Source organism: Chitinophaga hostae (genome assembly GCF_018224885.1).
Lineage (GTDB): Bacteria > Bacteroidota > Bacteroidia > Chitinophagales > Chitinophagaceae > Chitinophaga > Chitinophaga hostae.
The window spans coordinates 402276-459946 of sequence record NZ_JAGTXB010000006.1; the positions used below are offsets into that span (position 1 = coordinate 402276).

The window sequence follows — 57671 nt, forward strand, 5'->3', positions numbered from 1 at the left end:
TGACCGGAAGTATACCAGCGGGGGCCGCCAACAGCATTCTTGTTACCATCAACGGTATAGTGGATGCCGCTTATAGTGGTATGCTTACCAATATCGCCAGTGTAACACCGGAAAATGGTCAGCCCATAACGGCAACGGCTATATCTGAAATCACTGTTAACCCGGGCATCAGGCTGGTGAAATCTGCACCGGACAGCGCTAATGCAGGTAGCAGGATCACCTATACGATAGACGCATACAATGATGGCCCGTCTGACGCAGCCGGCATTGTACTGGCCGATTCGTTGCCGGTACAGTTGCAACAGGTAGTATGGTCTGCTACTGCCGCCGGTAACGCTGTTATCAGTGGAGGTAATGTAACAGGCAAAACAGGTAATGTGGTCATCACGGCAAACATCCCGGCAGGTACCGGAAATGTGATACACATCCAGGTATCGGGTATTATTGATCCTGCATATGCAGGAGAACTGAGCAACACCGCTACCGCTGACGTAAATGGAAAAATTGTTCCATCTAATGATGTAACCACCGAAGTAGTAAACCGTGTAGCAATACGTTTGGTGAAGACTGGCCCAGCCAGAGCTAACGCAGGCGCACAGATCACTTATACACTTGTACTGGACAATGGCGGGCCTTCCGATGCCAGTGCTATTACGGTATCTGATATACTGCCGGCCACCATTCAAAACCCTGTGTGGTCAGCTACTGCATCGGGTGCTGCGAATATCAACGGAGGAAACATCAGCGGCAGAACCGGCAACGTATCTTTTGTGGCCAATGTACCGACAGGTACCAATAACAGGGTACTGGTATCCATCACCGGAACAATCGCACCTTCATTTACCGGAACGGTTACTAACACCGGTGGATATACGATAAATGGTTTGCCGGAAGTGCCCAGCAACCCGGTAGTTACTACTGTGGCGGCATCACCGGGACTTCAGTTGCGTAAAACAGGTCCCGATACCCTCGCAGCAGGCAGGAAGATTACCTATGTGCTGCAGGCATCTAACAACGGTCCTTCTGACGCAAATAATATTACCATCAGTGATAATGTTCCTGCCGGAATACAGCAGGTGAGCTGGACAGCTACCGCTGCAACAGGGGCTGCCATCCTTGGCAGCGCTACCGGCTATACCAATAATGTAAGCGTGAATGGAAATATTCCTGTAGGTGGCAGTATCGTGGTAACTATTACCGGCACCATTGTAGCCGGTCAAACAGGCTCCATCCTGAATAAAGCCTCACTGCTATTTAATGCAACAGAGGCAGCGAAAGATTCTGTGAATACCCGAATCATCAATGTGCCCGGTGTATCCGTTACCAAATCTGGCCCGCATACCATCGATGCAGGCAGCAATGTCACCTATAACATTGATGTGGTAAATGCCGGCCCGTCTGACCTGGTGAATGCACTGGTGAAAGATATTGTGCCTGCGCAGATAAAGAATGTTTCGTGGAACATTACGCTCGAGGGGGGCGCTACGCTGGCTGCGAGCACACCTGTTACCGGAACGGGCAGCTTAATCAGTTTCCATGGTAATGTACCGGCCGGCAATACCAATGCCATCCACATCTTAGTTACAGGTACGGCCGATCCGGACTTTACAGGCGTTATCACAAATGTGGCTACGGCAACGGATGCCAATGGAAAAGAATACACCGGCAGTGTAACCACAGATGTACAGCGGCTCGCGCAGATGGCGATTACGAAGTCCGGTCCGGCCAAATTAGATGCGGGTGAAGTGATCAGCTACCTGGTCACCGCCACTAATCTCGGACCTTCCAATGCAAATGGAATCACTATCACAGATGTGGTGCCTGCAACTATTACAGATGTTACCTGGGCAGCTGTTGCCAACGGAAATGCGGTGATCATTGGTCCTGCAGCAGGAACAGGCAGCAGTATTGCCGTCAAAGGAAATATCCCAGGCGGTACTGCTAATAATATACAACTGACCATTAACGGAAAAATACCTGCTAATACCACGGCCACCAGCATCAGCAATGCGGCGGCATTGAAACAACCAGACAGCAGCATTATTACCAGTGATCCGGTGGTAACTACTATCCAGCGCAAAACAAACATCAGCATCGTGAAACAGGCGCCATCTGCAGCTAACGCAGGAGATAGCCTGAGTTATACCATCACGGTCAGCAATACCGGCCCTTCCGACGCCACAGATGTTGCTATCAGCGATATAGTAACGGATACACTTACAGGCGTACGTTGGTGTGCAATAGCAACAGGAGCTGCACAGGTAACCGGCAGCACTGCCGGTTCAGGCAACCAGGTGAATATACATGCAGTGATACCGGCAGGTGTAAATAATGTTGTTACCATACAAATTACCGGTCGCATTGCACCAGGCTTTATCGGAACATTGACCAACCGGGCTTCGGCCACTTCAAACGGAGAACAGTTCCCATCGAATACTACCACTACGAACGTAACACCGCGCTCAGCGTTTACCATTACTAAAACAGGCCCCGCTGTTGTTAATGCCGGTGATAGCATCAAATACGTAGTGACGGTATTAAATGCCGGGCCGTCTGATGCAACAGGTATTACCATTACAGACATTGTTCCTGCAACGATAACAGGTGTAAGCTGGGTAGCTACCGCGGGTGGAAGCGCGGCCACTACAAGTGCTGCCGCCGGAACCGGTAATAATATTGCCGTGAAAGGTAATATCCCGGCAGGCACCGGCAATAACATCATACTTCAAATCAGTGGTATGATACCGGCTAATACCACTGCTGCCGATGTTAGTAATACTGCCAGCTTAACCAAACCTGACAATACCACTATCAGCAGCACGCAGGTGATCACTACTATTGGCCGTAAATATCAACTCCGGATTAATAAACAAGCGCCGGCCACCGGTATCGCGGGCGATAGTCTGAAGTATACTATTACGGTAACAAACGATGGTCCATCCGATGCGACCGGTGTGAAGATCAGCGATATTGTTTCTGATACGCTCAGTGGCGTTAGCTGGACAGCCACTGCCACCGGCAATGCGCAGATCACCGGCAACAGCAGCGGCAGCGGTGACGTTACGCTGACCGGTAATATTAACGCCGGTACAGGTAATGCGATCAATATACAAATTGCAGGTAAGATTAATCCTGCTTTCAGTGGCACCATTACCAATACCGCCAGCGCAACAGATATCAATAATAGGATAGTAACCGCAACAGCGTCTACTGTGGTAAATACACAATCGGCATTGAGTATTGTCAAAACAGGCAGTGCACAGGTGAATGCAGGTGATACCATTCATTATGTTATCACCGCCAGTAATGCAGGTCCATCAAATGCAGCAGGTGTGAGCATTGCAGACCAGGTGCCTGCAGCGGTTGTTAATGTTAGCTGGACAGCTGTGGCCAATGGAACCTCACAGCTCGCTGGCGGAGCAACAGGAAGTGGTAATAATGTGCTGGTGAAAGGAGATATTGATGCAGGTGCGGGTAATACCATTGTAGTGAATATTACCGGCGTGGTAGCGCCGGGTACAACCACCAATGTATCCAATATTGCGGTACTCAAACCAGTAACCGGCGACTCTATCCCGAGCACGCCTGTTGTAACGGTAGTAACGCAGCAGCCTGCATTGCGTATTGTAAAACAGGCGGCCGCCAATGCTGTTGCAGGGGATAGTCTGAAGTATACTATTACGGTAACAAACGATGGTCCATCCGATGCGACCGGTGTGAAGATCAGCGATATTGTTTCTGATACGCTCAGTGGCGTTAGCTGGACAGCCACTGCCACCGGCAATGCGCAGATCACCGGCAACAGCAGCGGCAGCGGTGACGTTACGCTGACCGGTAATATTAACGCCGGTACAGGTAATGCGATCAATATACAAATTGCAGGTAAGATTGATCCTGCTTTCAAGGGCAGCATTATCAATATTGCCAGTGCTACTGATGTTAATAATAAAACGGTTACCAGTACGGTTACTACACAGGTAAGCAGCCAGTCTCAGCTCCGAATCACGAAAACCGGTACGCGACAGGTAAATGCCGGCGATACCATCCGCTATGTGATTACAGCATCTAATGCCGGACCATCTTCCGCGCAGGGGGTAACGATTACAGACCTGGTACCGGCAGTCATTGGTAAGGTAACCTGGACGGCAGTGGCCAATGGTACTTCGCAATTAACAGGCGGATCTGGTGGCAGCGGCAATAATGTTATGGTGAAAGGTAACCTCGATGCAGGTAACGGAAATACTATACAGATAAATATTACAGGTGTGGTGCCTGCAGATGCAACAGTAACAAGTGTTTCGAACACCGCTATCCTGCAGCCGGAAACTGGCTCGCCAATTCCGACCGATCCGGTGGAAACCATCGTCATCCCTGCTGTGAAAACAGCAGACCTCTCTGTTACCAAGTCAGGTCCTGTTAGTTTGCAACGCAACGATTCCATCACTTATGTGCTGGTAGCAGCCAACGCGGGTCCTGCAGCGGCCAATGGCGCCGTGATTACAGATATATTGCCGGTGAGCATTGAAGGTGCTTATGCGGTAGTGCAGAGCGTTACCGGAGGTGCCGGTGATATTCAGATCACTAACACAGGCAATGTTATCCGCGCAACCGTAGGTAATTTCCCTGCGGGTGCAAACGTACGGATCACTATCAGGGGTAAGGTGGTGACTACTACGCAGCTGCGTAACCAGGCGGTGATTGCAACGCCAGAGGGTATCACTGATGGTAATCAGCAAAACAATACCAGTGCTACTGTTATTACTGATGTGAAAGAACTGCCGATGGCGGATCTGCAGGTGCAGAAAGCTTTAGTGAATACAACGCCATTGCAGGTTGGAGGTAAAGCAGAATTTGTGATCACGCTGAATAATGCTGGTCCATTTACGGCGCCGGTGATCAGGGTGAAAGATACGTTAAGCGGTAATCTCGATATCATCAATGGATTTGACGCCAGCGCAGGCGAAGTAAGTTATGATCCGGGCTCCAAAATACTGACATGGACGCTTGATAGTTTACGAGTAACGCAAACGGCTACACTAAAATATGCCGCACGTGTTACCAATACCGGCGATGTGGTTAACAGCGCTACCGCTGCATCATTGTTGCCGGATCCGGATTTGTCCAATAACAGGGCTACCAGTAAGGTAATTACTGTAACAGGCGATGATATTCTTATTCCGAATGTGATTACACCGAACGGTGATGGTAAGAATGATAAGTTCGTGATTATTGGTATCTCCAGGTATCCTAATTCTTCCTTATTTATCTATAACCGTTGGGGTAACATGGTGTACCAGTCAAAGAACTACCAGAACGAATGGAATGGAAAAGACCTGAACGAAGGCACTTACTATTACATCCTGAAACTGAACACACCAAATGGAGAAAGGTCCTACAAAGGATGGATTGAATTACTGAGATAAGATGTACTATGAAAAAGATAATCCTGCTGTGGGTGAGCTGTTGCTGCTGGCTCCCGACATTAGCACAGCAAAACCTGCAGTTTAGCCAGTATGTATTCAATGGTCTGAGTGTAAATCCTGCTTACGCAGGATATAAGCAGGACTGGTATCTCAATGCTATTTACCGCCATCAGTGGGTAAGCTTTCCGGGCGCGCCGCAAACTGCCGGAATTTCTATCGACGGACTTACCAATGCCCGGGATGAAAGGGTAGGAGTGGGCGCCCAGGTGATGATGGATAACCTGGGGCCGGAGAATTCGTTATCTGCCTATGGTTTTTATTCTTATCGTATACCATTGGGAGATGAAGGCACAAAACGCCTCTGCATTGGCATCGGGGGAGGGATCACGCAATATAGTATCGACGGTACTGCGTTGAAATATATTGATGACCAGGATAATGCCATTCCCATGGGAAAAACATCGACCATTATTCCCGATGCGCGCTTTGGTGTGTATTATTACACGCCTAAGTTTTATGCAGGCGTTTCCGTGATGGATCTGCTGTCGCTGTATACAGATAATACCCGTTACTATTGGGGCGGATTTAATTATAAAACCATCCGTAAAACCCAGCACCTGTACCTCACTGCCGGTTACCTGTTCGATTTATCAGAAAGTTTGAAACTCAAGCCATCCCTGATGGTGAAAGAAGATTTTAAAGGGCCTACCAATGTGGATTTGAACGCTTTTTTGCTGATCGCCGATAAACTTTGGGTAGGCGGTTCTTATCGCACAGGGGTGAAGTTATGGGAGAAGCCCGCCCTGGATGATAACCTGGAGCAGCTTGATGCTGCCAGTGTGATAGTGGAATTTTATGCCACACCGCAATTACGGATTGGTTATTCTTACGACATCTCGATCAACAAAATGGCTGGGTACCAGCAGGGATCCCATGAAATTTCTGTGGGCTTCCTGTTTAACAGTAAACAGTCCAGGATTAGTACGCCTAGATATTTTTAGGAAGTAATAAACTGTTAATCTCCATCATTCTTACGGAAGTTCCTGCCCTCTGTACAGTAATTCTTTGCTGTTATAACTACTTCTTCTTCCGGAAGGGGGGGGACTTTGTTTTAAGATAATATTTGGTTTATAAAATAAACTAGTTTACATTTGTTCTGTATTTAATCCCTGAATATGTCCAGATTCAACCTTTATCTATATATCCTTATTTGTTCACCACTGTTGTCGTTGGCGCAGAGTAAGATCACCGGAAAGGTCACCGATAGTAAAAAACATCCTTTGCCCGGCGTTAATATCGCTGTGAAAGGTTCCTATGATGGCGCTACAACTACTGCAGATGGTTCCTTTTCTTTTACCACTACTGCTAACGGCGAACAGGTGTTGTCGGCTACGCTGACCGGCTACCAGGTGCTGGAGCTGAAAGTAAACACCAGTACGGACCAGCAGTTGAATATTGTACTGAAGAGTGCTATCAACGCATTGCGGGTAGTGACTATATCCGCCGGTAGTTTCGAGGCCAGCGATGATAAAAAAGGCACAGTGCTGAAACCGCTGGATATTGTGACCACTGCCGGGGCTGGCGCAGATATTGCCAACGCCATTAAAACATTACCTGGCGCGCAGCAAACCAACGACCGGGAAGGCCTGTTTGTGCGGGGCGGTACTGGTTATGAAACCCAGACACTGATAGATGGTATGTTGGTGAGGAATCCTTTTTCCAGCAGTTTACCTGATATTCCCGGACGCGGCCGTTTCTCCCCTTTCCTGTTTAAAGGCACCACTTTCAGCAGTGGAGGCTACTCCGCTCAATACGGGCAGGGTTTATCCTCTGCCCTCATTCTTGAATCGGTTGATTTGCCGGAACGCTCTTCTTCTTCTGTAGGCGTATCGGTGATTGGTGTAAGCGCTGGTGTAGACAACCTGTCGAAAGACAAAAAAACATCTTACGGGGTGGAAGCAGATTATACTAACCTTGCTCCATACTTCAATATTTTTAAACCTAAACAGTCGCCTAACCTGGGGCCTGAAATTATCGGTACCTCTGTTAACTTCCGCCGGAAGACCTCCAGAACAGGTATGCTCAAATTTTATGGTTACGGGAACTGGACAAAGATGGGCTTTAATAAAAACAGCCTGGAATATCCGGGCTATACAGAGTCGTTCAAACTGCATAACAACAACGTATATACGAACCTGACTTATCGCGAAAATATCGGGCACGACTGGCATTTATATGTAGGCGCATCTTTTAGCTCCAACACTGATAATATCAATGCAGATACCTTACTGAAAAACTATGCACCTACATTGATCAGGGTACAATCTGATCTGAGCCAGTCAAAGCTGATATTATATAAGAACATGGGCCGCTTTTCTGTATTGCGTTTCGGAGGCGAGTACCAGTATGCGGTTGAGAAATCAACGATGAATGGGTACCATGCCAATTATGTAGACAACTATACCGCTGCTTTTGCTGAAGGCGACGTTTACTTTACGCCCAGTTTTGTAGGGCGTGTGGGCGGCCGGGCAGAATATACTTCCGTACTGGGTAAAATGAATTTTGCGCCCCGGGTATCGCTGGCCTATAAAGTAAATAACTACAGCCAGTTTTCCATTGCCTATGGCGATTACTACCAGAAGCCGGAGCCTCAGTACATTCGCTTTGATAACTATCTCGGCTACATGAAAGCCACCCACTATATCGTCAGCTATCAGCGGGTAGCCAGCGATTATACCTTCCGTACCGAATTATTCTATAAGAAATACAACGACCTGGTAAAAACGGTGCCTTCTTATAATAACAATGGAAGCGGCTATGCACAGGGTATAGAAGTGTTCTGGCGCGACCGGAAAAGTATTAAGAACGTGGACTACTGGATCTCTTATTCTTATCTGGATACCAAACGTAATTATCTTAACTATCCTTTCCGGGTACAGCCCGATTTTGCGGCAAATCATACTGCCAGCGTAGTGTATAAGCACTTTTTTCCTAAACTTAGCACTAACCTGGGGTTAACATATACTTTTGCCACCGGCCGTCCTTACTACAATCCTAATTTACCGGCCGACAAATTTATGTCTGAAAAAACGATCACATACAACGCAGTAGGCGTGAGTGCGAGTTACCTGACCTCTATCCGGAAAGCCTTTACCATCTTCGTTTTATCTGTAAGCAATGCGCCAGGAAACAAGCAGGTATTTGGTTATCATTATTCCAGCGATGGTTTGCGCCGGGAGGAGATTACACCGAATGTACCAAGATTTATTTTCCTGGGTATGTTTATGAATTTTGGCATAGACAGAAGACAGGATGTTATTAATAACCTCTAATCACAATACATATGAAACGTATCTTTCTTGCTTTTTTATTTACCGGTAGTCTGGCTACCGCAGCTATGGCCCAAAGTGCCCAGTACCAGGATGCCATGGTAAAGCAAACGTCCGACCTGGACAGCAGCAGCACATTTACACCGGATGGGTTACAACAAAAAGCCAACACTTTTGAACGCATTGCAGATGCCGAGAAAAGTCAGTGGCTGCCTTATTACTACGCTGCCTATATGCAGGTGATGCAGGCTTTTATGCTGCAAGATAAAACGCAGATCGATCCGCTGGCAGATAAGGCGGAAAGCAACCTTGATAAGGCGGAAGCGCTGAACCCGAAAAGTTCTGAGATTGCCTGCATCCGCTCATTGGTGGCTACAGCAAGGCTCACAGTAGATCCGATGACCAGGGGCATGAAATATGGCGCTGAAGCGGCTTCGCAACTGGAACAGGCTAAAGGTCTGAACCCGGAAAACCCAAGAGTGTATATGTTACAGGGACAGTCGCTGTTATTTACACCTGAGCAGTTTGGTGGTAGTAAGGCAAAAGCCAAGACCACACTGGAACAGGCATTGGAAAAGTTTGCCGCCTTCAAACCGGAAAGTAACATAGCACCACATTGGGGGGAGGCTTACACCCGTAAGCTACTGGAGGCCAGCCAGAAATAATTTGAGAAATTTTTATTTAGATATTAGCTATTTTGTTTGCATTGCACGTAAATCATTGAAATAAAACAGCTAAGTATCAAGTAGCGACATTGAAAATCTAACTCATGGACTTTAAAGATCTGGACCCGGTACTACATTCTCAATTGCGGCTGGCTATTATGTCGGTGTTGATCAGTGAACAGGAAGCGGAGTTTACGTTTCTGAAAGAGAAAACCAATGCAACAGCAGGGAATCTGAGTGTACAGATCAATAAGTTACGGGACGCCGATTATATCACGGTGGTTAAACAATTCAAGGACAACTATCCGCAAACCATGTGTAAGATCACGGTTGCCGGCAAGAAAGCCTTTGAGAACTATGTAGCATCTATTCAGTCTTATCTTGGTGCCGGCAGGCGGAAGGCATGAGCGATCGTTGTCTTGCCCGGGATTTTTTTTGCCCAGGATTAAACTGATTTTGATGATTTTCAGGATTTTTTCATTTTTTTGATTTTTAAAGATTAGCGAAGATTTAAGCGAATTTGCTTACATCTTCGCTAATCTTTTAAGATCGAATTATAATCACAATAAAAAAATCCTGAAAATCATCAAAATCAGTTTAATCCTGGGCAAAAAAAATCCCGGGAAAGACTATTCGGAGGCGAGTTCTGTTTTCTTTAACGGGTTCCGGGTATTGTCGGCATAGCGTGCCCGTTGTTCCAGTATTTCCAGACAGGTAAAAATGGCCTGTCTGAAGGAATCGGGATCTGCCAGGTTTTTGCCGGCGATATCGAAGGCGGTACCGTGGTCAGGGGAAGTGCGTACGATGCCGAGTCCGGCGGTATAGTTGATGCCATTGCCACTTGCCAGTGATTTGAATGGAATGAGGCCCTGGTCGTGGTACATGGCCAGTACGCCATCGAACTGTTTAAACATTTCACGGGCAAAGAACGCATCAGCGCTGTAGGGACCGAAGCACAGGATGCCATTACCTTTGGCATGCCTGATAGCGGGGCTGATCTGCTCTATTTCTTCGCGGCCTATCAGTCCCTCGTCGCCGGCATGAGGATTGAGTCCCAATACGGCTATACGGGGCTGATCAATACCGAAGTCCTTTACCAGGCTATCTTTCATCAGTTGTAATTTACCGAGGATGTTTTCCTTGGTAACATGCTTTGCGACGTCTGCCAGCGGCACATGTTCGGTGAGCAGGCCCACCCGCATATTGTCCGCGGTCATAAACATCAGCACATCTTTAGCATTGAAAGCATCCCGCAGGTAAGGAGTATGGCCGGTATAGTTGAAATTGGCGCTCTGGATATTGTTCTTATGGATTGGGGCGGTTACAAGTCCGCTGAGGTAGCCTTCCTGCATACATTTAATGGCTATTTCCAGTGCCCGGGCGGCGTATTTGCCACCGGTTTCGTTCAAAACGCCGGGCGTGATCTGTACTTCTTCTTCCCAGCAATTGTACACATTCACCTGTTTATGATTTAAACGGGTAAAATCCTTGATGCTCTGGTAATTGAAGTTGTTCTCATTCATCAGCTTCCGGTAAAAGTTGATGGTTTTGTTGGACGCAAAAATCACCGGCGTGCAAAATTCCATCATACGTGTATCTAAAAACGTTTTGATGATAATTTCTGCGCCAATGCTGTTGATATCACCGATGGTGATACCTATTACCGGTTTGTTGATCTGGATGGTACTCATGCTGTATTACCTCAATGAGTGGCAAAGATAGTGATTTAGCTTTTAGCTTTTAGCCGTTAGCTTTTAGGAAATGCAGCGAAGAACATAATATGGTCCTCTCTGCATTTGCTAAAAGCTAAAAGCTAACGGCTAAAAGCTGGTTCGGTATTTCCTAAAAGCTAACGGCTAAAAGCTAAAAGCTAAATCGCTATCTTTGCCGGATCAATGTATACACTAAAGAAATCACTCGGCCAGCATTTCCTCACGGATGAAAATATCTCCCGGAAAATTGTGGAGTCGTTACCTGTAACCGAAGGCCAGCAAGTGCTGGAGGTGGGCCCCGGCGGGGGCGCCATCACGAAATACCTGCTGCAGCTGCCAGGCATTCAATTCAAAGCCATAGAGCTGGATACAGAAAAGGTACAGTTCCTGGAAAAGACCTACCCGGCTATCCAGGGAAAGCTGATCAATGAAAGCATCCTGGATGCCGCCCTGCCTTTTGAGGGTTCTTTCCGCCTGATTGGCAACTTTCCTTATAATATATCTACACAAATCATGTTCAGGTTGCTTGAATGGCGCAGCCAGGTGGATGTGGTAGTGGGTATGTTCCAGAAGGAAGTAGCCCAGCGGATTGCCGCTCCGCATGGCAATAAGGAATATGGTATTCTCAGCGTGCTGTTACAGGCCTATTATAAAATTGAATATTTGTTTGAAGTACATGAAAACTGCTTCAATCCGCCGCCGAAAGTGAAATCTGCCGTGATCCGCCTTACCCGGCTGGAGCAACCGGTAGATATCGCCTCTGAGCGTAAATTTTTTGTATTGGTAAAAACGGCATTCGGCCAACGTCGCAAGCAATTGCGTAACCCGCTGAAAACGATGTTTGATAAGGAGCTGTTAGCACAGGATCCCATCTTTACAAAAAGAGCTGAAGAGCTGAGTGTGGCTGATTTTGCAGCATTATCCCATAAGATGATATGAGCAGGAAAGTATTAATTACCGCAAAAGCGCATCCTTATTTAATTGAACAGCTGGAAAACAAAGGTTTTGAAGTAATCTACCAGCCGTCTGTTTCGTACGATGAAGTATACAGTGCCATCAGAGATTGTGTAGGACTGATTGTTACCACCCGTATTCATGTAGATAAGCATATTATTGACCATGCCCCGCAGTTGCAATGGATTGGCCGCCTCGGCTCCGGTATGGAACTGATTGATGTGCCTTATGCCGAAAGCAAGGGTATTCGTTGTGTGAGCAGCCCGGAAGGCAACCGGGATGCAGTGGGAGAGCAGGCCGTGGGCATGCTCCTTTGTTTGCTGAACAATATACTGAAAAGCAGCCTGGAACTCCGGGCTGGTATCTGGGAGCGCGACGGCAACCGGGGATATGAACTGAATGGTAAAACCGTAGGCATTATCGGCTATGGAAATACCGGCAGTACCTTTGCCCGCAAGCTGCAGGGATTTGATGTAAATATCCTGGCATACGACAAGTATAAGACCGGTTTTAGTGGTGGCGCCGTGAAAGAGGCCACCATGGAGCAAATATTCCGGGAGGCAGACGTAGTGAGCTTACACCTGCCGCTGACGGCAGAAACAAAGTACCTGGGCAACGCGGGCTTTTTTGCATCCTTTGCCCGGCCGGTATGGTTTATGAATACGGCGAGAGGCAAGCTGGTGAATAACCGCGACCTCATTGCCGCCTTACAGAGCGGAGTGCTGGCAGGCGCCTGCCTGGATGTGCTGGAGAATGAAAAATTAACGACATATAACGACGAGGAAAAGGAACAACTGGCCTGGCTGCTGAAAGCGCCTAATGTGGTGGTAACACCGCATATCGCCGGTTATTCCCATCAGGCGAGCATTAAGATGGCCCGCATTGTATTAGAGAAATTAAACATTTTATAAACCTGTCAAGCACAGGTTGAATTTCGGGATAAAATATTGATTATCAATTATTTTAATCCGGAAATAAGGGCCTTTTTTCTTTATCGGAAATTCATTATATTTGCAATAATACCAGTAAACAACGCTTCTGTGCAAATGGAGGCGTTGATTTTTTTTTCTTATAACCAAAAAAACACAGCAGGTTATGTCTGGCATAAATTACATTACGAAAGAAACCCTGGATCAGATGATGAGTGAATTGACCCAACTTAAAACCAAGGGTCGGGCCGAAATTGCGCGGGCTATTTCAGAAGCTAGAGAAAAGGGAGACTTGAAGGAAAATGCCGAATATGATGCCGCCAAGGAAGCGCAGGGGTTGCATGAAGCCAAGATTGCTGCACTCGAGGGTGCGATAGCAACATCACGTATTGTGAGTGCGGATGCTATTGATACCTCCAAAGTATCCATCCTTTGTAAAGTAACTATTACAAACGTAGCTAATAAGAAGACGGTTACCTACCAGATCGTTTCAGAAACAGAAGCCGATCTCAAGGCTGGCAAAATTTCTGTGACTTCTCCCATTGGCAAAGGCTTACTGGGGAAGCATGTAGGCGATGTGGCCGAGGTGCAGGCGCCGAACGGACAAGTTAAATTCAAAATTGATAATATAACTGCATAAGCGCTACTGGCACTTTTTCATGATATTTGCAGGGTTGCATTCATTTGCAACCCTTTTTTATTTTACATTGGCATTAAGAATCTAATCATATGACCATCTTTACGAAAATTATCAAAGGCGAGATTCCAAGTTATAAAATAGCAGAGAATGAACATTTTTATGCTTTCCTGGATATTTTCCCGTTGGTAAAAGGGCATACCCTGGTAGTTCCAAAAACAGAAACAGATAAGTTTTTTGATGTGTCGGATGCGCTGCTGGCGGAATGGCTGCTGTTTGCCAAGCCTATTGCCCACGCGATTGAAAAGGTAATCCCCTGTAATCGTATAGGCGTTAGTGTGGTAGGACTGGAGGTGCCGCATGCCCATATGCACCTGATACCGATCAATTCGGCAGATGATATGAATTTTTCCCGCAGTAAGCTGAAGCTGTCTGTAGAAGAATTTAAGGAGATACAGGCGCAGATCATAGCTGCATTGTAACAGTTATCTGGCTGGGGGTATATTGAACCGGAATCCTACACCATGCACCGTTTCCAGTTTGATTTGCGGATCTGATTTGAAATGTTTCCTTAGTTTGGTAATAAAAACATCCATACTGCGTCCGAGGAAATAGTCGTCTTTTCCCCATACGTTGGAAAGTATGTCTTCTCTTTTCAGTGTTTTATTGGGGTTGTTACAGAAATATTTGAGCAGATCCGCTTCCTTTTGGGTAACGGAAATGGATATATCTCCATTGGAAGTATAGAGGCGAAGGTCTTCATAATCGAAGGTGAGTTGTCCGATGGCAAAGAGGTGCGCTTTATCTTTTCCCCGGCTCATGGTCCGTTTCAGGAAAACTTCGATCCTCAGGATCAGTTCCTGCATACTGAAAGGCTTGCTGATATAATCGTCAGCACCGGTTTGGAGACCTGCTATTCTGTCTTCTTTTTCATTTTTGGAAGTGAGGAATAATATAGGAACGTGGTCATTGAGTTCGCGGATCTGCTGTGCGAGTTGTAGGCCGTCTTTTTTGGGCATTACCACATCCAGTAAGCAAATATCAAATGAGCGTGCCTGGAATTGTTCCCATGCTGCCTGGCCGTCGATACTGTGCACTACTTCATAACCCGCTTCTTCCAATCGTTTTTTCGTAACCGCACCAATATTTTGATCATCTTCCACCAATAGGATTCTTGCTTTCATATCTGCCTGATGCTGATTAATATAAAAAAGCTTGTTATATAACCTGTGTGTAACAAATGATGGTCACTTTTCATAGTCAAGCTATTATCCCGGCACCTGGCCGTTAGCTTTAAATGGGTGTTGAATTGCAACCAAAGTAACTACAATTTACGGATTTATGAAATAACCTTTTCACCTGGTGTTTTTTATCGGGCGATCCTTTCCGGATGCTGCTGCAGGAACTGCTCCCAGCCTTTTGCCTTGCTGAGGCCTGCGAGCGGGCTGCTTTCCTGGTAAAAATGGCAAACAGCTACGGCGAGGGCATCTGTAGCATCAAGGTAATCAGGGCGTTCGGCGATACGGAGAATGCGTTGCAGCATGAGCCATACCTGTTCTTTATCAGCATTACCATTGCCGGTAACAGATTGTTTTACTTTTTTCGGGGAATATTCTGTGACAGTCAGCCCTCCCTGTATGGCCGCAGCAATAGCTACTCCCTGGGCCCGACCCAGTTTAAGCATACTTTGTACGTTCTTGCCAAAAAAAGGGGCTTCGATAGCAAAACCGGTAGGCTTATGCTGTTGAATGAGTTCCTGTACCCTGCAGTGAATCAGCTGTAGTCGTTCGTAGTGATCTTTGAATTTGGATAGCTTTAGTACATCCATCTCTATGAGACTGGCCTTTTTTCCTTCGATAAGTATAAGCCCATAGCCCATTACGAGGGTACCGGGGTCAATGCCGAGAATTATTTTTGACTTGTTTGCCAACCACAGTTTATTTTTGCCAAAATTTGACTATCTGAACAAAAGTACCAAAATAATTCTCAATTACTTATTAGGAGCAGGGCTTTTTACCTGGTTGGCATATTCTATTTACTCGCAATTGATTCACCGCGACAACCTCCAGTTGTCCGTGCAGCATATGTGGAATACCCTGCAGGAGAAAGGCTGGGTGGGCATTTTCCTGGTAACGGTATTGATGCTTTTTAACTGGGGGCTGGAGGCCCGTAAGTGGCAAACACTGGTGGCGCCGCTGGAAGAAGTTTCTTTTTTGAGAGCATTCAGCGCCATCCTTTCCGGGGTGTCGCTCTCTATCAATACCCCAAATCGTGTAGGCGAGTACGGTGGTCGCATCCTTTATCTGAAGAACCAAAATAAGCTCAAAGCCATTGCGGCAACCATCGTAGGAAGTTTCAGTCAGCTGATAGTGACTATTATTTTTGGGTTAACTGGTTTACTTTACTATATCAACAACTTCGCGCTGGCAAAGGAGAGCGCTTTCCTGACCCCTTCTGTATGGCAGAAAATAATCCTCTTTGCCGGTATTCTTATTTGTGGCCTGACGATATTGTTATATTTTCGGCTACAAATTATTCTGTCTGTATTTGAAAAGGTACCTTTCCTGCGTAAAGCAAAGGTGTTTGTACAGATCATTGTTAAATACTCATCCGGCGAATTATGTTACCTGTTGCTGCTTTCAGCCCTCCGGTATATAGTCTTCTCGGCACAGTATTTGATTTTGTTGGACGCACTTGGCATGGAATTCATGTGGTGGCAGGCCTTTTTACTGAATAGTGTAATTTACCTGGTGATGGCAGGAGTTCCTACTATCGCTATTGCGGAACTGGGAGTACGTGGAAAAGTAAGTATCTTTTTTCTTGGGTTGCTTAGCTCCAATACCATGGCCATCGTAGCCGCCACGGTAGGTATATGGCTGATAAACCTCGTAGTGCCGGCTGTTCTGGGAAGTGTGTTGCTGTTAGGAGTAAAAATTTTTAAGGAAAAATAGCTTCGATCAATGAAGTATCTTCTACTCATAATTTTATGGCTTTCCTGTATTCAACCCGTTGAAGCGCAAAATGATTTTTGCTCTATCCGCAATACCAGCTTTAATGCCGGCGAAAGTATCACCCTGAAAGTATTCTATAACCTGGGTAAAATGTACGTAGGAGCCGGAGAAGCTACTTTTAATGTTAGCCTCGAACGCTTCGCCAACCGCGACGTATACCACGTGGTGGGAGATGGTAAAACCTACCGCGCCTACGACTGGATCTTTAAAGTACGGGATAAATATGAAAGCTATATAGATACCGCCACCCTGCAACCCCTGAAGTTTGTTCGTAACGTAAATGAAGGCGGCTATAAAATCTTTAATAACGTGGTTTTTAACCAGGCAGGACACCAGGCCATCAGTACCAACGGCACCTTCGCCGTACCCCCCTGTGTGCAGGATGTGATCAGCGCCATCTATTATGCCCGTAACATCAACTTCGACAAATATAACGCCGGCGATAAAATCCCTTTTGGTATGTTCCTCGACGACCAGGTGTATAATATCTATATCAGGTATATGGGTAAGGAAGAGGTAAATACCAAATTCGGCAAGTTCAGGGCTATTAAATTTAAACCCCTCCTGATCAAGGGAACCATCTTTGAAGGCGGTGAGAAAATGACGGTTTGGGTAAGCGACGACGCCAATAAGGTGCCGCTGCGCATAGAAAGCCCCATATCTGTAGGCAATATCGTAGTGGATATGATCAACTACAGTAACCTCCGTTACCCCTTTACATCGCTGCTAGACAAGAAATAAAGCTCCCGGAAGGTGCCTCATAGTAATAGTTTTAACAATTCATTTGAGGGTGGAAGCCCAAATTTTAACGACCTTTCCTGCCGCAGAAAAACTTTATATTTGTTATAATCAATCCTTTATGATTATGGAAGAACGTAAACCGAAAATATTACTGGCTGAGGATGATACCAATCTGGGTATGGTGCTGAAAAACTACCTGGAGCTGAATGACTATGATGTGGAATTATGCCGCGATGGTATCCTGGCCCTGGCAGCCTTCCGCCGCGAGAAATTTGACATCTGTTTGCTGGATATTATGATGCCCAATATGGACGGCTTTAAGCTGGCAGAAGAAATCAGGGACGTAGATCCTGATATTCCTTTGTTCTTCCTCTCCGCCAAAACCATGAAGGAAGACATTATACAGGGTTATAAACTCGGCGCAGACGATTATATCTCCAAACCTTTCGACAGCGAATTACTGCTGCTGAAAATTAAAGCCATCCTGAAACGCAACCAGGAACTCAACAACAAGGAAGAAGAAGTACACGAATTCGTTATCGGGTCTTATGCCTTCAACTCCCGCCTGCGTACCCTTACCCATAACAATGAAACACATACGCTCTCCCCAAAAGAGAACGAACTGCTGCACATGTTATGCGAACATAAAAATGACCTGCTGCCACGCGAACTGGCACTGAAAAAAATATGGGGTAGCGATACCTACTTCAATGGACGCAGTATGGACGTATACATCGCCAAACTGCGTAAATACCTGAAAGATGATACCAATATTGAAATCGTGAATATTCACGGAAACGGCTTCAGATTGGTAGTGAAGGAAGCGTAAAGGGAACGGAACCGAACCAGCTTTTAGCAATTAGCCGTTAGCTTTTAGCAAAATGCAGCGAATGATTAAGCAGTATGATTATAAAACAGAAGCCCGCAAAAGTGTTAACACTTTTGCGGGCTTCTGTTTTATAATCATACTGCATTTTGCCAAACGCTGGTTCGCTGCATTTACTAAAAGCTAATGGCTAGTAGCTAAAAGCTAAAACAGTAAATTACTTCCCCCTCTGTAGGAAGTTTTCCCCAGGTGTATATAGGCTTTCTCGGTGACCTCCCGGCCTCTTGGCGTACGTTTAATAAAACCCTCCTGTATCAGGAACGGCTCATATACTTCTTCCAGTGTACCCGGTTCTTCACCTACCGCGGTAGCAATAGTGGTAATCCCCACCGGACCACCCTTGAAATTTTCGATGATCACATTGAGTATCCTGTTATCCATTTCATCCAGTCCGTATTCATCTACATTCAGTGCTTTCAGGCTTAACTGGGCAATTTCCATATCTATGACCCCGGTACCAATTACCTGGGCAAAATCACGCACCCGACGCAGCAGCCCGTTCGCAATACGGGGAGTACCCCGTGAACGGCGTGCTATTTCGTTCGCCGCATCAGAAGTGATTTTTGTATTGAGGAGTCCTGCCGCACGCCACAGGATCTTTTGTAAAGTGGCGGCGCTGTAGTACTCCAGTCGGGATTTGATCCCAAAACGCGACAATAGCGGGGCAGTCAGCAAACCGGATCTGGTGGTAGCGCCTATGAGCGTAAACGGCTGCAGGTTAATTTGTATGGAACGTGCACTGGGACCGGTATCTATCATGATATCGATACGGTAATCCTCCATCGCGGAATACAGGTATTCTTCCACCACGGTGCTCAACCGGTGTATTTCATCAATAAACAATACATCTTTATCTTCCAGGTTGGTCAGCAAACCGGCCAGATCCCCCGGTTTCTCAATCACCGGCCCGGAGGTTTCCCGGATATTTACACCCAGTTCATTGGCCACAATACGCGACAGGGTGGTTTTTCCCAATCCCGGAGGACCGTGGAACAACACATGGTCGAGTGCTTCGCCACGCATCTTTGCCGCTTTGATAAATATTTTCAGGTTCTCGATAATTTGATCCTGACCCGAGAAATCCATGATTTCCCGGGGACGTATGCTGTTCTCAAACTCTTTATCTGCGGCGCTGAGCTTGGTCTCGTCTGGTCTTAAAGGCTGATTGGACATAATTGTATATGCCCAAAAATACGCAAATATTCAAAGGAAGCGGGCAGCTATTGTCTGTTCGTGTTTAGATGATTATATTCAGTGTACAAAATTCCATCCCAACTATGTCAAAGTACCTGTTGTTAACTGCCCTATTCATCTGTTGCATCAGCAGTTTGCCGGTGGCCGCCCAATCAACATTTAAAGCCCACGATACCTGGCTGTACCGCCTGGAGCAGGATCTTGACTATCTGCCCAATCAACACCAGCATACGGAAAAAGTATACCGCATTACTATTGCCGGCGTAAATAAAGATGGGTCTGCTGATGTGACAGCGGTGCTGCAAAGTTCGCAGGTAACAGCCAGCGACGAGAGATCCACTAAGTTTAATTCGGCCGATCGGGAAACTTATAATGGTAACCAGGGCGCCATGTCTGACATGTTCCTGCTTTATAGGCCATTGACATTCAAAATATTTGCAAACGACAGCATTGGGGAAGCCACTAACACAACGGCTATAGCGGCCGCGGTTGGGGACGAAATGGGGCTGGATCAGCAATTCAGGGATATGTTGACCCAAAACTGGAAATGGCTGCCTCAGCAAATGACAGGACTGCTTGCGCCTTTGGTTCCAAAGGTGGAAGAAAATTACCAGTGGATAACAGGTGAATGGAGTTATCGGGTGACAGAGATTGGAAAAGGAATAGTGAAAATTACGGGCAGTCAGAACGATCATCTCCCCGATAGTTCGCATCGCCTCATCACTGCTTCGTATACACTTACCCGTAATAAAAGGGAAACAATTGCATTTGAATACGCCAATAAGCCCGGACCTGGGCAACCCGCCACCGGCACCACCCTTAAGGGCCGATTGCTGCCTGCAGGTGCTGTATTGCCGAAGGCAGATACGGCCTTCTTTAAAGCATTGGTACAAATGAGTTATTATAGTAATTCGCTGACGGCAAAAGGAGAGATGGATTCGACCAAGGTGGCTGACTTCCTGGCCCTGAATATCCCCCGCTACGGCAATAACCTGGCGTTTAACCTTGCCCGGCTGGATATGCCCCGTGGCAGTACGGACCATAGTTATGAAGTGTATAATGATCTGCTACAGCAAGTGCCTTCGTACGCGTTGGCCAATAGCTCATCACACCTGTTTAATAAATTGGGGAATAGCGTGACTAAGAGTATTGATTCTTCGATGGTACTCGTGAAATTGTTATCCGCTTATCCGGAGTCGCTCAACTCCTGGTTGGACCAATCTTTTTCCCAGTACCTGCAAAGCGAAAAGTTCGATACTACAGGCGCCAGGGACGAGTTTAGGAAAAGAGGGGTGAGTGAAAAAAGGATAGCCGAAATATTCGAAGAAGGCCGCAAAATGCCGGCTGCGTCACAGGAAATGATAAAACGCCTGGTGATGGAAAAAGATAGCTCCCTGCAGGCTTCTGTCAGGCCTATGGGATTATGGAGCCGTGCAATGCATACCACGGATACGACTATATTAAAAGAGATCGCCCTCGAAATAGCGAATGTCACACCGGCAGAAATGACATTGGGTAAAGCCGCCCGTTATGAACTCATGGTGCATGACATGCTTCGCAAGTCAAAACTGGATAAAGCCGCGGATGTGTTGCTGGATAAAACGCTGGAAAATCTGCAGCGCAACCAGTCCGATACGGCTTTCTGGAGGGCGCATCCCCAATGGAGGGATAAGAAGTCGGCCAACAAAAATATCCTGGGGCATGCTTACTACCTGAAGTACCAGCAAACCGCTCCGCAGGATAAAAAGACTGCATTGAACTTCCTGGCCCTGGCAGCGGCCAATGCGCCACGAAATAATGCGGAAAAGGCATACGAGAGCTTTTATGACCGTGTTTTCCTGCATTCGGAAGAAGATTATAACCCGAAGTTCGCAGAGGAGCTGTCTGCGATGGGAAAGCCGGAGGAAGCTATGAAGGTGCTTTCCAGGCAGCTGATGACGCAGCCGGATATGCTGGACCAGACCAAAGCATTGTTTGAGAAAAATTTTCCGGGCAGGTCCTTCCAGGACTATTTCCGGAATGTATTGCTCAAAGAATGGGACCAGGCGCCTGATTTCACGTTGACCGGCCTGAATAAGGAAAATTATCGTTTGGCCGACTACAAAGGGAAATGGTTGCTGCTGGACTTCTGGGGTAGCTGGTGCTCTCCCTGTCGGGCCGACCTGCCCCACCTGAATCAGCTGGCAGCAGAAATCAATGCAGGCAGCCATCCCGGTAATGCAATACTGGCAATATCCTGCCGGGAGTCCATGGAAACAGCCAGGGATTTCGTGGCAGATAATAAATATGTGTTTCCCGCCGCACACTCCGACGGCAAAATAGAAAATCTGTATAAAGTACGTGGTTATCCTACCAAAGTGTTAGTTTCACCTGATGGGAAAATGCTAGACTTGCAGTTTGGGGCTGATTACGCTGCCATTTTAAGGTCTTACAGCGATCTCTATTTTAAAGAAGATAAAACCGCAACACCGGTAATAAAGGTAGACAACAAGAAAAAGGACTAACCGCTTATATGAAGAAATCATTGTTATTATTTTTTGCCGCAGGCAGCATAGCTGTCTCCGGATATGGACAGGATATAAAGGAAAAGGAAGTAGCCCGTATTATCAGTTCACTGGCTGCCGATGATATGGGTGGCCGCCTGCCGGGTACTCCCGGTATTGAAAAGGCCGCACAGTTTATCAGTAATGAGTTTACCCAGGCCGGTCTGCAACCTTTGGCAGGCGAAAAAAGTTTTCTGCAGGAATTCTGGAAATACCGGTTGCATCCAACCAGTGTATCCTTTACCGTTAGTGGCGGGGAAAAAGACTGGCCCGTTATTGCCGTGGGCGCAGGGCGCAATTTCGACTGGGAGAAAAAGGATGGTTATGCAGAAGTGCACGTAAAGGATCCAGGTGCATTGATGAAGATATTGCGTACCCCGCAGGCAGTCACTCAAAATACCCTGGTATGGCTGGCGCCTTCCATGGCTGGTTACCTGGGGGATCTGACCGCCCATTTTTCTGAGCGCAGCTACAATACACAGGAGGAACTGGAAGCAGCCTCCGCTAAAGCGCCGGAAGACAAACAGATTATCCTGGCATTTGAACAGGAGCCTGTGGCAGACACAGCCACCTGGAGCATTCATATCCGCCGGGATATCAACAGTCAGCATTTTGCAAATGTAGCCGGTATGATAAAGGGCAGTGCCAAACCCAACGAATACGTGGTGTTTTCCGGGCACTATGATCACCTGGGCACGCTGCCGGCAGTTGCCGGAGATAGTATCGCCAATGGCGCCGATGACGATGCGTCCGGTACCACAGCCGTGATCATGCTCTCCAAATACTTCAAAAAGCATCCGCCGGTACGCTCTGTTATTTTCGTCGCCTTCACTGCGGAAGAAACCGGTGGCCATGGCTCCCGTTATTTCTCTGAAAAACAGGATCCCGATAAAGTAGTCGCTATGTTTAATATCGAAATGATCGGTAAGGAATCCAAATTTGGTGAAAACAGTGCGTTTATTACCGGTTTTGAACGTTCCGATTTCGGACCCATCCTGCAACGTAACCTGAAGGGGTCCTCTTTTAACTTCTATCCCGATCCTTATCCGGAGCAGAACCTGTTTTACCGCTCAGATAATGCTACCCTGGCCAGACAAGGCGTACCGGCGCATACCATTTCCACCACACAAATCGACAAGGATAAATTCTATCATACAGTTGATGATGAACTATCAACGCTCAATATCAAAAATATCACTGACATCATTCAAGCTATCGCCATCAGCGCTGGTACCATTGTAAATGGAACGGATACGCCTACACGAATTGAAAAGGCATCTCTCTAACCGCTAAAAGCTAACCATTAACAGCAAACCGCCATCACTAACTGCAAACCGCCATCACTAACTGCTAACCGCTAAAAGCTAACAGCTAGTACCCCATATATTGATCCGATTAAGCATCGCTTAGTCGGATCATTCTTTTTTAATTAACAATGAATGAATGTTTTATTCCAAATTCTTTGTTAAATTTACCGGGTAATTTTCCCCAATTAGTCATTTAAAACCATATCTATAATGAAAACCGGAATCCTACAATTCTGCGGTGCTATAGGCATTGCGACTATCCTGCTATCGTCTTGTTCTAACACGGACATGGCCGGACCTGATACAGAACAGCCAATCGACAACTCCGACGTTGCCAGCGTGAACTACGAAATTTCAACAATCAATCAAACCTCCACACTAACTCCTGATGCTTCAGGACGCTTGTCTGCAATCACAGGAGACGCGGCCATGGCTAAAGCAGCATCTGGTGGTTTTGATATCACCTGGGACACTGCTACAGCACGTTTGAGAGAAATCCGCTTTGATGCAAAACGCGGAAAAGACGAACTGGAATTTAAATTGAAAACAGACCGCCAGGTAGACCTGAAAAAGGTACCTGCTTTACTGGGCGCCATTAAAATTCCGAAAGGCACTTACCAACAGGTAAAAGTGTATGCAAGAGTAGAAGGCGACAAAAAAGATCCGGCAGTAAGACTGAAAGGTTTTATCACCTGGGAAAGCAAAAAGATCCCGGTTGAAATCCTCCTCTCCGGCCGTATTGAACTGATGGCAAAAGGAAAAGATGTAGTAGTTACCGACACTAAAATTGACTGGAAAGGTTCCCTGAAAATATCCATGGACCTGATCCTTACCAAGCTGCAGATCGGCGACTTCACCGGTTCCTTTACCAACGGTAAATTACAGATCAGTGTAGATATAAATGGCAACCTCCACAACAAGGTGGTGGACGCCCTGGAAAACAGCATGTCTGTTGAGCATACACACGATTAAGTAGATTTAAATTTAAAATAGAAGAGGCGGTATCACCAGATACCGCCTCTTCTATTTTAAATTCAAACTTATTTAATGATCACTTCCGCATATACCGCAAAGTGGTCTGATGCATATCGTCCCTCCCAGGTTTCTGAAATGCTGGCATGTTTGAGTATATTGAATTTTCCTTTCAGAAAAATATAATCAATCGGTTCATTTTCCATTTCAGCAATATGCCACCCGTTGAAAGTACCGGCAGGACCGAAATGTGGCGTTTGACTGATGGTTTTGCTATCCGTTAAATGCAACGGATCGTTTGAATTCACAATGAGCTGTATAGGCTCATCAGATGGAACCGCGTTAAAATCGCCGGTGATGATCGCCGGGGTATTACCTGCCAATGCATGTACCTGTTGCAATAACAGTTTAGCACTTTCCCTGCGGGCAATTTTCCCTTTGTGATCAAAGTGTGTATTGAAATGGAAGAATACTTTGTTGGTTTTTTTGTCCCTGAATTTACCCCAGGTAACAATACGGGTGCAGGCCCCATCCCAGCCTATATGACCAGCTACAGTGGGCGTTTCCGATAACCAGAAAGTTTGGCTGTTTAGTAATTGTAAGCGGGTGGTATCGTAAAATATGGCAGAGAATTCTCCTTTTGTTTTCCCATCATCTCTTCCTACACCAATGGTTTTGTAAGCGGGTAAGCGTTGCTGTAATTCCTGCATCTGGTCATACAACGCTTCCTGTACGCCAAGTGTATTGGCGCCATAAAACAGTACTGTTGACGCCACTTTGTCTTTACGGTGGGGCCAGGCATTCAAACTATCATCCGGGTTATTATAACGGATATTGAATGTCATCACTTTCAACGGGATCTGCGCCGCAATGCTGCCCATCATCAGGCAGCAAAGACCTGACAGCCATAGTTTTCTCATACCATATCAATTTTAGCGGGTAAAAATAACAACTGTAGCGATAAAATGGGAACCTTCCAGCACATTTTACGATTTCATCATCCCGTTCCGGAAATAAGGAGGGAAGACGGCATCGCGGAAATTCCGATGACATTTTCTTCAATGCTGAGAGGGGCGGGAGCGAATCTGTTAATGGGTATATTGATTCAACTGCAGGATCACATCCGGGTCCGGGCAGTTTTGCAGGTATTTTTCTTTTTCGCTGTAGCGGCAAACGCCGGGGTAATCGCCCCGGAAGCCTTGCATATCTTCTATCAGCTGAAAGTGCAGGTGCGGAGGCCAGCCCCCATTTTCCGATGGTGTACCAAAATGTGCCAGTAACTGACCGGCGGCAACGGGCATGTTTTCGTATAAGCCCTGCAGGTTAGAAATGCTGAGATGACCATACAGCGTATAAAAAAGATGACCATCCAGCTGATGTTGCAAGATGATGGTGGCGCCGTAGTCGCCGAAATGATCATTGAAACGGAAGCTATGTACATGCGCGTTCAGGGGGGCATACAATTGGGTTCCGGCTTCGCCCCATACATCTGTACCGAGATGCAGCCGCCGCGGTTCTTCTCCGGCATCAAAATGCGGACTTACCGCGTAAATAGTGCGATGCTCCGCGTAACCACCTATACCCAGGCGGCAACCGCTTTGCAAAAGGGTGTTGTCGATATACCTGCTGAACTTGTTGATATCCTGCAGAATAGTTTTAGTCAGCGTTGTATTGTTGGCAGTGAAATCCATTACCAGCAGGGATTCATGTACTCCTAAAAGCGGGATCACCGGCTTGAAGGTTGACTGATGCTTTCTTAAGACCTCCTGTAACATATTTTTCGGGCTTGACTTTCGTCTAAATATAAATATTAATTTGTGGATTAAATAATGATGTCCTTTGCAGTTCCCCGTATATATCAACTTGTTTTCCTTACACCTGCCGCTGCATGCGGTTACGGAAACCCTGGGCATGTTTATCGGATTCCGCTACTTTCTGTACCTGCGGAAAAAACAAGGAGATGGTATCGTAAGCAGTAATCGCACATGGGCCATCATAGGAGCCATTTTTGGCGCATTGCTTGGCAGCCGCCTGCTGGGAACGCTGGAAAACCCGCCCGGGTTGTTGCATGCGGATAACCTGCTGTTATACATCTATCAAAATAAAACCATTGTAGGTGGTTTGCTGGGCGGCCTGGTTGGTGTAGAACTCATCAAAAAAGCCATAGGGGAGCGGCATTCTACCGGCGACCTGTTCGTATATCCACTCATATTGGCCATGATCATAGGCCGGATAGGCTGTTTTAGCATGGGTATTTATGAAGAAACATACGGACTGCCCACCTCTTTACCCTGGGGCATGAACCTAGGCGATGGTTTACTACGGCATCCGGTATCTCTCTACGAAATTATTTTTTTGATCCTGCTCTGGCAGATGCTGGCCTTTATCAGCCAGCGCCGGAACCTGGTTAATGGCGCCCGTTTCAAACTTTTCATGATCGCATACCTGCTGTTCCGTTTCCTGCTCGACTTTATTAAACCCGGTTACCGTTTTGCCTTCGGTATCGGATCTATACAGCTGGCATGTATGGCAGGGCTGTGTTACTACTTACCTGTTATACTTTTTCCATCACGACTAATTCAAAAACAGTATGCCTGAGAAGAACTACACCTACTACGATTTTACGCTGAGCATCTGCAGTACCTGCTTACGCCGGGTAGACGCCAAGGTGATATTTGAAGAAGGAAAAGTTTTCATGATCAAACATTGTCCGCATCACGGAAGGGAAAAAGTATTGATCGCTACAGATATTGATTACTACAAGAATACGCGCAACTATAACAAACCATCCGAAGCCCCGCAGAAAACCAATACCAGCACCCATTACGGCTGCCCGTACGATTGCGGGTTGTGCGCGGATCATGAACAGCATTCCTGCTTAACGGTGATTGAAGTTACAGATCGATGTAACCTTACCTGTCCTACCTGTTATGCCATGTCGTCGCCTCATTATGGCCGCCATCGCACGTTGGAGGAAATAGAACAGATGCTGGATATTATCGTGGAAAATGAAGGACAACCGGATGTAGTACAACTCAGCGGTGGTGAACCTACCATACACCCACAGTTTTTTGAAATACTCGACATCGCCAAACGTAAGCCCATCCGCCACCTGATGATTAATACCAATGGTGTGCGCATTGCAAAGGATAAAGAATTCACGGCCCGCCTGGCTACCTATATGCCCGACTTTGAAGTATACCTGCAGTTCGATTCGTTCCGGCCGGCGGCGCTAGAACGTATGCGGGGAAAGGATTTGACAGATGTACGTCAACAGGCCATTGATAACCTGAATGAGGTAAATCTTAGTACCACCCTGGTGGTAACCCTGCAAAAAGGAGTGAATGAAGATGAAATGGGCGCAATTATAGAATATGCGTTGAAGCAGCCCTGCGTTCGTGGCGTTACATTCCAGCCCGTGCAGGTGGCCGGCCGCACCGATGATTTCGATCCGGCTACCGATCGTATCACCTTAACGGAAGTACGGCAGCGTATCCTGGAACAATCGCCGATATGGAATGCCAATGATATTATCCCGGTACCGTGTAATCCGGATGCGTTGGCGATGGCTTATGCGTTGAAAATAGATGGGGCGGTATACCCGCTTACCCGTTATGTAGATCCCGCGGTGCTCCTGAATAATTCCAAAAATACCATTGTGTACGAACAGGATGAAAGATTACATCAGCACATACTGAAAATATTCAGTACGGGTATTTCTACGGATGCTGCTGTGAATGATATGCAGTCGCTGCTTTGCTGTTTACCGCAAGTGCAGGCTCCCGGTCTCGACTATACGAATCTTTTCCGCATTGTGATTATGCGCTTTTTAGACGCATATGATTTCGATGTACGGGCTATCAAGAAATCGTGTGTGCACATTATCCACAAAGACGGCCGCATTATTCCTTTTGAAACCATGAATTTATTTTACAGGGATGACAAAGAAGCATACTTGAAAGAACTGCAGAAAGAACGCGAATTTGTTCCTATCATTTAACTAATGCTGTATGAGTAAATTTTTAAGAGATGTATTATTGTTCACTGGTATCCCTTTATTCATTCTGTTGCTGATTTGTTTGGGAGGCGATGAAGGTATCCTTGGCGCGATGATACTGGCGTTGGTGCTGGTAGGAGCCTACTTCATCCTGGGCCTCATACTCGTTATTGCCGGGCAGTCACATACCGGTAAAGTGATGCTGCTTTCTTCGGGAATTATTTTGCTGATCGGCTTATCTACCTGCGGAATTATTGCGAGTGGATTGAATTTTCATTAGCGGGTGCCCGCTCCTTTAAGGTCGGAAATATCACCATTGTGATGGATACCTTTGTTGCAAATTCCGGAACTCTTTAGGGGTTTTTCCCTGGAGGAGTTTAAATTGCCGGTTAAAATACGATACATTACTATAACCGCAGGCATAACAGATCTCGGAAATGCTGTATTCTTTTTCCAGTAGGAGTTTGGTGGCATGCGTTATCCGCACCTCATTTACAAACTGTGAAAATGTTTTGCGTGTTCGTCGTTTAAAATACCTGCAAAAAGCGGCTTCATTCAGAAAAACCAGGGCTGCCGCCGACTTGCTGTTTACGGCGGTTTTAAAGTTTTCAATCACGTATTTGAACACCAGCTCAATTTTAGATGCGTCGCTTTGATGATAATATATTTTTCCAGGTGTGTCATTCAATAGCAGCAAACGATCTTTTCGCTGGGCAGATAGTTGCTCCAGTAATTGCATGAGGTGAATAAACCCATGCATTTGTTTTTTTTCACGGAGCTGGAAAAATAATTCCTGCATCATTGCTGTGGGCGTAAGGAATTTTATGCCGGCCAGTGCCTGCAGCAGCAGTTTCTTTACTTTTCGCAGTTCTGGTTTGTCAAAGAAATCTTTACCCATAAAATCTTCTGTAAACTGAACAACAATGGCCTGGGCCATTTCACCGGTGTCGATAAATGATTTGTCATTATAAAAACAATGCCCAAACCCAGGCCCAAACAGGTAAATATCTCCCTCCCTAAAGTTCATCACCTTGTTACCACCGTATATTTTTCCATAGCTTTTTACGATCAGAATTATCTCATATGCATGATGGAAATGAAAAGGTGCAGTAAATTGGGGCTGGCAATATTCCCTCGCAACAAAGCTATTGTTGGCGGATAGATGCAGCTGTTGATAAGCACTTTTCATATACGCTGATTGATACGCTATTTTGGTATGTAGGATGGATTTATGTAAAAATGTAAATATTGTATTAAGAATAGCAAATCCTGTTCTTTTATTCACTCCCGAAGTTAAATAAGTTTGCAACTATAACATCCGATTCCGCTTTTATGGGTGCACTAAAATTCCACGTTATTATTGCTTTTCTGGCCTGCCTGTTTGCATGTAACAACAGGGAGCCGTCTTTTACTACCTGGGAAGTGACCGGTGGCAGCCGGATGAATAATCGCTACTCAGATCTCGCACAGATAGACACCACTAACGTGAGGCAGTTACAGGTAGCCTGGGTGTATCATACGGAAAGGAAAGATTCCTCGAGATTTGGGCCTATGGAATGTAATCCTGTTATCGTTAATGGGGTGTTATATGGCGTTTCTCCCAAGTTGAAATTGTTTGCGGTAGATGCAGCCACAGGAGAGGAGAAATGGAGTTTTGATCCGGCAGATACAATGATGAATAAAACCTGGCACCGCAACAGTGTGAATATGAACCGGGGAGTGGCCTATTGGGAAGAAGGAACTGATAAACGCATTATATATACCGTTGGCCCGATTGTTTTTGCCGTGAACGCCATTACAGGAAAGCTCGTGTCTTCTTTCGGTAAAGATGGAGGAATAGATCTGAGGTATGAATTGGGAAGAGATAAACCGGAAGAAATGTTTATTGCGCCTACATCTCCGGTAATGGTGTATAAAAACCTGTTTTTTGTAAGTGGTTTGGTAGGTGAAAACACCCCCGGACACATTATGGCATTTGATGTTAAATCAGGAAAGCAACAATGGATTTTTCATACGATTCCCTACCCCGGGGAACCTGGTTATGAAACATGGGACGATAAAAACGCTTACCGGGTAATGGGATCTACCAATGGCTGGGCTGGTTTTAGCCTGGATGAAAAGAGGGGTATCCTCTTTGCCGTAACAGGTAATCCATCAAATGACTTTTATGGCGGAGCAAGAATTGGTGCCGGTTTATACGGAAACTGCATCATTGCCTTTGATGCGGTAAGCGGGAAAAAAATATGGCATTATCAGCTCGTGCACCATGATGTATGGGACAGGGATTTGCCTACGCCGCCTGCTCTTATTACCATTGAGAGGAATGGAAGGAAAATAGATGCAGTAGCACAAACAACCAAACAGGGTTTCCTGTTTGTATTTGAAAGGGCAACAGGTACACCTGTTTTCCCGATAGCAGAAATGCCATTTCCCACCAATACTACGTTAACAGGCGAAAAATTATGGGCAACCCAACCTGTACCTGCATTGCCAAAGCCGTTTACGCGGCAGTCTGTTACCGAAGCCGACCTGAATCATTTAGTCGGCGATACTGAATACCTGGAGTTGAAAACGAGGTTTAAAAGTTTACATGCCGGCACACCATTTACACCGCCTGCTGTGGAGGGTACGCTGGTATTTCCAGGTTATGATGGTGGCGGGGAGTGGGGTGGGCCTGCATTTGATCCCACCTCGGGTATATTATATGTAAATGCAAATGAAATGGCCTGGGTGCTGAATATGGTAAAAAATAAAATAACGTTGCCGGTGTCCACTACTAACATGGAGGCAGGCCAAACCATTTATCGCCGGTATTGCATGGGATGCCACGGTCCCGACAGGAAAGGTGGGGGCGATTATCCCTCTATAATAGGGGTGGAAAAAAAATACAACAAAAACAAGTTCCTGGAACTGGTAGTCGCCGGCAGAAGAATGATGCCCGGGTTTAATCAGCTGAGCAAAGCAGAGAAAGATGCGCTGGCCTCTTTTATACTGAACCTTCAGCAGGATCGGAAGGCTGTTTATAAAGGCAGCGAAAAGGAAGAAGCTCCGAAAACAGATCTGTATGGATTTACAGGCTATAATAAGTTTTTGACAAAAGAAGGGTACCCTGGTATAAAACCGCCATGGGGTACATTGAGTGCCATAAACCTCAATACCGGTCAGTTTGAATGGCAGATTCCATTTGGAGAATTTAAAGAACTTACGGCTAAAGGTATTCCGGTTACGGGCAGGGAGAATTACGGAGGGCCTGTAGTGACAGCCGGCGGTCTTATTTTTATCGGCGCCACTGCAGATGGTAAATTTCGTGCCATCAACAAAAGAAACGGACAAATACTCTGGGAAACCGATTTGCCTGCTCCGGGTGTAGCTACGCCGGCAGTATACATGCTCCATGGAAAACAGTATGTTGTTATTGCCTGTGGAGGATCAAAATGGGGTGGGCAGCACAGTGATGCTTATATCGCTTTTGCATTGCCATCTCACTAAAAATATAATACGCATGAGAAAAATTATTTACTGCTGTTTGCCCATTATCATCATTGGTATTGTTTGTTTAGGGAGAAGTACAGCAGTTACAGCTACCTGGAAGATAGGAATAGCGCTGTATTCCTTTCACCTGTTCCCTTTGGAAACAGCCCTTCAAAAAAGCGATAGCGCCGGATGTTACGATGTACAGGGCTTCGCCTGGCATAAGGTGGCAAAATATGATAAGCCGCTGGATGCACTATCTTCCGAAGAAATAAGGTCAGTCAGAAAAATGTTGGATGCAAAGGGTATAAAAATGACCTCTCTTTTTGTAGGTAATGCAGATAATGCGAAAGGGTGGACACAGCGCTTTTTGTTGGCTAAACAGTTAGGCGCACAAATCATCACATGTGAACCGGGCAAGGACCAATGGAATAGCATCGATAGCATTGCCGGCAGGTTTCATATGAGAGTGGCGATCCATGAGCACAAAAAAGGAGAAAGCATTTACTGGCATCCGGACTCCGTACTGGCTGCCATTAAAGGGCATGCGCAAATGGGCGCCTGTGCTGATCTGGGACATTGGGCCCGCAGTGGACTGGATGTTGTAGGCTGTTTGAAAAAACTTGAAGGGCATATCCTGGAGGTTCATTTAAAAGATATCAATGATGCCGGAGAAGATGTAAATGTAGGAGAAGGAATCATTAATTATCCCGCTGTTATCCGGGAATTAAAACGGCAGCAATTCCGCGGAAGGATTTATGTAGAATATGAACACGATTTTGAAAATAATGTGCCGGGTATTAAAAGTGAGATGGCAAATCTTGGCAGGATGAAATAAAAAGGGCCGATCTAAATCACTTTAGATCAGCCCTTGTATCTTTAAAACAACGTGCATATTAAATCACCACGTTGATCATCTTGCCTTTTACAATAATCACCTTTTTGGGTGCTTTGCCTTCCAGCCATTTCTGTACCACGTCATTGGCCAGTACCTCCTTTTCAATATCAGGAATAGCAGCATCCAGGGAGAAGCCCATTTCAGAGCGGGTTTTACCATTGATAGCGATCGGGTAGTTGAAAGCGCTTTCTTTGGTATATTGCTCTTCGTATATTGGATAAAGTGCATTCAGGATACTTTCGTTATGCCCTATGTACTGCCACAGTTCTTCGCACAAATGCGGCGCATATGGCGTGAGTAATATCAGCAATGGCTCCAGTATGCTGCGTTTATGACAGCGCAGAGTAGCCAATTCGTTTACACAGATCATAAACTGGCTCACCGCTGTGTTATAAGAGAAGCCGGCAGTATCGTGATCTATCTTCTGGATTGTTTTATGTAATATTTTCAGTTCTTCCGGAGAAGGAGCCTGCTCATTTACCAGGATACCTTTTTGTTCGTCGGCAAACAGACGCCACAACTTTTTTAGAAAACGGTGTACCCCTTCAATGCCTTTGGTATCCCATGGCTTGGATTGCTCCACCGGACCGAGGAACATTTCGTACATGCGGAAGGTATCAGCGCCGTATTTTTCCACCAGGTCGTTCGGATTAACGGTATTGAATAAACGTTTGCTCATTTTTTCGAGCTGTACGCCGCAGATGTATTTGCCGTCTTCCAGGAGGAAGGTAGCATCCGCAAAATCCGGTTTCCATTTCTTAAATGCTGCGGTATCCAGTTCTACGCCGTCAACAATATTCACGTCCACGTGCAGTTCATCGGTTTCATACTGGTCTTTCAATCCATGGGAAACATACTGGTGGGTACCACGAACGCGGTATACCAATCGGGAGCTGCCACCAATCATTCCCTGGTTGATCAGTGATTTAAATGGCTCTTCAAAACCGATATGTCCGAGGTCGAACAGCACTTTTGTCCACATACGGGAATACAGCAGGTGGCCTACGGCGTGTTCGGTACCGCCTACATATACATCTACCTGGTTCCAGTAGTCGGTGGCTTTGCGATCCGCGAAGGTGTGGGTATTATGCGGGTCCATGTAACGCAGGAAATACCAGCTGCTGCCGGCGTATCCGGGCATAGTGTTGGTTTCGCGTTTTATGCCGGGGGCTACATTTACCCAGTCGGTAATGTTGGCCAGCGGACCTTCGCCCTCTTCGCCGGGTTTATAGTTTTCCACATGCGGTAATTCCAGCGGGAGGTCTTTTTCGTCCATGGCATAAGGAACCCCATCTTTATACACAATAGGGAAAGGCTCGCCCCAGTAGCGTTGGCGGCTAAAGCCGGCGTCACGCATTTTGTAGTTGACCTTCCGTTTGCCTATTCCCAGCTCTTCCAGTTTATTGATGACCACATCCATGGCGGGTTTCATGTCCATGCCATCGAGGAAGCCGCTATTCTGCAGTTTCGCATCTTTGGTAGCATTGGCTTCCTGCCCGTTAAAGGCGTCGCCAATGATATTGGTGATGGGGATTTTGAAATGGGTGGCAAAGCCAAAGTCGCGCTGGTCGCCGCATGGCACTGCCATGATGGCGCCGGTGCCATAACCTGCCAGAACGTATTCGGCAATCCATACCGGTATTTCCCGGCCATCAAACGGGTTGATGGCGTAGGCGCCGGTAAAGCAGCCGGTGATTTGTTTTACTTCAGCCATACGCTCCCGTTCGGAACGGCTCTGCACGTATTCCAGGTATTTATCTATTTCGCCCTGTTGGTCCGGCGTGGTGATCAGTTTTACGAGATCATGTTCGGGGGCCAGTACCAGGAAGTCCACACCGAAGATGGTATCGGGGCGGGTGGTATATACTTCTACCTGTTCGGGGGAGTTTTTCAGGGCAAACTTCATTTCTGCTCCCTGGCTTTTCCCGATCCAGTTACGTTGCATTTCTTTCATGGCATCGCTGAAGGATACTGTTTCCAGTCCCTGCAACAAGCGGTTGGCGTATTCAGTGATTCGCAGGAACCACTGGCTCATTTTCTTTTTGATAACGGGATATCCGCCGCGTTCACTTACGCCGTTCACTACCTCGTCGTTGGCCAGTACGGTACCTAATGCGGGGCACCAGTTCACTTCCGCATGGGCCAGGTAGGCCAGGCGGTATTGCATTAATACATCCCGCTGTTCTTTTTCACTGTAGCTTTTCCATTGTGCGGCGCTGAACTGTATGTTGCGATCGCCGGGACAAACATGTCCGGCATTCCCTTCCTGCTCAAAAATGGAAACAAGGGTGGCGATAGGCTCCGCTTTCCCGCTCACGCGGTTATACCAGCTTTCAAAGATCTGCAGGAATATCCACTGTGTCCACTTATAATAGGATGGGTCGCTGGTGGTTACCTGCCTGTCCCAGTCATAGCAAAAGCCAATATTATCCAGCTGTTCCCGGAATGCCTTGATGTTTTGCTCCGTGGTAACAGCAGGGTGCTGACCTGTTTCCAGGGCATATTGTTCGGTAGGCAGGCCAAAGGCATCGTAACCCATGGCATGGAGTACGTTAAAGCCTTTTAGTCTTTTATAACGAGCGTAAATGTCTGTTGCAATGTATCCCAGAGGATGGCCCACGTGAAGGCCTGCTCCTGACGGGTAGGGGAACATGTCCAGTACGTAACATTTGGGCTTTGGACTGTCATTGCTAACACGGTAAGCATGCGATTGCTCCCATTGTTCCTGCCACTTTTTTTCGATTGCCCTGAAATTGTATTCCATATCGGTTGTAGATGGACCTTAATTAGGCCGGATATAACAATACATCCGGTCATTAAGGCGTTATCAGTTATAGTTTATAAAATTGTAATAATGCCTGTTCAGCAAAATAATGTTAAATTCATTAATACGCCAATGTCATTCCCCAACATCTCTATATATTGCTATTCTATTGCCCGGAAAGAGGGGATTACCTGATCGGGTTGGCAAAATTAAACACATAACTACTAATTTTTATTATTTTCGCCGATAAACTGCAGATTAATGGCGCAATCCGGGAAATCATCAGCAAAGAAGTCGAAACCATCCTACCTGTACTCCATTGTTGGAGTGGCACTGGTATTGTTTTTACTGGGCACACTGGGTCTGGTGGTAATACATGCCAACAAGCTTAGCAAATATTTTAAGGAAAGTATTGAGGTACAGGTTATACTGAGAGATAATGTGAAAGAAAACCAGGCACTGGCCTTACGTGATTCTATGGCGCACAAGCCATACATTAAGTCTATTGAGTATGTTTCCAAGGATATGGCGGCCCAGCGCTTTAAAAAGGACTTTGGAGAGGATTTTATCACCCTGTTACAATATAACCCGCTCTATAGCAGCATTAACATAAAGGCTAATGCCAACTATGTAAATAATGACAGCCTGAAGATCATTGAAAATAACCTTTCACAGCAGAGCATCGTACGGGAAATCTCTTATCAGCGCACCCTGGTGAGCAAACTCAATGAAAACGTAAACAGGATAGGGCTTATCATATTGATCATTAGCGGGTTATTATGCCTGGTGGTGATTTTCCTGATAGACAATACCATCCGCCTGGCCATGTTCAGCAACCGTTTCCTGATTAAAACCATGCAAATGGTAGGAGCCACCCGCTGGTTTATTGCCAAGCCTTTTGACCTGCGCAGTATTGCCAACGGCGCTATTGCAGCGGTTATTGCTATTGCGGGCCTGATCGGTATCATGTCAGTGGCAGATAAATTGCTGCCGGAGCTGGCCGGTTTACGGGACAACCTGATGATCGCATTGCTGTTTATAGGAATGATCCTGATAGGGATTTGTATTTCACTGGTAAGCACACATCGCTCGGTAATGAAATATTTACGTCTGAAACTGGATGATCTGTATTAATTTAACATCTTTAACTGAAGAGATATAATACCAAACACTATGGCTAAAACAAGCGTAAACCCTGCTTCGAAGAAGGATGCACATGCTACAGAAGAAGCACTGGCCAACAGCCGCCCTATTTTCCCAAAAGAGAATTACAAAATTATGCTGGCCGGTATCGTGGTGATTGTGGTGGGTTTCCTCCTGATGATGGGAGGCGATACCAGTGATCCCAACAGCTTCAGACCAGAAGAGGTGTATAGCTTCCGCAGAATTACCCTGGCTCCGATTGTAATTGTGCTGGGCCTGATGGTGGAAGTATATGCGATTATGCGCCGTCCAAAAACGAATGCATAGGGGAACCTGTAAAAATATACTGACAGCGATGAGCAATCATCGCTTTTTTTTTAACTTTTAACCATATAAGATTCAATGAACGTTTTTCAGGCTATCATTATCGCCATAGTGGAGGGACTAACGGAATTTCTGCCCATTTCTTCCACGGGGCACATGATCATTGTGAGCGCGCTGCTGGGAATAGGTAAAGATGAATTTACCAAGTTGTTTGAGGTAGTTATCCAGCTGGGGGCTATCCTGGCCGTAGTGGTATTTTATTGGAGGAAGTTCCTGGTATTTGACAAAAACAGGTTTGGTTTTTACCTGAAACTGATAGTTGCGGTTATTCCCGCGCTGATCCTCGGTTTTTTATTCAGTAAAAAAATAGATGCCCTGCTGGAAAGTCCGCTTACCGTGGGCATCACCCTGCTGGTGGGTGGTGTTATACTACTATTCGTAGATAACTGGTTCAAAGAACCGACTATCCTGTCTGAGGAAAAAATAGATGTTTTTACAGCGCTGCGTATTGGATTTTACCAATGCCTGGCACTGATCCCCGGTACCAGCAGAAGTGCGGCCTCTATTATTGGCGGTATGCAGCAAAAGCTTACCCGCAGTGTGTCCGCAGAGTTCTCGTTTTTCCTGGCAGTACCTACCATGGCCGCTGCCACAGGCTATAAACTCCTGAAAGGAAAGGAACTGCTGATGGCGCATCCCGAAAATCTGAAACTCCTGCTGATCGGTAATATCGTGGCATTTGTGGTAGCCCTGGGCGCCATCAAATTCTTTATCGGTGCGGTGAAGAAGTATGGTTTTAAAATGTGGGGATATTACAGGATTGTAGTAGGTATTACCATTATAGCAGCTATACTGATGGGGTATACACTGGAGGTGTAAGCTTTTAGCCATTAGCTTTTAGCTTTTAATAAAAATGCAGCGAAGACGATATTATATTGGTCTTCGCTGCATTTTTATTAAAAGCTAAAAGCTAAAAGCTAATGGCTAAAAGCTGTAGCCATCCTTATCCTTTCACCGCTAACAGCAGCTCCAGGTCAGTATATTTTAATTTAAATTTCTCACTCAGATGGTAATTGGTGAGGGCGCCTTTGTAAAGATAGATGCCGTTGCGTACCCCGCGCTTGATCCATACCAGGTTTTCAAATCCGCCATCATCGGCAGCTTCCACCAGTAAAGGCATCAGCACATTGCTGATTGCTTCAGATGCGGTACGGGCAAATCCGGAGGGGATATTAGGTACGCAGTAATGCACCACATCGTACTTTTTAAAGACGGGGTTTTCGTGGGTGGTGATTTCAGAGGTTTCAAAACAACCGCCACGATCAATGCTTACATCCACTATCACGGAACCGGCTTTCATATTGCTTACCATCGACTCGCTGACCACAACAGGCGTGCGCCCGCTTTGCGACGACAGCGCGCCTACCGCTACATCAGCATTCCGCAGCTGTTCGGCCAGTACTTTCGGCTGGATAACGGAGGTAAATACACGTACCCCGATATTGTTCTGCAGCCTTTTCAGTTTGTAAATATTATTATCAAATACCTTTACGGAAGATCCCAGTGCCAGCGCGGTGCGGGCTGCAAATTCACCCACTATCCCGGCGCCTATGATTACCACTTTGGTAGGTGGAATACCGGTAATGCCTCCCAGCAGGATGCCTTTCCCTTTGTTGTCGTTGCTCAGGTACTGCCCGGCGATCAGCATACAGGCGCCGCCTGCAATTTCACTCATCGCTCTTACAATAGGGTAGGTACCGGCATCATCTTTCAGGTTTTCGAAAGACAACAACGTAATGCGTTTGTCCATCATTTTCTGCACCTGCAGCGCTTTCAGGGCGGCCAGGTGAATAGGGGAAATCACGATCTGATGGGGATGCAGCAATTCTATTTCCTCATCATTCAGCGGAGCTGATTTTACAATGATCTCCGCTTTGAAGACCTCCTTTTTATCATACACAATTTCCGCCCCGGCCTCTGAATAGTCGGTATCGTAGTAATGTGACCCGTCGCCGGCTTTATGTTCTACTACAATATGGTGACCATGTGCCGCTAAAATGCTCACTGCATCGGGCGTAAGGGCAATCCGGTTTTCCTGGAAAGATGTTTCTTTAGGAATACCTATAAACAAACGGGAATTTTTCTGGGGAATATCCAACGTTTCTTCCAGTGGTGAATAGGTAAACCCAGCACTTACTACAGGTTTTTGCCTCTGCTCCATATGCGTGTTCAGTTTTTTTAAATCGAAGTATTCAAAGATACATCATTTGAGAGAGGAAGCGATTTCGCGGAGTATCCTTTTTTGATCCGGTTGTACTTCCAGTTGCAGATGTATGGTGTCCGGCGGTAACAGGTGTGCTACTACCTGTGGCCATTCCACAAAGCTGATGGCGTTCTGGTAGAGGGTATCCTCTACACCGGCGCTGATGGCGTCATCTTCATCTTTCAGCCGGTAAAGGTCCAGGTGGAAGATCTGCCGGGTTTTTCCCCCGGCGTCCTGGTATACATATTCGTTAATGATAGAAAAAGTGGGGCTGGCGGTAGCACCAGCTACCCCTTTGGCCGCACATAAAGCCTTTACCAGCGTGGTTTTTCCTGCCCCCATAGGGCCGTCCAGGGTAAATACCTGTTTGTCAGTAAAATACGCCCAGAATTGCCGGGCTGTTTCGGGTAACTGATCCAGCGTAAATGTCCATTGCATACACGAAAATAAGCAGAAAGCAGAAAGCAAAAAGCAAAAAGCGACCATAATCGATAATTTACGCTATAACCATTCGCTATGGTCGCTTTTTGCTTTTTGCTTTCCGCTTTCTGCTGCTCCGTTGCATTAATATTTTCCCCGCCTATTTCGTCAACAGGTAACTTTGTAGTCAGGAGGAAAGATGTCAGATGACACCAATAAACTGCAAGGTAGAAGGAATGCATTGCACCAGTTGCGCACTCGGTGTTTCCAAATACCTGGAGAAACAAGGGATGCAGGATGTAAACGTTAGCTTCGCCACTGAAGAGGTGAGTTTTACAGCGCCTGATGGCGCGGATTCCAAAGAAGTGCTCAATGGCATTAACCAGATGGGATACCGCGTAATACTGCCGGAAGATAAACCCACCGTCCGGAAAATATACCATACACTTACATTCAAATTTGTTTTTTGTTTAATATTTACCGCGCCACTGCTGCTGCATATGTGGGTAAACTGGTCCTGGCTGCACCGTCCATGGGTACAGTTCTGGCTTACATTACCGGTTTATATTACAGGGATGTGGCATTTTGGCCGAAGCGCCGTTCGTTCCCTGCTTAACCGCATGGCCAACATGGACGTGCTGGTGGCCCTGGGCGCCACCGCTGCTTTCGTATACAGTTTTGTAGGCACTGTTGTATACGGTAACCCGGATTATATGTTTTACGAAACTACCGCCGCCATCATTACCCTGGTATTCCTCGGTAACATGCTGGAAGAAAGGTCCGTAAAGCAAACCACTACCGCTATCGCGGAACTGGCTCACATGCAGATTACCACGGCGCGCCTTATCAATACAGATCATGGTCATGAACATATCCACGAAGTAGATAACCGTAGTCTCCGTACCGGCGACTGCGTACTCATAAACACCGGTGATAAAATACCCATGGACGGCACCATTTACTGGGGCAGCGGCCATGCCAACGAATCGATGATTACCGGTGAAAGTACCCCCGTGAGCAAAAAGGAAAAAGATAAGGTCATTGGCGGTACTATTTTGGAAGATGGCAGCATCAAGGTGTACATCACGGCTACAGGCAAGGACACCGTGCTTTCTTACATCATAGAACTGGTAAAACAGGCCCAGGCCGACAAGCCACCCATGCAGAAACTGGCCGACCGTATCAGCGCCATATTTGTACCGCTGGTATTAGGCATTGCTATTGTTACATTCCTGGGCTGGTACTTTATCGGGCATACCACACTGGCCACCGCCATGATGCGAAGTGTAGCCGTATTGGTGATTGCCTGCCCCTGCGCCATGGGACTGGCTACGCCGGCGGCCGTGATGGTAGGACTGGGACGTGCGGCCCGTAATGGCATCCTGATAAAGGGAGGACATACCCTGGAGATGTTTAAAGACATCAGGCAGGTAGTATTTGATAAAACAGGTACCCTTACCACCGGGAAGTTACAACTGGGCGAATACCGTTTTTTTGATATCACGGAAGAAGCATTTAAACAGGTGGTATACAGTCTTGAGAAATACTCCTCGCACCCCATTGCACGCTCCATTGCCGCCGCCTGGAAATCGGCCGGAGAGCTGCCTTTGCAACAGGTACGTGAACACAAAGGGCTGGGCATGCGGGCCAGCGATAAATCCGGTAACGAGTGGCAGTTAGGTTCCTTCCGTATGGCCGTTGGTTTAACGGAAGATGATAGTCACAACCTGTATCTCATTAAAAACGGTCAACTGGCCGGCTGGATCAACTTTACCGATGAAATAAGGCCGGAAGCGGCTACTGTGGTGGCGCAGCTGCAACAGTCAGGTATCAGGTCCATCCTGTTAAGTGGCGATACCAACCGCAAATGCCGGGAGCTGGCCAAACAACTGGGTATCACCGAAGTCTATGCTGAACAGTCGCCCGAACAAAAACTGCAGAAAATAGATGCACTCATGAAAACCGCCCCCACCGCCATGGTGGGCGACGGCATCAATGATGCGCCTGCACTTGCCAAAGCAACCATCGGTATTTCCCTCAGCGATGCCACCCAGGTGGCCATGCAAAGCGCTAATGTAGTATTGCTGAATAATAACCTGGGTACGCTGCCATTGGCGCTGGGCCTGGGAAAACATACCTATCTCACTATAAAACAGAATCTTTTCTGGGCGTTTATTTATAACGTAGTAGCCATACCGGTAGCAGCCCTGGGATTCCTGAATCCTATAGTGGGCGCAGGTATCATGGGATTGTCGGATGTAGTGCTGGCGGTAAACTCCGTTCGGTTGCGCTATAAGCAAGTAACTGCGTAATTTGTTTTACCCAGGATTAACGGTGATTATAATGATTTTCAGGATTTTTTTCATTTGATGATTTTAAAAAGATTAGCGAAGATTACCGGAATGTAAATCTTCGCTAATCTTTTTAAAATCACATGAAATCTCAAAAAATAAAATCCTGAAAATCATTATAATCACCGTTAATCCTGGGTAAAACAAATTACGCGTATCTTCGCTGTAACCATTAAATTTTTATTTGAGCACGCCCGTAGCCATATTACAACAATACTGGGGATACGACCAGTTTCGGCCATTACAGGAAGATATTGTAAACTCGATACTGGCAGGACAAGACACACTGGCGCTGTTGCCAACAGGTGGCGGCAAGTCCATTTGTTTCCAGGTACCTGCCATGATGAAACCTGGCTTATGCCTGGTGATCACCCCCCTTATTGCATTGATGAAAGACCAGGTGGCCAACCTCAGGAAAAGAGGGATCAGCGCTTATTCTATCTATTCAGGAATGCAGTATAAAGAAGTGGAAAGAGTGCTGGAAGCCGCCCGCCGCGGTGGATGCCGTTTTTTGTACGTATCTCCTGAAAGACTTCAAAGCAAACTTTTTCAAACCTATTGTGATGGCTTACCGGTAAACCTGATAGCGGTAGATGAAGCGCATTGTATTTCCCAATGGGGATATGATTTTCGTCCCGCCTACCTGCAGATCGCTGATATACGCAGTTTCTTCCCGGCCGCGCCGGTGCTGGCACTTACCGCATCTGCCACGCCAAAGGTACAAACGGACATCTGCGATAAACTGCTGATGAAAGATGCCCGCGTATTTACAAAAAGCTTTGCGCGTGCAAATCTTTCTTACAGCGTGCTGGAAGAAGCAACAAAAATTGATAAGGTAAAACATATACTCGATCGTGTGCCCGGCTCAGGAATTGTGTATTGCCGCAACCGCAAAAGAACTAAGGAAATAGCTTCCCTGCTTGAGTTACAGGGTATTCCGGCCAGCTACTATCATGCGGGTTTGCCACAAGCAGAAAGAGCAGCCAGGCAGGAAGCTTGGATCAATAACGATACGCGTATCATGATATGTACCAATGCTTTTGGCATGGGAATCGACAAGCCGGATGTACGCATCGTAGTGCATTACGACATGCCTGATAGCCTGGAAGCTTATTACCAGGAAGCCGGAAGAGCTGGCCGCGACGAACAGAAAGCATACGCCGTATTGCTGTATAACGAAGAGGAACTAACGGAGATGCGGGAACGTATTGACCTGCAGTTTCCTACCCTGGAGCAGATCCGGGAAGTTTACCAGGCGATCGTTAACTATCTGCAGGTACCCGTAGGCAGTGCAGAAGGCATGTACTTTGATTTTGATATCAACGATTTTGCCCGCACTTTCCAGCTGAACCTCACCATCAGTTACAGCGCCATAAAGCTGCTGGAACAGGAAGGCATATTGCAACTGAGCGAAAGCGTGTTCCTGCCTTCCCGGGCGGAATTTGTTACCAATAAAGATTCCCTTTATGAGTTTGAAAGTGCGTATCCCGCACTGGAAGAAATCATCAAAACATTGCTGCGCACCTACGAAGGGATTTTTGATAACGCCGTTCCGATATACGAGCGACAAATAGGCCGTATCATGCTCATGGAAGATGATGATATTGCCGCGCAGCTGCAGCAACTGCACCATTATGGTATCCTGCACTATCAGCCCCGGCGCGATGAGCCGCAGTTATGCTTTCTGCAGGAACGGGTGTCTGCCCAGCTGCTGCGCATTAACATGGCAAGGGTGGAGGTGCGTAAAAAAGTATATGCCGACAGACTGGAAGCTATGTTTGCGTATGTGCGTAACCGTGATATATGCCGTACACAGCAAATAGTGGCCTATTTCGGAGAAAAAGACATCCACAATTGCGGGGTGTGTGATACCTGTTTAAAAAAGAAAGCACAACCTATGGATGCGGCTTCCTTTAAACGTATATCCGATACAGTTATATCGCTGCTGAAGGAAGCACCTTTGCTGTTTAATTTGCTGCAAACAAAAATGCCGGATGTAAAACGTAGCGACCTGATGGAAGTATTACAGTTTCTGAATGAAGAAGGGCTGGTAATGCGTGATGACGCTGGCCGGCTGGCCTGTTCCGGATAATGGTTTTCCCGGGATCAGCCTAATTTTATATGATTTCAGGATTTTTTTCGGGAAATCATATAAATCAGGCTGATCCCGGGCAGACTATAATTGAACTACTTTTCCTTCCTTGCTGCTCTCAAAAGCGGCTTCTATCACCCTGATCACTTTAATGGCATCCTGCGGAGGCACCGGGTTAGCAGCTTTATTCACCAGCGCTTCATAGATGCCCTGGTAATAATCCATATAGTTGCCATGGCCACCAGGAACGAATTGTTTTACCACTTTGCCATCTGTTTCGGTATGTAATAACCCCCATTCGTGCGGCGCTTCAGCCCCCCAATCAGGGCTATTCGGAAAAAGACCTCTTTGTAGTTGTGCTTCCTGGATATCTGATTTTGTTTTGATAAAAGAACCGATGCGGCCATGCAGCTGATAAGCCGGCAAGGCTTCACGTACCAGGTAATTGCATTTAACACGGGCACGGAGGTGATCGTAGTAAAGCACCAGTTCAAAGTAATCATCTACCAAAGAATCACGACGGATGATACGAATATCGGCAAATACAGCCTTAGGCATACCAAACAGGGTGATCGCCTGATCTATCAGGTGGGAGCCAAGATCGTACAATGCGCCGGTTCCGGGGCCACCCACTTCCTTATGCTTTTTATAACTCAGTTCTTCCTTGAAACGGTCATAATGTATTTCCGCTTCCAGGACCTCGCCGAGCTGACCGGATTGCAGTACCTGTTTTACCACTTTATAGTCGCTGTCGTAGCGACGGTTATGATATACACTGAGCAGTAATCCTTTTTCCGCCGCCAGCGCCGCGAGGATTTCTCCTTCTTTGGCATGCACCGTAAAGGGCTTTTCCACTATCACATTTTTCCCTGCTTCCAGGGCTGCTTTTACGTAATCGAAGTGGGTATAGTTGGGTGTGTTCACCACAATCAGCTCCAGGTCTTTATCCGCCAGCATGTCCTCTACACTCGTATATACTTTAACGTTAGGATAGCGTTCCTGTGCCAGATGCTTGCTTCTTTCTACAACCGCTGTAAATTCAAATCCCGGGTTTACGTGCAGGAACGGGGCATGAAAGATCTGCCCGGACATGCCGTACGAGCATACGCCCGTTTTAATAATTCTACTCATATTCTTTATATGTTGATGTAAGCTGGCAGCGGAAAGCTGCCGTTTGCATAATTAAAACCAGCTTTTACTTTTACTGCTGCGACCGCCCAATCCGAGTGCGCCGAGCAAACTGCGTGTAATAACGCTGGCGGCTGTACGCCCAACCTGGCGGGCTGCCGAACTGTCCATTACCTGTTCCAGGAAGCCTTTTTCTTCCTTTTGTTTTCCACCCGCTTTCGCTGCCGGCGCTGCCGCCGCGGTCTTATCTGCGGCTTCCTGCAGTTTGGCCGTTAGTATTTCGTAAGCGCTTTCGCTGTCAATTTCCTGGCTGTATTTTTTTACCAGCTTGGAGTTATTAACCAGTGCATCGATTTCGTCGCTTGTTAATACATCCATGCGGGATCTTGGAGATACCAGCATGGTAGCGGCGAGCGGCGTAGGTACGCCCTTCTCGTCAAGACAGGTGATTAATGCTTCACCTATACCTATCTGGGTAATCAGTTCATCTGTTTTATAGAAATCTGATAAAGGATAGTTCTCTGCGGTTTGTTTGATGGTTTTGCGGTCATTGGCAGTAAAGGCACGCAGGGCATGCTGTACTTTCAATCCCAGCTGTCCGAGTACAGAAGGCGGTACATCCATTGGATTCTGTGTACAGAAGAAAATACCTACGCCTTTGGAACGGATCAGCTTTATGATGGTATCGATTTGTTTAAGCAACGCATCGCTGGCTTCGTTAAAGATCAGGTGAGCCTCATCAATAAACATTACCAGCTTTGGTTTGTCAAGATCGCCTTCTTCCGGTAGGGTGGCATACAATTCTGCCAGCAGGCTGAGCATAAAGGTGGAAAACAGTTTCGGACGATCCTGTATATCATTTACACGCAGTATGGAAATGATCCCACGGCCATCGTCACTCACGCGCATGAGGTCATCTACTTCAAATGACTTCTCTCCAAAAAATAATGCAGCGCCCTGTTGTTCCAGTTCTATCACTTTACGCAGCACAGTGCCGGTAGAGGTAGTGGATATTTTGCCGTAGTCCTTCTCCAGGTCAGCTTTTCCTTCATCGCCGGCAAATTGCAATACCTTCTTGAAGTCTTTTAAATCCAGTAAGGGTAATTTATTATCGTCGCAGTATTTGAAAAGCATTGCTACCAGGCCCGCCTGGGTATCATTTAGTTCCAGGATCTTGGAGAGGAGGATAGGTCCGAACTCACTAACGGTAGCGCGTAAACGTACGCCCTTTTCCTGGCTGAGCGATAACAGCTCAGACGGATAGGCGGCAGGGCTCCAGGTGCCGCCTATTTTCTGGTATCTTTCTGTGATCTTGGGATTGGCAGTGCCGGCTGCAGCAATGCCGCTCAGATCTCCTTTGATGTCCATCAGTAACACCGGTACGCTGGCATCGCTCAGGCCTTCGGCAATCACTTGCAGGGTTTTGGTTTTACCGGTACCGGTGGCGCCGGCAATCAAGCCGTGACGGTTAAGGGTTTTAAGGGGGAGGAATACATCTGCGCCTGCTACTACTTCTCCGTTCAGCATGGCACAGCCGAGTTTGAAATGCTCGCCTTTAAATGTATAGCCGCTTTTGATATAATCCAGAAATGCATCCTGATTGGCCATGACGTATTTTTTTTTATGAAGATAATAAAAAGCACCAACCGGTTGGAATTCAAATTGCTAACCTTGCTTTAAATCCTGTTTTGTTGATTTTATTTATCGATAATCGATATATTTATTTTGATTTTCGATAAAAAAAATGGAGATTTGAGTTAACAATTCAATGATTATGAATATATCTTCCATTGGAATCATGGTAATGGCCCCCTATATTATCATAGGTGTTCTATGTCTGCTCATAGCTATTGATCTATATAAACTGGTGCTTAGTACCAGGGGGGATGAGGTTATTTCCCGCGAAAATTTAGCAAGAGTAAAGCGTATACAATATATTTTTCTTGCCGTGTTGCTCATCAAGGCTGGAATGTTACTCATAATGACGACCATCTTTGTCCGTTCCGTTATGGCTATCCTGATGCAGTTGGTGGGTATTGTAGCCTCTTCCTGGGAGCTGTTCGCCGGAATGCTTATTATTTATATACTGGCAAAGGTTTTCGAAAGAGCCGTAAATTTGAAGGAAGAACAAGCCCTGACTATTTAAAACAAACTATGGCAATAATCGTAAATCTGGATGTGATGTTGGCAAAAAGAAAGATGTCGCTTACAGAATTAAGTGCGCAGGTAGGCATTACGATGGCGAACCTGAGCATCCTTAAAAGTGGTAAGGCAAAGGCAGTCCGCTTTTCCACCCTGGAAGAAATCTGCAAAGTGCTGCAATGCCAGCCCGGCGACATCCTGGAATACAGGGATTAGCAAAGCGAAAAAAGCATAGAGGTAAAAGCGAAAAGCTATTGGTATGAATGCTTAAGGCGGAAATTGTATCCGCTTTCATCATCCGTACCAATAGCTTTTCGCTTTTACCTTTATGTTTTTCGCGCTTCTACAGATCCTCTTCTCTTTCCAGCATCAAAATAGCCCCTTGCGGCACTATATAATAGCTTTCCTCTCCATATACAACCTCAGTAGACCCACTGAGCAGGAAAATGGCCAGATCGCCTTCTTTTACCTGTAGTGGAATATATTTTACCTTCTCTTCTTCCGGTTTCCACGCCTCGTCATTATCGGCCGGTATAGGTATTGCATAACCTGGCCCTGTTTTAATAACATAACCGCGCTGTACCTTTTCCCTTTCCTGTACTCCGGGAGGGAGGTATAATCCGCTGCTGGTGCGTTCGTGGGGAGTAGCTGGCTTAATAAGCACACGGTCGCCCACAACGATCAGTTTTTTCAATTTATTGTCTGTTGTTATGTGTATAGCCATACCCTGTTCTATCAAATATAATGCAGCAGCATAAATCGTGACAGACTGACAGTGGTTTTACAGGTCGCGTAATGCAAAAATTTCACCCGCCCGGATGCCTTTCTCTGTTTGTTGCAGTACACAGCATTCATTGACAGGGTCGTGTTCAAAAAACAGGACATACTGCTGCTCGGTAGCCTCCTGCAGAAAGCTCTTTTTCTCCTGTAGTGTTTTCAGCGGAAACATGTCATAGGCCATCACATAGGGAATTGGAATATGTCCTATGGAAGGCAGCAGATCCGCCATATAAATAATGGTTTTGTTTTTATAGTTGATCTGCGGCAGCATCATGGCATCAGTATGGCCATTGGCAAAACGGATGGAAATATTGTCGGCGAAAGCAACACCTTCAAGGTGATCAACAAATTTAAGCTGACCACTTTCCTGTATAGGCAGAATATTTTCTTTAAGAAAAGACGCTTTTTCCCGGTCGTTGGGCTGGGTGGCCCATTTCCAGTGGTCTTCATTGCTCCAGTACACGGCATTTTTAAAGGCCGGTACCAGGGCGTCGCCCTGTCTGATAATACTGCCGCCGCAATGATCGAAGTGGAGATGTGTAAGAAATACGTCGGTGATATCATCCCGGTGAAAACCGTGCGCAGCCAGGGATTTATCCAAGGTAGCGTCCCCATGCGGCTGGTAATGACTAAAGAATTTTGCGTCCTGCTTGTTACCGAGCCCGTTATCGATCAGTATAAGCCGGTTGCCATCTTCAATCAGCAGGCATCTCAGCGCCCAGGTACATAGATTATTTTCGTCGGCAGGATTTAATTTATTCCAGATGCTTTTGGGAACCACGCCAAACATGGCGCCGCCATCCAGTTTAAACAGACCCGTGTCTATGGTGTATAACTTCATAAAGCTGTTATTTGAATATTTAGGAGCAGAAAGTTACCCAATTCCGCCCACCAAATATTCAAATAACAGCATAATTAAATTATTGTGCCAGCTGTTTTTGTTTACGCAAGGCAGAAATGATCCACATCAGCCCGATAACGAAAAACACGACCAGGGCCAGCACAGAGTTGCGCATATCTTCGGTGAGGTCATCTATATAAGCAAAGGAAAACATACCTATCACAATAGACAGTTTTTCAGTTACATCATAATAACTGAAGAAGGAAGTGGTATCGGGTGTTTCCGGCATCAGCTTGGCATAGGTGGAACGGCTCAGGGACTGTATGCCTCCCATTACCAGTCCAACAGCAGTGGCCAGCAAATAAAAGTGCATGGCGGTTTGCATTTTATAACCTGCTACACAAATGCCTATCCACAGCAATATAACGCCAATTAATACACGAAGATTACCAAAGCGGGTCGATAACCGGGCCATGCTCCAGGCGCCCGCAATGGCTACCACCTGGATAATCACCACGGTGATGATCAGCATCTGGGCTTCCAGGTGCAATACCTTGCTGCCAAAAATGGTGGCGGCCATCATCACAGTTTGCACCCCCATGCTATAAAAGAAGAAACCACGCAGGAATCTTTTTAATACCGGTAACTGTTTTACCTGTGCATATACTTTCCGCAATTCGGTAAATCCTTCGGTTAATGCGCCGCCGCTGTGTTTGGCTACTGTGCCGATGCTGTTGGGCAGGCGTGCGAAAGTGATCAGCGCAAACCCAAACCACCATATACCTACCAGCAAAAAGGTGATCCGTACAGGCAGGCTTTCATCCATGCCCAGTTTGGGCCCAAGCATCACCAGACCAAAACCCAGTATCTGCAGTAATACGCTGCCGATGTATCCCATACTGAAACCACGGGCGCTGATGCGGTCCCTGTCTTCCGGTGCAGCAATTTCAGGCAGATAGGAATTGTAAAATACCAGTCCGCCGCAATAGCCAATGGTTGATAACATAAAACAAACCACACCCAGCAGGAGCCGGTCGCCGTTAAATAAAAAGAGCGCACTGCAGGAGAGTGAGCCCAGGATGGTAAAGAAGCGAAGGAAATTCTTTTTGTTTCCCCTGGTGTCCGCAATGGAAGAGAGGATAGGAGAGGAAATGGCTACCAGCAGGTAGGCGGCCGCCATCGTGTAATTGTACAGGGCAGAATTAACAAAGTTCATTCCCAGGAAGGAAACATGTTCTTTGGTAACCGCTAAAAAATAGATAGGGAAAAAAGTAGTAGTGATAACGAGGTTGTACACCGAGTTGGCCCAGTCGTACATAGCCCAGCCATTAATCACTTTCTTACTGGCAGTCTTCATATAGCATTTAGCTTTTTACGAAGATAGTTTTTAGCAGGCAGAAAGCTGAAGGCATAAAGCAAAAAGCTACCAAACGAATAATTAATGCAGAATATTTATGTCCGCTTAGTTGATTCATTTTGGTAGCTTTTTGCTTTATGCCTTCAGCTTTCTGCTCTATTTATAGTCCTGGATATGGATATGTTCTTTGCACATAAAATATTCCTGCTCATCATTGGAGCTGACAATGATAAGGCGGTTGCGGCCATAGTCGTTGATGAGTTGCTGATACACGGCAACGCCGGCAGCATCGAGGTTCGTGCAGGGCTCATCCAGCAGGAGTACAGGCACATCTGATAAGACGGCCAATGCCAGCTTGATGCGTTGTTTCATACCGGAGGAGAAGTTACGTAGTTGCTTGTTGGCGGCTTTTTCCAATCCCACCATTTGCATGGCCATGGCAGGCGTAATACCCGGCAGCAGATTTTTGAACTGCTGATGGAATTGTATAATTTCAGTGAGGGTAAATTCTTCAATCAGTTCCAGGTAGGGAGCTGCGATGGCACAGTACCGGAAAAACGCATCGTGAGCGATGGGTTTTTCCGGTGTGCTATAGGTAACGGTGCCTTCATTGTGTTGAATGGCACCGCTGATAACCTGTAATAATGTTGATTTCCCCGATCCGTTGGGGCCCAGTATGGCATAACGTTGTCCTTCACTAAAGGTGAGGGTTACACGACGGAAAATCCAGTCGTAGTTAAAACGCTTACCTGTCTGGTTAAGAGATATCGTCATTGGTGCGGGAAGTATAGCCTCTCATAATACCACGACCTGATTCACGGATGAATGACAGGATCTCATCTCTCTCATCGGTGGCAGGAAACTCTGCTTCAATGATGTTAATAGCTTTTGATAATTTAAAGCCTTTTACAAATATCACCCGGTATATATCCAGGATAGAGTTGATTTTCTCCAGGGAAAAACCTCTTCTCTTCAATCCTACGGAATTTACGCCAACATAGGATAGTGGCTCGCGGGCAGCTTTTACGAAAGGAGGCACATCTTTACGCACCATGGAACCGCCGGTTACAAAGGCGTGATCACCTACTTTACAAAACTGCTGAATCGCTACCATTCCTGCCAGTACCACGTGATCACCAACGGTGATGTGTCCGGCCAGGGTGGTGTTATTCGAAAATACGCAGTAGTTACCTACTTCGCAGTCGTGTGCAATATGGCTGTAGGCCATGATCAGGCAGTTGCTGCCAATCACGGTTTTCCATTTGTCTTTTGTACCGCGGTTAATCGTTACATATTCACGGATAGTGGTATTGTCGCCTATTTCCACGGTAGTTTCTTCACCCGCATATTTTAAATCCTGGGGGATGGCAGAAATAACAGCGCCCGGAAAGATGCGGCAGTTTCTGCCGATGCGGGCTCCTTCCATAATAGTTACGTTGGAACCTATCCAGGTGCCATCACCGATTTCTACATTTTTATGTATTACGGTAAATGGATCAATTTTTACATTGGGCGCAACTTTGGCGTCCGGATGTATGTATGTTAGCGGGTGGATCATTGCTATTATTTGCCTTCTCGTGTTTTTATAATTTGTGCGATCATGTCGGCTTCGGTAGCTACCTTATTGCCGATAAATACTGTCCCCCGCATTTCTACAAGTCCTCTTCTGATTGGGCTCAGCAATTCCATTTTCAGGAGCATGGTATCACCCGGAACAACCTTAGACTTAAATTTACAGTTGTCTATTTTCAGGAAATAGGTGTCGTAATTTTCAGGATCAGGTACGCGGTTCAGCGCCAGGATACCACCTACCTGCGCCAGTGCTTCCAGCTGCAATACGCCCGGCATTACCGGGTTACCCGGAAAATGGCCCTGGAAGAAAGATTCGTTGAAAGTTACATTCTTGATACCAACTACCTTTTCTTCTCCCAGTTCAATGATCTTATCCACCAGCAGCATCGGATAACGATGCGGTAATGTTCTTTCGATACGCGGGGTATCAAATACCGGTGGCTGATTGGGATCATAAACCGGTACGTCTTTATTATGCTTGTTCTTTTTGATATACGCCTTGATCTTACGGGCAAACTCTACGTTCGACGCATGTCCGGGGCGGTTGGCGATGATATGTGCATTGATCGGGTAGCCGATCAGCGCCAGGTCACCCACTACGTCCAGCAGTTTGTGACGTGCCGGTTCGTTCGGGAAGCGTAATTCAATATTGTTCAGGATACCCTCTTTCTGTACTGAAATGGTTTCCCTGTTAAATACTTTGGCCAAACGGGACAGCTCTTCGTCGGTAACAGGCTTGTCTACCACCACGATAGCGTTGTTGATATCTCCGCCTTTGATGAGGTTGAGAGACAACTGGTATTCCAGTTCGTGTAAAAAGCAGAAGGTACGGCAGGGAGCGATTTCTGTTTTGAACTCTTCAATCCCTTTCATCTTAGCGTGCTGGGTGCCCAGTACAGGGGAGTTGAAGTCGATCAGGCAGGTAATACGATAGTCTACCGCCGGCATCGCCACCATTTCTACCTTTTTCTTTTCATCATAATAACTGATGTTGGTATCAATAGTATAATATACTTTTTTAGCGTCCTGGTTTTGCAGCCCGGTTTTTTCTATGGCGTCAATAAAAGCGTAGGCGCTGCCATCCATGATGGGAATTTCCCCGCCATCCAGCTCTACCAATACGTTATCCACACCTGTTCCCGCCAGCGCTGCCATGATATGTTCTACGGTACTCACCCTGGCGCCGTTATGCTCAAGCGTAGTGCTGCGGGTTGTTTCCACTACATAATCCACATCGGCTTTCACGATGGGTTGTCCCGGCAGATCGATACGTTGAAATTTAATTCCGTGGCCAGGCGTTGCCGGCTTGAGAGTCATATTCACATAGGCGCCTGTGTGCAAGCCAATACCCGATAAAGTAATTTCACCTTTCAGGGTATGTTGGTATTGCAACTGTTGATTTTCCATAATAAGCTAACTAATATATAACTATTTGACCAGTAATTAATTATACGCCTGCTCTTTCCTGCAGCAGTTGTTTTACCATTTCTTCCAGCTCTTTTACGCGCTTTTCAAGGTCCGGCAAATTTCTAAAAATTGCCTGACTTTTCAGCGAACTTTTATAATCGTACGCCGGAGAACCTGTAAGGGAGGTGTTGGGAATGGTAATGGACTTGGACAATCCGCTCTGGGCGTTGATTTTAGTGCTATCCGCAATGTGGATATGCCCTACCATGCCTACCTGGCCGCCTATTACACAGTTCTGGCCAATTTTGGTACTGCCCGAAACGCCTGTTTGCGCCGCAATCACCGTGTTGGTACCTATATCCACGTTGTGCGCTACCTGGATCAGGTTATCCAGCTTCACGCCTTTGCGGATCACGGTACTGCCCATGGTAGCCCTGTCTATTGTGGTGTTGGCGCCAATTTCCACATCATCGTGGATCACAACATTACCGATCTGTGGCACCTTTTTGTAAGAGCTGTCCGGCTGGGGGGCAAAACCGAAACCGTCGCCACCTATTACACAGCCGGCATGCAGCATTACGCGGCTGCCAACAATACAGTTGTCATATACTTTTACACCGGGATATAAGATGGAATCGTTGTTAACAATTACATTATCACCCAGGTATACGCCAGGATAAATTTTTACGTTATTACCCAGCACTACGTTTTCACCCAGGTACGCGAACGCACCTACAAACACGTTTTCACCCATTTTCACCGACTTGGGAATATAGGATGGCTGTTGAATACCCGATTTATTACCTGTCAGGTACCTGTATTGCTCCAGTAGCAACGCAAAGCTGCTATAGGCATCCTTTACCCTGATCAGGGTCGACTTGATCGGACGTTCTATCACCAGGCTCTCATTCACAATCAGAATGGAGGCATTGGTGGTATATATGAATTCTTCATACTTAGGATTGGCTATGAAACTGAGCATACCTTCGCCAGCTTCCTCAATCTTGGCGATGTTGCTCACCTTTACGTCCGGATTTCCCTCCAGCTTACCATCTAGCATGGTAGCTAATTGTAATGCGCTAAACTGCATAATTTAAAATTGTAATGTTTTCCAGGCTACACCGGATAGTATGAACTTATTCTTTAACATTTTATTCCTTATAAAACGTTGTTAGCCTGAATTTTTGGATGACAAATGTAGAATTTTTTTACCGGTATCGCCAGAGTATGGCTAATCAGTGCATTGTCGATGGAGGAAATGTCTTTTACAGTTCCGTCTTTAAATAGGATATTAATCTTCTCGTCATTAACATTATAAGCCCTCAGGCTGGCTGCACCGGAAAAAACAAAATATCCCAGGTCGGCACCTTCGATGCCCCATTTTTGTTTGACCTGTTCCTGCAATAATTGCTCCGCACTGCCGTCAAAAGCCTGATTACTTAATACTACTTTGAATAAGTTCCTGTTTATTAACCATTTACACAAAAGAGACAAAACTCTATCCTCATGTGTAGTCCAAACTTTTATAGCCCCAAGAATATCATAGTCGTCCAGTAAACAAAACAGCCGGAGGCAATCAGGCTCCCGCTCAAAATTGTCTTTCGTAACTGTATTGTACAGGAAATAAGAGAGTGCGGGTGAACAAAACAGCTGTTTTCCTTCCTGGGCCAATGCTTTTGCCCTGGTAAGAATCTTTACCAGCATGTTTTCCGCACTCAGCACCGTTTTATGCAGGTATACCTGCCAGTACATCAGCCGCCGGGCTATGATAAACTTCTCTATTGAATAAATACCCTTTTCTTCCACCATCAGCTCTCCATGATGAACCGTGAGCATTTTTATAATACGGTCGTACCCGATGGTGCCTTCGGCCACACCAGTGAAGAAGCTGTCCCTGTTCAGGTAATCCATCCTGTCTACGTCCAGTTGGCTCGACACCAGCTGGTGCAGGAATTTTTTATGATATCGTCCGTTAAAAATATCCAGTGTGAGTGACAGGGCGCCATTCATTTCCCTGTTTAGGTCTTCCATCAGCCACTGGGAAATCTCCTCGTGAGATACCCCCTCAATAATGCCGTTCTCCAGGGCATGGGAATATGGTCCATGTCCTATGTCATGCAGTAAAATGGCCAGTTTGGCCGCCACTTCCTCTTCCGGGGTTATAGCTGCCCCTTTGCTGCGGAGCTCCTGCAAAGCCATACACATCAGGTGGTAAGCACCCATGCTATGATGAAACCGCGTATGCATAGCACCGGGATACACCAGGTGCGCCAGCGCCATCTGGTGTATGCGGCGCAGCCGCTGGTAATATGGATGTGAAATGAGGTTAAGAATCAACGGGTGATCTATGGTAATAAAGCCATACACCGGATCATTAACAATTTTTCGCTTGCGTTCGGTCATTGCATTTAATTATACCTTTCAGACGGGGGATCCGCATCTGAATCCCTGGTGTCTGTATGCAAAACTACACCATGAATTAATTATATGTAATTTTTTTACTTATAATGACGCTCTCCGTCCACGAAACCCCTATTACAGTAAAAAACAATTGGTAGGTTACAGGTAATTAAATGTTATGGATGCGAAGGTAAATAACTTTATCAGCCCTCCCGCTTTTTACTGCCACGATTTTACCGTGATCGGCCCTTTTTAACATATAATTACCGGCAAATGATACTCGGGGAACGATATTTGCCAAAAAATAGGGGTAATTTTCTTTTTTAACCGGAACCTTAAATCTTTCTATGAGCCAGATAAATATACTATGGGTAGATGACGAAATAGAGTCGCTGAAATCGCAGATTATTTTTTTAGAAAGCAAAGGCTATAAAGTTTCTGCTCTCACAAACGGGTACGATGCACTCGAATTTCTCAGGGAACAGGTGGTGGATGTAGTATTACTGGACGAATCTATGCCCGGCATCACCGGCCTGGAAACCCTCGGTAAGATCAAAGAAATAGACCAGCAGATCCCTGTGGTGATGATCACTAAAAATGAGGCGGAAGACGTGATGGACGACGCTATCGGCTCCCAGATCACCGACTATCTTATAAAACCGGTGAATCCCAACCAGGTATTGTTATCTCTCAAAAAAATAATTGATAACAAAAGACTGGTGGCAGAAAAAACCACCGTTACCTACCAGCAGGAGTTCAGAAACCTGTTTATGGCCCTCAGTTCCAACCCTGATTATAACGAGTGGATGGACATCTACAAGAAACTGGTGTACTGGGAAATGGAAATGACCAAAGCCAACAGCCCTGAAATGCTGGAAGTGTTCAACGCACAAAAAACAGAAGCCAACAGCGAGTTCTCTAAGTTCATCAGCCGCAACTACGGCGACTGGCTGCATCCAAAGGCCCAGGATGCCCCCATAATGTCGCATACCTTGTTCCGGGATAAGGTGGTCCCCAACCTGGACCCCGATGTTCCGAATGTATTCCTGCTGATCGATAACCTCCGCTACGACCAGTGGAAGGCCATTCAGCCTATTTTCCAGGAGTCGTTCCGGTTGGTGGAAGAAGATTCCTTTTACAGTATTTTACCCACCAGCACCCAATACAGCCGTAATGCCATTTTTGCCGGCATGTTGCCGATCGATATCGAGCACCGTTTTCCCCAGGAATGGAAAAACGATGATGAGGAAGGGGGGAAAAATATGTACGAAGAACATTTCTTTGCCGCCCAGCTGAAGCAATTGAAAATGGATCCCAGGTTCTCCTACACCAAGGTAACCAACCACGCAGATGCACAAATTATGCTCAACAACATCCATAATATGCTGGACTACCCGCTGAGCATCATTGTATACAACTTTGTGGATATGCTCAGCCATGCCCGCACAGAAATGGAGGTGTTAAAAGAACTGGCCGGCGATGAAGCTTCCTACCGTTCCATTACCGCCAGCTGGTTTGAACATAGCCCACTCCACCAGGCATTGAAACGGATTGCCGATAAAAAAATTAATCTCATTATCGCTACAGACCACGGCAGTGTGCGTGTGAAAACGCCGGTAAAGGTGATTGGCGATAAACAAACCACCACCAACCTGCGCTATAAACATGGCCGCAACCTCAACTATGATCCCAAGGAAGTACTGGCCTTCAGGGATCCCCGCGATGCAGGCTTACCAAAGCCTAACGTAAATTCATCCTATATTTTTGCAAAAGGGGATGGCTATCTCTGCTATCCCAATAACTATAACTATTTTGTAAACTATTACCGTAACACCTTCCAGCATGGCGGTATTTCTCTCGAGGAAATGATTGTGCCCTTTGCAAGGATGGTAACCAAATAGCTTTTAGCTTTTAACCATTAGCTTTTAGCAAATGCGGAGGAGATCAACATTACATCTTGGCTGCATTTGCTAAAAGCTAATGGCTAAAAGCTAAAAGCTAAATCACTATTTTTGCTC

The 57671-nt window shown here is 46.3% G+C and carries 48 protein-coding genes (1 of these 48 only partly in view); 28 read left to right on the top strand and 20 right to left on the bottom strand.

The annotated features are described in order from the left end of the window. The 5 genes from KE626_RS15415 to KE626_RS15435 all read left to right on the top strand — a co-directional run. Positions 1-5423: the 3' end of a T9SS type B sorting domain-containing protein gene (locus tag KE626_RS15415; RefSeq protein ID WP_211973800.1), read on the top strand. It extends 10735 nt beyond the left edge of the window; only the last 5423 of its 16158 coding nucleotides appear in the window; the start codon falls outside the window, past its left edge; the stop codon is at positions 5421-5423. Between the two features lie 8 nt (positions 5424-5431). Next, complete coding sequence (locus KE626_RS15420) at positions 5432-6424, top strand: PorP/SprF family type IX secretion system membrane protein (protein WP_211973801.1); 993 nt, start codon at positions 5432-5434, stop codon at positions 6422-6424. A 174-nt stretch (positions 6425-6598) separates the two neighbouring features. Then, on the top strand, positions 6599-8755 hold the full coding sequence (locus tag KE626_RS15425; protein WP_211973802.1) for a TonB-dependent receptor: 2157 nt from the start codon (positions 6599-6601) through the stop codon (positions 8753-8755). 11 nt (positions 8756-8766) lie between these two features. Next, positions 8767-9417, top strand: a complete 651-nt coding sequence (locus tag KE626_RS15430) for a tetratricopeptide repeat protein (protein ID WP_211973803.1) — start codon at positions 8767-8769, stop codon at positions 9415-9417. Positions 9418-9521: 104 nt separating this feature from the next. Further along, on the top strand, positions 9522-9824 hold the full coding sequence (locus KE626_RS15435) for a winged helix-turn-helix domain-containing protein (RefSeq protein ID WP_211973804.1): 303 nt from the start codon (positions 9522-9524) through the stop codon (positions 9822-9824). A 222-nt stretch (positions 9825-10046) separates the two neighbouring features. Here the strand turns inward: KE626_RS15435 and pdxA are convergent, their stop codons facing one another. After that, a complete protein-coding gene (gene pdxA / locus KE626_RS15440) occupies positions 10047-11108 on the bottom strand; it encodes a 4-hydroxythreonine-4-phosphate dehydrogenase PdxA (protein ID WP_211973805.1) in 1062 nt (353 codons plus the stop codon). A gap of 204 nt (positions 11109-11312) precedes the next feature. On the opposite strand from pdxA, the gene rsmA reads away from it, so the two are divergent. The 4 genes from rsmA to KE626_RS15460 all read left to right on the top strand — a co-directional run bounded on the left by rsmA (position 11313) and on the right by KE626_RS15460 (position 14131). Next, a complete protein-coding gene (gene rsmA / locus KE626_RS15445) occupies positions 11313-12068 on the top strand; it encodes a 16S rRNA (adenine(1518)-N(6)/adenine(1519)-N(6))-dimethyltransferase RsmA (protein WP_211973806.1) in 756 nt (251 codons plus the stop codon). After that, positions 12065-12994 (top strand): NAD(P)-dependent oxidoreductase, encoded by a 930-nt coding sequence (locus KE626_RS15450; protein WP_211973807.1) that lies wholly within the window; start codon positions 12065-12067, stop codon positions 12992-12994. Before rsmA ends, KE626_RS15450 begins: the two co-directional genes overlap by 4 nt. Positions 12995-13178: 184 nt before the next feature. Next, positions 13179-13652 (top strand): transcription elongation factor GreA, encoded by a 474-nt coding sequence (greA, locus tag KE626_RS15455; RefSeq protein ID WP_211973808.1) that lies wholly within the window; start codon positions 13179-13181, stop codon positions 13650-13652. Positions 13653-13741: 89 nt separating this feature from the next. Beyond that, the gene (locus KE626_RS15460) at positions 13742-14131 is read left to right on the top strand and encodes an HIT family protein (protein WP_211973809.1); all 390 of its coding nucleotides are present in this window, start codon (positions 13742-13744) and stop codon (positions 14129-14131) included. Positions 14132-14134: 3 nt separating this feature from the next. Here KE626_RS15460 and KE626_RS15465 read toward each other — a convergent pair whose 3' ends face one another. After that, positions 14135-14833, bottom strand: coding sequence for a response regulator transcription factor (locus KE626_RS15465; RefSeq protein ID WP_211973810.1), 699 nt, complete (start codon positions 14831-14833; stop codon positions 14135-14137). A 185-nt stretch (positions 14834-15018) separates the two neighbouring features. Further along, positions 15019-15579 carry a crossover junction endodeoxyribonuclease RuvC gene (ruvC, locus tag KE626_RS15470; RefSeq protein WP_211973811.1) on the bottom strand — a complete coding sequence of 187 codons (561 nt, stop codon included), beginning with the start codon at positions 15577-15579 and terminating at the stop codon, positions 15019-15021. A 13-nt stretch (positions 15580-15592) separates the two neighbouring features. Between ruvC and KE626_RS15475 the strand changes: the two genes are divergently transcribed. From KE626_RS15475 to KE626_RS15485, 3 genes are all read left to right on the top strand, one after another. Continuing rightward, the gene (locus tag KE626_RS15475) at positions 15593-16600 is read left to right on the top strand and encodes a lysylphosphatidylglycerol synthase domain-containing protein (RefSeq protein ID WP_211973812.1); all 1008 of its coding nucleotides are present in this window, start codon (positions 15593-15595) and stop codon (positions 16598-16600) included. A gap of 9 nt (positions 16601-16609) precedes the next feature. After that, entirely contained in the window at positions 16610-17401 is a 792-nt protein-coding gene (locus KE626_RS15480) for a DUF3108 domain-containing protein (RefSeq protein ID WP_211973813.1), read from the top strand. 124 nt (positions 17402-17525) lie between these two features. Continuing rightward, positions 17526-18230, top strand: a complete 705-nt coding sequence (locus KE626_RS15485) for a response regulator transcription factor (protein ID WP_211973814.1) — start codon at positions 17526-17528, stop codon at positions 18228-18230. 201 nt (positions 18231-18431) lie between these two features. Here KE626_RS15485 and ruvB read toward each other — a convergent pair whose 3' ends face one another. Further along, positions 18432-19460, bottom strand: a complete 1029-nt coding sequence (ruvB, locus tag KE626_RS15490; RefSeq protein ID WP_211973815.1) for a Holliday junction branch migration DNA helicase RuvB — start codon at positions 19458-19460, stop codon at positions 18432-18434. Positions 19461-19564: 104 nt separating this feature from the next. Here ruvB and KE626_RS15495 point away from each other — a divergent pair, with 104 nt between their 5' ends. From KE626_RS15495 to KE626_RS15505, 3 genes are all read left to right on the top strand, one after another. Then, positions 19565-21985 carry a TlpA family protein disulfide reductase gene (locus KE626_RS15495; RefSeq protein ID WP_211973816.1) on the top strand — a complete coding sequence of 807 codons (2421 nt, stop codon included), beginning with the start codon at positions 19565-19567 and terminating at the stop codon, positions 21983-21985. Positions 21986-21993: 8 nt separating this feature from the next. Further along, positions 21994-23310: a M20/M25/M40 family metallo-hydrolase gene (locus KE626_RS15500; protein ID WP_211973817.1), complete on the top strand. Its 1317-nt coding sequence runs from the start codon at positions 21994-21996 to the stop codon at positions 23308-23310. Between the two features lie 231 nt (positions 23311-23541). Beyond that, complete coding sequence (locus tag KE626_RS15505) at positions 23542-24303, top strand: hypothetical protein (RefSeq protein WP_211973818.1); 762 nt, start codon at positions 23542-23544, stop codon at positions 24301-24303. A gap of 68 nt (positions 24304-24371) precedes the next feature. On the opposite strand, the gene KE626_RS15510 is transcribed toward KE626_RS15505, so the two are convergent. Both KE626_RS15510 and KE626_RS15515 read right to left on the bottom strand, forming a co-directional pair. Beyond that, positions 24372-25223 carry an endonuclease/exonuclease/phosphatase family protein gene (locus KE626_RS15510; RefSeq protein ID WP_211973819.1) on the bottom strand — a complete coding sequence of 284 codons (852 nt, stop codon included), beginning with the start codon at positions 25221-25223 and terminating at the stop codon, positions 24372-24374. Between the two features lie 168 nt (positions 25224-25391). After that, positions 25392-26078, bottom strand: a complete 687-nt coding sequence (locus tag KE626_RS15515) for a peptidoglycan DD-metalloendopeptidase family protein (RefSeq protein ID WP_211973820.1) — start codon at positions 26076-26078, stop codon at positions 25392-25394. A gap of 64 nt (positions 26079-26142) precedes the next feature. On the opposite strand from KE626_RS15515, the gene KE626_RS15520 reads away from it, so the two are divergent. From KE626_RS15520 to KE626_RS15530, 3 genes are read left to right on the top strand one after another with little or no spacing between them, the layout of a single operon-like run. Continuing rightward, positions 26143-26901, top strand: coding sequence for a prolipoprotein diacylglyceryl transferase (locus KE626_RS15520; protein ID WP_211973821.1), 759 nt, complete (start codon positions 26143-26145; stop codon positions 26899-26901). After that, positions 26894-28303 carry a radical SAM protein gene (locus tag KE626_RS15525; RefSeq protein WP_211973822.1) on the top strand — a complete coding sequence of 470 codons (1410 nt, stop codon included), beginning with the start codon at positions 26894-26896 and terminating at the stop codon, positions 28301-28303. Before KE626_RS15520 ends, KE626_RS15525 begins: the two co-directional genes overlap by 8 nt. Positions 28304-28313: 10 nt before the next feature. After that, the gene (locus KE626_RS15530; protein ID WP_211973823.1) at positions 28314-28580 is read left to right on the top strand and encodes a hypothetical protein; all 267 of its coding nucleotides are present in this window, start codon (positions 28314-28316) and stop codon (positions 28578-28580) included. A 30-nt stretch (positions 28581-28610) separates the two neighbouring features. Here the strand turns inward: KE626_RS15530 and KE626_RS15535 are convergent, their stop codons facing one another. Next, positions 28611-29489, bottom strand: coding sequence for an AraC family transcriptional regulator (locus tag KE626_RS15535; protein WP_211973824.1), 879 nt, complete (start codon positions 29487-29489; stop codon positions 28611-28613). 143 nt (positions 29490-29632) lie between these two features. Between KE626_RS15535 and KE626_RS15540 the strand changes: the two genes are divergently transcribed. Together KE626_RS15540 and KE626_RS15545 are read left to right on the top strand one after the other, a co-directional pair. Next, complete coding sequence (locus tag KE626_RS15540) at positions 29633-31789, top strand: outer membrane protein assembly factor BamB family protein (RefSeq protein ID WP_211973825.1); 2157 nt, start codon at positions 29633-29635, stop codon at positions 31787-31789. 13 nt (positions 31790-31802) lie between these two features. Further along, positions 31803-32609 carry a sugar phosphate isomerase/epimerase family protein gene (locus KE626_RS15545; protein ID WP_211973826.1) on the top strand — a complete coding sequence of 269 codons (807 nt, stop codon included), beginning with the start codon at positions 31803-31805 and terminating at the stop codon, positions 32607-32609. Between the two features lie 58 nt (positions 32610-32667). Here the strand turns inward: KE626_RS15545 and leuS are convergent, their stop codons facing one another. Next, complete coding sequence (gene leuS, locus KE626_RS15550; RefSeq protein WP_211973827.1) at positions 32668-35433, bottom strand: leucine--tRNA ligase; 2766 nt, start codon at positions 35431-35433, stop codon at positions 32668-32670. Between the two features lie 261 nt (positions 35434-35694). On the opposite strand from leuS, the gene KE626_RS15555 reads away from it, so the two are divergent. The 3 genes from KE626_RS15555 (at position 35695) to KE626_RS15565 (ending at position 37779) form a co-directional block, all read left to right on the top strand. Next, the gene (locus tag KE626_RS15555; RefSeq protein ID WP_211973828.1) at positions 35695-36567 is read left to right on the top strand and encodes a cell division protein FtsX; all 873 of its coding nucleotides are present in this window, start codon (positions 35695-35697) and stop codon (positions 36565-36567) included. A 39-nt stretch (positions 36568-36606) separates the two neighbouring features. Continuing rightward, on the top strand, positions 36607-36903 hold the full coding sequence (locus tag KE626_RS15560; protein WP_211973829.1) for a DUF3098 domain-containing protein: 297 nt from the start codon (positions 36607-36609) through the stop codon (positions 36901-36903). 75 nt (positions 36904-36978) lie between these two features. After that, a complete protein-coding gene (locus KE626_RS15565) occupies positions 36979-37779 on the top strand; it encodes an undecaprenyl-diphosphate phosphatase (protein WP_211973830.1) in 801 nt (266 codons plus the stop codon). 124 nt (positions 37780-37903) lie between these two features. Here the strand turns inward: KE626_RS15565 and KE626_RS15570 are convergent, their stop codons facing one another. Beyond that, a complete protein-coding gene (locus KE626_RS15570; RefSeq protein ID WP_211973831.1) occupies positions 37904-39121 on the bottom strand; it encodes an alanine dehydrogenase in 1218 nt (405 codons plus the stop codon). Between the two features lie 42 nt (positions 39122-39163). Further along, positions 39164-39601 carry a tRNA (adenosine(37)-N6)-threonylcarbamoyltransferase complex ATPase subunit type 1 TsaE gene (gene tsaE / locus KE626_RS15575; protein WP_211973832.1) on the bottom strand — a complete coding sequence of 146 codons (438 nt, stop codon included), beginning with the start codon at positions 39599-39601 and terminating at the stop codon, positions 39164-39166. 188 nt (positions 39602-39789) lie between these two features. Between tsaE and KE626_RS15580 the strand changes: the two genes are divergently transcribed. Both KE626_RS15580 and KE626_RS15585 read left to right on the top strand, forming a co-directional pair. Further along, the gene (locus KE626_RS15580) at positions 39790-41895 is read left to right on the top strand and encodes a heavy metal translocating P-type ATPase (RefSeq protein WP_211973833.1); all 2106 of its coding nucleotides are present in this window, start codon (positions 39790-39792) and stop codon (positions 41893-41895) included. 223 nt (positions 41896-42118) lie between these two features. After that, complete coding sequence (locus tag KE626_RS15585; RefSeq protein WP_211973834.1) at positions 42119-44026, top strand: RecQ family ATP-dependent DNA helicase; 1908 nt, start codon at positions 42119-42121, stop codon at positions 44024-44026. An 84-nt stretch (positions 44027-44110) separates the two neighbouring features. Here KE626_RS15585 and KE626_RS15590 read toward each other — a convergent pair whose 3' ends face one another. Then, positions 44111-45157, bottom strand: a complete 1047-nt coding sequence (locus tag KE626_RS15590) for a Gfo/Idh/MocA family oxidoreductase (protein ID WP_211973835.1) — start codon at positions 45155-45157, stop codon at positions 44111-44113. Between the two features lie 51 nt (positions 45158-45208). After that, positions 45209-46762 carry a helicase HerA-like domain-containing protein gene (locus KE626_RS15595; protein ID WP_211973836.1) on the bottom strand — a complete coding sequence of 518 codons (1554 nt, stop codon included), beginning with the start codon at positions 46760-46762 and terminating at the stop codon, positions 45209-45211. A 166-nt stretch (positions 46763-46928) separates the two neighbouring features. Here KE626_RS15595 and KE626_RS15600 point away from each other — a divergent pair, with 166 nt between their 5' ends. Then, positions 46929-47300, top strand: a complete 372-nt coding sequence (locus KE626_RS15600) for a DUF2975 domain-containing protein (protein WP_211973837.1) — start codon at positions 46929-46931, stop codon at positions 47298-47300. 8 nt (positions 47301-47308) lie between these two features. After that, a complete protein-coding gene (locus tag KE626_RS15605; protein ID WP_211973838.1) occupies positions 47309-47512 on the top strand; it encodes a helix-turn-helix domain-containing protein in 204 nt (67 codons plus the stop codon). Positions 47513-47639: 127 nt separating this feature from the next. Here the strand turns inward: KE626_RS15605 and KE626_RS15610 are convergent, their stop codons facing one another. From KE626_RS15610 to KE626_RS15645, 8 genes are all read right to left on the bottom strand, one after another. Beyond that, positions 47640-48020 (bottom strand): co-chaperone GroES, encoded by a 381-nt coding sequence (locus KE626_RS15610; RefSeq protein WP_249207485.1) that lies wholly within the window; start codon positions 48018-48020, stop codon positions 47640-47642. A gap of 57 nt (positions 48021-48077) precedes the next feature. Next, positions 48078-48917, bottom strand: a complete 840-nt coding sequence (locus tag KE626_RS15615) for an MBL fold metallo-hydrolase (RefSeq protein WP_211973839.1) — start codon at positions 48915-48917, stop codon at positions 48078-48080. A gap of 79 nt (positions 48918-48996) precedes the next feature. Further along, positions 48997-50274, bottom strand: a complete 1278-nt coding sequence (locus KE626_RS15620; protein ID WP_211973840.1) for an MFS transporter — start codon at positions 50272-50274, stop codon at positions 48997-48999. 156 nt (positions 50275-50430) lie between these two features. Continuing rightward, positions 50431-51048 carry an ABC transporter ATP-binding protein gene (locus tag KE626_RS15625; protein ID WP_211973841.1) on the bottom strand — a complete coding sequence of 206 codons (618 nt, stop codon included), beginning with the start codon at positions 51046-51048 and terminating at the stop codon, positions 50431-50433. Further along, positions 51032-51832 carry an acyl-ACP--UDP-N-acetylglucosamine O-acyltransferase gene (gene lpxA, locus KE626_RS15630; RefSeq protein WP_133807316.1) on the bottom strand — a complete coding sequence of 267 codons (801 nt, stop codon included), beginning with the start codon at positions 51830-51832 and terminating at the stop codon, positions 51032-51034. The genes KE626_RS15625 and lpxA overlap by 17 nt, the downstream gene beginning before the upstream one ends. A gap of 5 nt (positions 51833-51837) precedes the next feature. Continuing rightward, positions 51838-53253, bottom strand: coding sequence for a bifunctional UDP-3-O-[3-hydroxymyristoyl] N-acetylglucosamine deacetylase/3-hydroxyacyl-ACP dehydratase (locus KE626_RS15635; RefSeq protein WP_211973842.1), 1416 nt, complete (start codon positions 53251-53253; stop codon positions 51838-51840). 40 nt (positions 53254-53293) lie between these two features. Beyond that, a complete protein-coding gene (gene lpxD / locus KE626_RS15640; protein ID WP_211973843.1) occupies positions 53294-54343 on the bottom strand; it encodes a UDP-3-O-(3-hydroxymyristoyl)glucosamine N-acyltransferase in 1050 nt (349 codons plus the stop codon). A gap of 68 nt (positions 54344-54411) precedes the next feature. Next, entirely contained in the window at positions 54412-55656 is a 1245-nt protein-coding gene (locus KE626_RS15645) for an HD domain-containing protein (protein WP_211973844.1), read from the bottom strand. A gap of 344 nt (positions 55657-56000) precedes the next feature. Between KE626_RS15645 and porX the strand changes: the two genes are divergently transcribed. Beyond that, positions 56001-57554: a T9SS response regulator signal transducer PorX gene (porX, locus tag KE626_RS15650; protein ID WP_211973845.1), complete on the top strand. Its 1554-nt coding sequence runs from the start codon at positions 56001-56003 to the stop codon at positions 57552-57554. The last annotated feature ends 117 nt before the right edge of the window (positions 57555-57671 follow it).

Excerpts from the sequence above, each read along its gene's own strand:
- KE626_RS15420 (WP_211973801.1), top strand. The coding sequence starts at position 5,432 with ATGAAAAAGATAATCCTGCTGTGGGTGAGCTGTTGCTGCTGGCTCCCG.
- KE626_RS15425 (WP_211973802.1), top strand. The coding sequence starts at position 6,599 with ATGTCCAGATTCAACCTTTATCTATATATCCTTATTTGTTCACCACTG.
- KE626_RS15430 (WP_211973803.1), top strand. The coding sequence starts at position 8,767 with ATGAAACGTATCTTTCTTGCTTTTTTATTTACCGGTAGTCTGGCTACC.
- KE626_RS15435 (WP_211973804.1), top strand. The coding sequence starts at position 9,522 with ATGGACTTTAAAGATCTGGACCCGGTACTACATTCTCAATTGCGGCTG.
- pdxA (WP_211973805.1), bottom strand. The coding sequence starts at position 11,108 with ATGAGTACCATCCAGATCAACAAACCGGTAATAGGTATCACCATCGGT.
- rsmA (WP_211973806.1), top strand. The coding sequence starts at position 11,313 with ATGTATACACTAAAGAAATCACTCGGCCAGCATTTCCTCACGGATGAA.
- KE626_RS15450 (WP_211973807.1), top strand. The coding sequence starts at position 12,065 with ATGAGCAGGAAAGTATTAATTACCGCAAAAGCGCATCCTTATTTAATT.
- greA (WP_211973808.1), top strand. The coding sequence starts at position 13,179 with ATGTCTGGCATAAATTACATTACGAAAGAAACCCTGGATCAGATGATG.
- KE626_RS15460 (WP_211973809.1), top strand. The coding sequence starts at position 13,742 with ATGACCATCTTTACGAAAATTATCAAAGGCGAGATTCCAAGTTATAAA.
- KE626_RS15465 (WP_211973810.1), bottom strand. The coding sequence starts at position 14,833 with ATGAAAGCAAGAATCCTATTGGTGGAAGATGATCAAAATATTGGTGCG.
- KE626_RS15480 (WP_211973813.1), top strand. The coding sequence starts at position 16,610 with ATGAAGTATCTTCTACTCATAATTTTATGGCTTTCCTGTATTCAACCC.
- KE626_RS15485 (WP_211973814.1), top strand. The coding sequence starts at position 17,526 with ATGGAAGAACGTAAACCGAAAATATTACTGGCTGAGGATGATACCAAT.
- ruvB (WP_211973815.1), bottom strand. The coding sequence starts at position 19,460 with ATGTCCAATCAGCCTTTAAGACCAGACGAGACCAAGCTCAGCGCCGCA.
- KE626_RS15495 (WP_211973816.1), top strand. The coding sequence starts at position 19,565 with ATGTCAAAGTACCTGTTGTTAACTGCCCTATTCATCTGTTGCATCAGC.
- KE626_RS15500 (WP_211973817.1), top strand. The coding sequence starts at position 21,994 with ATGAAGAAATCATTGTTATTATTTTTTGCCGCAGGCAGCATAGCTGTC.
- KE626_RS15505 (WP_211973818.1), top strand. The coding sequence starts at position 23,542 with ATGAAAACCGGAATCCTACAATTCTGCGGTGCTATAGGCATTGCGACT.
- KE626_RS15510 (WP_211973819.1), bottom strand. The coding sequence starts at position 25,223 with ATGAGAAAACTATGGCTGTCAGGTCTTTGCTGCCTGATGATGGGCAGC.
- KE626_RS15515 (WP_211973820.1), bottom strand. The coding sequence starts at position 26,078 with ATGTTACAGGAGGTCTTAAGAAAGCATCAGTCAACCTTCAAGCCGGTG.
- KE626_RS15525 (WP_211973822.1), top strand. The coding sequence starts at position 26,894 with ATGCCTGAGAAGAACTACACCTACTACGATTTTACGCTGAGCATCTGC.
- KE626_RS15530 (WP_211973823.1), top strand. The coding sequence starts at position 28,314 with ATGAGTAAATTTTTAAGAGATGTATTATTGTTCACTGGTATCCCTTTA.
- KE626_RS15535 (WP_211973824.1), bottom strand. The coding sequence starts at position 29,489 with ATGAAAAGTGCTTATCAACAGCTGCATCTATCCGCCAACAATAGCTTT.
- KE626_RS15540 (WP_211973825.1), top strand. The coding sequence starts at position 29,633 with ATGGGTGCACTAAAATTCCACGTTATTATTGCTTTTCTGGCCTGCCTG.
- KE626_RS15545 (WP_211973826.1), top strand. The coding sequence starts at position 31,803 with ATGAGAAAAATTATTTACTGCTGTTTGCCCATTATCATCATTGGTATT.
- leuS (WP_211973827.1), bottom strand. The coding sequence starts at position 35,433 with ATGGAATACAATTTCAGGGCAATCGAAAAAAAGTGGCAGGAACAATGG.
- KE626_RS15555 (WP_211973828.1), top strand. The coding sequence starts at position 35,695 with ATGGCGCAATCCGGGAAATCATCAGCAAAGAAGTCGAAACCATCCTAC.
- KE626_RS15560 (WP_211973829.1), top strand. The coding sequence starts at position 36,607 with ATGGCTAAAACAAGCGTAAACCCTGCTTCGAAGAAGGATGCACATGCT.
- KE626_RS15565 (WP_211973830.1), top strand. The coding sequence starts at position 36,979 with ATGAACGTTTTTCAGGCTATCATTATCGCCATAGTGGAGGGACTAACG.
- KE626_RS15570 (WP_211973831.1), bottom strand. The coding sequence starts at position 39,121 with ATGGAGCAGAGGCAAAAACCTGTAGTAAGTGCTGGGTTTACCTATTCA.
- tsaE (WP_211973832.1), bottom strand. The coding sequence starts at position 39,601 with ATGCAATGGACATTTACGCTGGATCAGTTACCCGAAACAGCCCGGCAA.
- KE626_RS15580 (WP_211973833.1), top strand. The coding sequence starts at position 39,790 with ATGACACCAATAAACTGCAAGGTAGAAGGAATGCATTGCACCAGTTGC.
- KE626_RS15590 (WP_211973835.1), bottom strand. The coding sequence starts at position 45,157 with ATGAGTAGAATTATTAAAACGGGCGTATGCTCGTACGGCATGTCCGGG.
- KE626_RS15595 (WP_211973836.1), bottom strand. The coding sequence starts at position 46,762 with ATGGCCAATCAGGATGCATTTCTGGATTATATCAAAAGCGGCTATACA.
- KE626_RS15600 (WP_211973837.1), top strand. The coding sequence starts at position 46,929 with ATGAATATATCTTCCATTGGAATCATGGTAATGGCCCCCTATATTATC.
- KE626_RS15605 (WP_211973838.1), top strand. The coding sequence starts at position 47,309 with ATGGCAATAATCGTAAATCTGGATGTGATGTTGGCAAAAAGAAAGATG.
- KE626_RS15610 (WP_249207485.1), bottom strand. The coding sequence starts at position 48,020 with ATGGCTATACACATAACAACAGACAATAAATTGAAAAAACTGATCGTT.
- KE626_RS15615 (WP_211973839.1), bottom strand. The coding sequence starts at position 48,917 with ATGAAGTTATACACCATAGACACGGGTCTGTTTAAACTGGATGGCGGC.
- KE626_RS15620 (WP_211973840.1), bottom strand. The coding sequence starts at position 50,274 with ATGAAGACTGCCAGTAAGAAAGTGATTAATGGCTGGGCTATGTACGAC.
- KE626_RS15625 (WP_211973841.1), bottom strand. The coding sequence starts at position 51,048 with ATGACGATATCTCTTAACCAGACAGGTAAGCGTTTTAACTACGACTGG.
- lpxA (WP_133807316.1), bottom strand. The coding sequence starts at position 51,832 with ATGATCCACCCGCTAACATACATACATCCGGACGCCAAAGTTGCGCCC.
- KE626_RS15635 (WP_211973842.1), bottom strand. The coding sequence starts at position 53,253 with ATGGAAAATCAACAGTTGCAATACCAACATACCCTGAAAGGTGAAATT.
- lpxD (WP_211973843.1), bottom strand. The coding sequence starts at position 54,343 with ATGCAGTTTAGCGCATTACAATTAGCTACCATGCTAGATGGTAAGCTG.
- KE626_RS15645 (WP_211973844.1), bottom strand. The coding sequence starts at position 55,656 with ATGACCGAACGCAAGCGAAAAATTGTTAATGATCCGGTGTATGGCTTT.
- porX (WP_211973845.1), top strand. The coding sequence starts at position 56,001 with ATGAGCCAGATAAATATACTATGGGTAGATGACGAAATAGAGTCGCTG.